The following is a 45,285-nucleotide window of genomic DNA, read 5'->3' as shown; positions in this document are numbered from 1 at the left end:
TTAGTGCTATCATCATTACAATAATTTATGTCATCAGCGGTTCCTTATTTGGAAAGAAAGTTAATTTTTCACTAAGATAACATAGCATTTTAAATGAGCCATATTTCTCAAACGGGCGCATTTCTCGCACATGGATTTGCGCCCATTCATCAAACGGGCCATTATATGTAGTATGATTTTCTACCGTATTCAACGTAAGTAAAGATAACAAAAATGGCGTTTTTCTATCTTTGTTGAAACATTATCTATAGTAAATATTTATAGTTATCAACGTTAACAAACATAGGACTTTACTTGGAGTGGTGGGTACGATAGGCTGGTTTGCCTGATGAAACACCTGCTTCAGCCTTTCATGACAGATTGTACCCATAGAGGCTCCAAGTCAAGTTCTTAACCGTTATCTACGGTTACATATAAACAATGATAAAAGGTGCAACACATCAACGTTTTATTGCTAATACTATATATAAAGGCCAGATTATTGAACGCCTATCAACAAATATTGTTGAGAATTAATGAATATAAAAAACTTTGTTTTGGAAAAGTAAACATCAAAAAGAGCCTTCCCTTTTAGGCAGACTCCTTTTGATGTTTTTTGTTTATAGCCATTGTACATTTTAAACTTCGAAACTATCTACAGAGAAATATCAGGAGAATTTGCATGCTTGATAGGGCTCAGGTTTCCATTAGTAATTCTTCGGGATTACCGGAATCAAAAGAAACGAATCATACTTTCCGCCGGCGTAAACCGAATGAGTTCCTTTGTTCACTGTATCGGTGTGCCCATACCCCCTTGAGCCTGTCGGGTTGTCATCGATAATTATGTCGCTACCTTTTATGACCAGTACCAGACTTTCCCCACTTTTGAGGAGTATGCTTGAAGGCAATATTTCAATTTCTACCGGCACAATTTCGCCCTTATTAAGTTTCAATAATCTCTTGTGCTTAAGTACAGGCTGATAAGGAGTGGATTTCACAGGATCCAGCTCTCTATGGGAAACCCTCAGCCATCCGCTAGCCACCTGACCGTCTTCAAGATGATTAAAGTCGGGCAAGAATACTTCATTCCCATGTCTGTCGAACTTCTTAATGCCGACAAAAAGATCCATATCATCCGTGTCATAGGTGGATACCCAGAGCTTGAGCTTCATATTTCCGGTGAGCTCCATGTCTTCGTCAGCAGTAAATTTAAATCTTAAATCATTGTTTTCCGTCTGACCGGGTTCGGCATTATAGGTAAGTTTGGTTTCGTTCTGAACGGGAACCTGCTGCAGGGACATTTCTTCTCCATTCAAATAGTATTCAGAGTATCTTGTACCTTCAATCGGCCATTCATTCGCGGTGCGAATGTGTCCCTTATAGAATTTCTCTCTGACTTCGTAGCGTACTCGAGGTGTATCCATCCAATCATTCTCAATGCCTTTCAGGAAATAGTCGAAGAACTCTTTCTGCTGTTCCAGCGATTCACGTAAATAGTAGGTTTCCCATTCCTTGCGTCCATGAACCAGTAACCACTTGTCTTTGGACGAAGCCTGTTTAAAGCCTTCAAAGGTACCGCGGTTATGTAACCCTTGGGTAGACCAGCTGGCACAAACAAACATGGGTACCTGGATATCGGACAATATAACCTGTCTTTCCTCCCAGTGCTCATCGAGTAACGGATGTTCTTTCTGTGCCGATACCATTGCTTCTATATTATTATTTGGCCATCGGGTATGTTGCAACTTCTCGAAATCAGCTGAGAAAACCGTTTCCGGTATTCCGCCGTGAAAGTACCATTCCCGGTACAGATCAGAAGTCCCTTCCCATGGGATGATTGCCTTCAGGTGAGGTGGATTCAGAGCGGCCACTCGCCATTGGGTCATGGCCAGATATGACACACCGTTTAGTCCAACATTGCCATCGCTCCACTCCTGAACGCCGGCCCATTCGATAACTTCATAATAATCTTGAGTTTCCGTTTTCGTCCAAGGGTAGAGGTCACCTTCCGAATTTGAACTACCCCGCGTTGCGATTTTAATCAATATATAATCGTTCGGCACCCAAAAACCAGGATCAGGAGACTCAAATGGTGCAAAAAGTGATGTAACGATAGTACCTACAGTTGGCCAAACTTGGCGGAATATATCATAGGGGGGCAAGCCATCTTTATTATATGGATCCATGCTCATTACCACCGGAAACTTCCCAGGCTTATCCGGACGGAAAACATTGACGTATATTGTGACCCCATCCCGCATTTTGATGGGAACATCCTTCTCCATTATCATCTCTTGATTACCATAATGCGCTGTATTTACTACTATTTTATTGAATCCTGGCTGAATGTCTTTTGGATTTGTAGGTTCTAATTTAGGATTACCTAAGAATTTATTCATTTTACATGTGCTCCCTTTCGTATGATGATTAATTGCCAAACTTTCCAACCTTCTCTTATAGTACCCAAAATTCAATGTTTATCCACCACCCCCTAAATATCATTGGCCAATTAATAATTGGTTAAATATCTCGTTTATCTATAGAGCCTTCTCGAGATCGCTTCATTTATACAGCAGTCTCCCGAAAAGATATTGCGCTACACATCACTTGAATGGATATCGGTATTTCACATGAGTTGTGAAATAAACATAGTTGCGATTCCAAAGTAAATAAGTAAGGACAGGATATCATTGATCGTTGTAATCAGCGGTCCAGAGGCTACGGCAGGATCCGCTTTAAGCTTATAAAGAATAAGTGGAATAATGGTTCCTGCAATAGTCCCGATAATCAGAGTTGCCAAGAGCGAAACACCTACAACTATTCCGAGCATCAAACTACCTCTCCATATATAAGCAACAACTGCAATAAGACTTGCACATGTGAGTCCGATAATAATCCCCACTAATAATTCTCTCCATAGAAGCTGGAATGCCTTCTTCATGCTGAGTTTTTCTGATATGAGTCCACGAACCACAACAGCAAGTGACTGGGTTCCTGTATTTCCAGTCATCCCAGCAATCATAGGCATGAAAAATGCAAGAGCTACTACAGCATCTAAAGTATCTTCAAAGCTTTCCATAATTTTTCCGGAGATAAGCCCAACAAATAGTAATATGATAAGCCAAGGAAGCCTTTTCCCAGCTGCTTTGAGTGGTTTAGTATGAAAGTCAATTTCCTTACCAGTCGCCATAAGCTTCTCAATATCTTCATCTGCTTCTTGATGAATGACATCAATAATATCTTCCACGTGAATAATCCCTATTAACTGTTTACTTTTATTAACAACAGGGATCGAAACAAGGTCTTCATCCCGAAAGGTCTTTGCTGCTTCTTCCTGGTCTAAGTCAGATGAAAAATACACAAGACTTCTTTTCATAATATCGGCAAGCACGTCGTTATTGGTCGCTGCAAGTAACTCACGGATTGAAAGTACTCCCTTTAATTCGTTCTCTTGATTAACCATATAGACATAATGGATGTTCTGTTTTCCATGCACCTGCTCTCTTAAATGAGATATCGCATGCTCTACTGTATAGAATTCTCGCAAAGCGATATACCCTTGTTTCATTAATGTTCCTGTTGTTTCATGTTTATAAATAACCTGAGTCATGTTAGGTACCTCCTTCAAAAGATGAGTTCCCCAAGACGTGGGGATATTTGTTTATTTTCTCTGTTTAAATTTCCTACAGGGGGTACGTCCATCCCCATCACCTCCCATTTAATTCTCTTCGATTGGATTTTAACATGTATTCACAAGTAAATGTACACGGTGTTGATTAAAGGTCTATCTGTATATTACAATGATATATTAGATGATTACAATAACCATTAATTTACGAAGTGTGCATTACTCAACATAATGAAAACAAGTGTTCATTATTTTATAAAAAAAATCAATGTTAGGCGTGATTAACGTGGCAGATCAAAAAGTAGATAGAAGGATTACACGTACAAAACGAATGATTAGGGATGCTTTTACACAGTTATTAGAGGAAAAAGGATTTGAGGGGATTACTGTAAGAGATATAACAGGAAAGGCTGATATTAATCGAGGCACTTTTTATTTGCACTATGATAGCAAATACGATTTGCTAGAAAAAAGTGAAACGGAAATTCTTGCAGAAATGAGTGGAATTCTTAAGAAGATCAATCCAAACATAATTATTCATTCACAAGCGCATAACGAGCCCATTCCTTTTTTAGTGACACTTTTTGAAATGATAAAAAAAAACTCTGAATTCATGACCGTGATTTTAGGTTCCAAGGGAAATCCGCTCTTCCAAGTGAAACTAAAAAATTTTATAAAAGACAATTTCCTTAGCAACATTCTTCCACAAGTTATAAAACAATCGAAGAATGATCCGTTTTTAGTTCCGTTAGATTACCTAATGGCCTATATAAGTTCAGCACACCTAGGTGTGATCCAACAATGGTTAGAGTCTAAAATGCAACAGACACCGAGAGAAATGGCTTTAATCTTATCAAATATCACTTTTTATGGACCAGCACATATTGTTGGAATAAGGAAGGATTAAAAAAAGGACCTTAGCTTAAGATGTGGCTTCGTGAGTGGAGAACCACCTGAAGGTTTTGAAATTTACTTAGGGAATTAATTATGTAATGTGTTCAAACATGATTTACAGGAAGACTCGTCAGATGAAGTAAAAATTAATTTTAGTGATGTAATATATCAGATTAAAATCGTAGTGAAGGCAAGTAATTTCCCCCTATCGATGTACTAATCTTGCCCTAAATAGCTTTGGGTTAGTTTGCTATTTGAAAAATCTAACTGATTTAATGGAAGCATTAATAAATACCAAGTTTGAACAAATGAAATTACACAATCGGGCGCAGTTGCGGAATAAGGGCTGCGCTTCAATCAGGCCCAAATTAGCTGAAGGATAGGGTCAGAAAGAAGAGGTTTTTATGAAGAAAAATAATAAAAGAAATTTTATTTTGATTTTAAGCATTGTGTTTGTTTTTCTTTTTACTTTTATCCCGAGTTTTGGGCTTAGAGTTGATGAAGGTTCTCGTTTTTGGGGATTTCCAGCTGAGTGGTTAGGTATATATGAATACGGCGGCTTTAGTTTTAAGTTGTTAGGTTTTTTGTTTAATATTGCATTTTTTTATTTAATCTTTTTATTGTTGACTAAAATATTTGTTGGATTAAATAATTTAAGAAATAGTAAGACCGATAGGGTTTGAAAAATGGTTATCTAGTTATTTTTCAATCGGGCACTTTCGCGGTATTAGCATCGCACCCGTTATTGCCTAGTCAAGACAGATTGTGAAGTTACAGTTGAAAAAAAGTCCGAAAATACATAGACAAGGAGATTTTAGATGAGTGATTGTTTATTTTGCAATCTAAAATTAGAACCAACTCAAAAAGTTATTATGAGTAACGAACTTTGTATGTTTTTACAGTTAGAACAGGCCCAAGTAAAAGGTATTCAACTTGAAGGAGCAGGGATAATTGTCCCTAAGAAACATAGAGAAACTGCATTTGACTTAACACTTGAAGAATGGAATGCAACATACGCACTTCTTCAAGAGGTGAAAAAATACTTAGACGAAAAGCATCGACCTCAAGGATACAACCTTGGTTGGAATTGTGGTGAGGTTGGGGGCCAGCATATATTCCATGCTCATTTTCACGTGTTACCAAGATATGAAGATGAACTACTTGCAGGCAAAGGTATTAGGTCTATGTTTAAAGGTGCTAATAATCAAAGGGGAAGTTTTTGATATTTATTGGCTTCTTGATCTCCCTACCACAATCGGACGCGAGAATTGAACAACGATTGATTTTGGGTTTGTTAGAAAGAAAAGGGTTAAGTTATATGACTGAATTATAAAACGACGATATGATATAATTACGGTATTAAAAGAAAGGGACGGTGAAAGCTATGAAATGGTCCGAGGTTAGAAAAATATACCCCGATCAATTTGTTAAACTAAAAGTATTATCGTCTCATATTGAAAATAGTCAAGAATTCATAGAAGATATAGCTATTATAAAACCCATACCTGATAAACTAGCAACGAAGGAACTTTTAAAATCAAAAGGTGATGAGTTGGTTTTTCATACTGTCAATGAAGATATTGTGCTTGAAGTCCGTCAAGATGTTGGATTAAGGAGATTTGACTATCATGAAAATCAAACATAAATATGGACTGCTTTTAGCGGATATTATTTTAACTTTCAACGGGAAAAGTAAAGTAATTGAAAATATGGTGGTAGATACTGGGGCTGCTAGAACACTTATTTCTCAAGACGTGGTCGAAGATATAGGTCTACAAGTCGATTTACACGATAGAATTGTCACCTACTTTGGAATTGGTGGAAAAGAGCACGCTTTTAGAAAAAGAATCGATCAGATACAAATCAGTGACTTTATAATTGAAAAGGTTGAAGTGGATTTCAATGATTTTGGATATGATGACATTAATGGATTACTTGGGTTAGACTTGTTAATGGAGGCGGGATTTACGATAGATTTATTGCATCTTCAAATGGATAGGGTTATCTAAAGAGAACCAAGAGTTATCGGTTCTTTTTTATGTTATAGAGATAATGATAATAAAAGTAAATTCCGCAATTTGATGCTTTAACGGAATAAAAGTTATGCTTCGATCGGGCCGTTTAATGTGAAAAGTATTTTATGGCAAATTACTAATTATAGGAGATTTAATACTTTGAAAAAATCATTTGTACTAATCGTATTTCTTGTGTCTCTGTTATCTGCGTGCCATACGAATATTAATGATTTAACGTTTGTTGGAGAAGGTGAAAATTGGTCAGCTGAAGTAACCGTTCATCAAACTAATGGAGAAGAAACATATCGATTTCAGCTTAATAACAAAGGAAATAACTTAGAAGAGATTGACACATTTCGTTATTTTGTGGAATCAAAAGATAACAGAGTAATCAATTACAGTGTAAATAATGCTACATTAAATCAGGAAGGCGTACATTACCACAAATCATTAAGTTCTAATAGTCCTTCTACAAGTGTGGAAGATGAGTTAGTGATAAAAGTAGAATGGAACGATGCAAGCGAAAGTTTTGATCTAAGAAGTAAGTGATTATATTGGAATAGTTATAATTAGTGTAACGAGGCTTTATTTGAATAACTATCTAAAACATCCGGACGCTTTAACAACATTAAAAGCGTGCTATTTCCATTATTGGGCCATTTTGTGACATGGCACTCAAGAGAGGGGATGGGTTCTTGGTCAATAAGAATCCTTCGAAATCGTATAAATGGCGAGCAAAGTATGGAACATTTATAACTGCATTAGTTTGCCTATATTGCCTGATTATCAACTGGGGACATAATTGGCTACTTGCAGGATTCTTTGGTTTGGGTGTACTTATTTGTGGAGCAATAGGAGTTTCTGATGTAAAGAAAATTAACAGCAACAAATAATAGACAATAAAGCAATCGGACGCGGCTGTCGTAAAACGAAATTGTGCCTTATCTTAAACAAATGAGCCATTCTGCGGAATAAAGGGGAGCATGAGCTACTTTGAAAGATAGAAGTAAGGCGAGTTGATTTAAAAAAACAGGGAGGAATTTCCATGAAACCACTGACGAAAAAACGTTTAAAAGGATACTTGATTGATCTTGCAATTTCCACTGCCGTAACGGCTGGGGCGGAATACTTTCTTAGGAAAAAAGTAAAAAACGAGGCGGTTCATGTATTAGTCACGCCGACAGTTGTCATGTGGGCACTGGAATATGCACAGTTGCGCCAGTTCGGGCAGACTGCAGGTTATAAGGTAAACGGACTTGTCGTTACAGATGAAAAGGGTGCTTGTCTGACATCCAAACAAATTGCGAAGCGAATGGCATACAGGGATACACTGAGCACCTTCGATTATTTGAAAAATCGCAGTGCATTTGAGGGAGAGAATGGTGGGGAATTCCCGCACGACCGATATGCTGGAACAGTGGTGAGGGAAGGGAAGCGAATTGAAAATCAATGAAACGTTTATAGCTTTGTAGGAACTATAAACGAACTAGGTTTCGTCATGAATTTCAAAAAATTAGACATAAATGTATTCTAAAAATAAGCACGATAATTGAATAAATTCGTGCCTTCCAGAATCGGTCCATTTTGTAGAGGACTTATTCTTAAACTTGAGGTGGATATTGGTGAAAGTCCTTAGAAAAATTTTTCCGATTATCGTAGTGGCATTATCAAGTTATGCCTTAATAACTGATACTACTGAGATGCTAATACCTTACATTTTGTTGTCAATGGGACTAATGCTTTTAGTTACGGGGATTAATGAATTTCAAAAGCGAAAAGTAACTGCTTTTGCATTATTCCTTGCATTTGGATTTAGTCTTTTTGTCGCCATTAAATTTTTTTTATAAAGCAATCAAGCGCCATTCTTGAATAAGGATTTGCGCTCTTTTTCGGGGAAAAGCGCCAGATGGCTGGGTACTCTAATAAGACGATATAAGAAATAGGGGATTCGATCAACCTACTCTAAAGGTGGGTGTTCAGTGGGATTCTTTTGTTGGAGTTGAGCATATTTGAAAAAACATTTGTGTCCGTACCTGCAATAAAAAACAACGAACAATTCAACCAATTGTATAAATACTTGATAAATATTGGACATTATCACTTTTATCTCATAAATATGTAATTGTAGTGTATTGTCTGAATAGTGTCGTGCGCAGGTACCCGACAAAGTCGTTGCAGCGAAACGGCACGCGCGCCGGCTCAATCATTAGATAACCTTTCCTTGAATCATGCATACTTTTACGTTAGAATGGGTATAGATAGTAAAAGAGAGAAGAGCTAGAACTCTCCTCTCCTGCAGCCTCTACCGTCCAGGTGGGTGGTTGTCAAACAAGTTTATTTATGTCGAGAACCACCCTTATGCTTGCGACGGCGTGGGGTGGCTTTCTTTTTGTCTAAAAAAGTTTTCTGAAAGAAATGCGCACTTATCGCACGCGTAATTCCCTTCAAGAGTTCTTTTAAAAACTCAAGAAATAGTTCCATGATTATCACCTCCTTTCCGGTTAAGGAAAGGGCAAGCGACAACCATCCACCCATACAATTTTGGCTACCCTACAATACTATCAGATTCTATCCAAAACAAATAGTCCAATCACATATCCTCTTCTGTTTTCTACAATAATCCAGGAACAAATATCCGAAACTTTACGAAAAAAAACATTCATCTATTCTCTTTTGATTAGCCCTTTTTTATTGAATAACATGCATTCTTTTAACTCTTCGTTCGTGCATTTCTTTCGTTGCGACAAGGAATAGCCCAATAGGTTAGATAAAAATCGGCGCACACCTTGTGTTGTAACTTCTTCCGGAAATTCAAGGGTGAAAATGTTACAGTCGTTATACCCAGTAGTTTGACTTGTCTGTAAAATAGGGTTCAACAAAAGGACTAGATTATTAAAAATCGCCCTAAGTTCATTTTCCATTTTCAGTAATTAAATTACAAGTAGTGATAGGGAGGAAAACCGTGCTCGATATAAAAGGTTACACAACATTCAAAAAAATAAAACCAATAAATAAAGGTTGGTCTAGCGACAAAAAACACTACATTGAAACCGTAGCCAATAAAAAATTGCTGCTTCGTATAGCCGGTATTTTAGAGTATGATAAAAAGAACAGTGAATTTGAAATGATGAAACGAATAGCTGAATCCGGTGTATCTATGTCGAAGCCTATTGATTTCGGTATTTGTGACAATGGCAAAAGTGCATATTCACTTTTTACATGGTGTGATGGAGAAGATGCAGATATTGTGTTACCAAAGATGACTAAAACGAGGCAATATGAACTCGGCGTGAAATCGGGACTATTATTAAGAAAAATCCATACTATTCCTGCACCAGATGAACAAGAACCATGGTAAACACGTTTTAATCGCAATGATTACGGCGACCCATGGGAAGAATTTAACCTCATTGTGTGAAGCGCTTCTGTCAGCCTACACTTTGCTACAGGACAACTTAATGGATATTTCAATGGAAGACCGCCTGAACAGTTTTTTAAACTTTTGGCTTTTTATATAAGCAGCAATACGTTGTCTTCAATATATTGGGCAATCCCTTTTGGTGAAAATCAAATTAGTGTTATGAAAAAACAGGCAGCCGAGGTTCCAACTTGGTTTGATGGTATGAATAATCCTTTGCCTACTTGGTATTTGGCAGATTTTTAGTATTCAACATTCGGGCGCTTTTGCAGTATAAGGTTTGCGCCCTTTTTTGCTTGATCGGGCCATCTTGTAGAAATTTGTACTTAAGTTAACCTGGTAGGATGTTGAAAATATAATAATTTTGTTGGGGGTATGTAGCAATGAAACGATTGTGGTATTGGTTTTTTAGTGCAGTACTTTTCGGATTCATTCTTATAACCCGTGGCTTATTTTCATCTTATAAAATGGGGGGGAGCAACCAGGTTCATTAAATGAATCTTTGCTAAGTATTTGGTGGGGCTTTAATGCAATAATGGTAGTGTTATTGTTCCTTAAACGAATAAGTGAAAAGGAAAATAAAAGGTTGTTAAGGTGTACCATGATGGTAAAAAGTAGTGGATTTTAGATAAAAGGAGCTGTTCGCAATAAAGACTAAAGTTAATTTTCCATTTATTTACTTTTTTACGAAAACTAATGTAGTTTTCGTTTATAAAATAGAAACACAAAACTATGTAACCACTTCAGATTTGAATGAAAATGTGGAATGGCAAACATATGAATTAGAACATGAAGATGAATTTGAGATATTTAATCATGAAGAGAGCAATCCACTTGAAGGTAAAGGATATACAATTAAACAAAGCGATGTGAACACGGTGGTAGTAGTCGTTAATAGATGCATTCAAAAATACCTACATCTTTTTTCGTCCAGCTCGGTTGATGCAGGTGATCAAGTTGCGGCTGTACATATCGTTTCCTCAGAATCTGTCGCAGGTTCTTTAAGAGTAGGACTTGAAGGAACCAAGGTTGTGATTGGTCTTCCAGATTCCTTTTCAATTGGACCATTGTGGAAATTAGTTGGAAAAGCAGGACATCCGTTTCGAAATCAATGGTTATATGAACATATCAATTATGAACAGGATGATTTCGAGTATGAAAATAAATTTGCCAATACATTGCGGGAGATAGAAGATATTCCCCGGCAGCATCCAATTTACATCTGGTATGGAAATAATGCTGATGAACAAACTTGTCTGCGGTTTCTTCTCTTTTTTCTGCGCGACAAAACAAATGATATATTTCTTATGAATTCCACCGAACTCTATAAAAGATACATAATGCCTGAAGTTAGAGGTCAAAAGATTTCACATACAGGCCATATCGAACCAAAAGATTTAAGACTTCTATTTGAAAAGGGCAGAAAGGTCCCACCTATATCTGAACAGGAATGGATGCAGCTTCAAGAAGAGTGGAGTTCCTTGGCACAAACAAAAGAAGTCCTGCGTCTATGGATAGATGGTGAGATAAAGGGTGTTAAAGAAAATCACTTTGATCCACTGATCATAAATACCATTGAAATGCTCCATCGTAAGCAGGAAAAAAGTGGGTTTATCAAGGCTGGAATGGTGATTGGAGAAATCCTATCGGGGACAACCGAATTTATTAATGCTTTCTTCTTAGAGTATAGGATTAGGCATTTAATATATAGTGGATTACTTGAACTAAAAGGAATACCAAAATCAATGAGGCACTATAGTGTGAAATTACGGTGAGGAGTAATGATTAATTCATTATTGGGCGCATTTATTGAGTAAGTCAGTGCGTCTTTTTTTAATCGGCCAGATTATTTAATAAAAAACTAATTATCGAAGAGAGTTGAGGTTGTGAATGTTTCGGCATGGAAACTGAAGGACACATGGACTGGGAAGGAATTTACGCTACTGCTATTACTCGAATTTATATTTGTGATTGTGGTTGTTAAATATGGCGTCCAATCACTTTATCTATCTTTGTTTGCTAATACACTATACTCTGGAACATTGACCGGATTAACAATTGCGATTGTACTCATGACAGGATTATATTTTATCGCACTACGGCCTAAAAGGCTTTCCTGGAAAGAGGTAGGGGTAAAAAGTTTTTCTAAAAAGTACTGGCGGAAAATCCCGATATGGTTATTGATAACCATTATTTTAAGCGTAGCTGTATTATTATTAACAAGTTTATTGGGTAATAGTGCAGATAACAGTAAGACGGAGAGCTTACAGCAAAATATTAATCTGTTTACTATACTTATTGGTATTATTTCCGCCGGCGTAGTATCTCCAGTTTATGAAGAGATATTTTATCGGGGGTTTATCCACCGTTGGTTAAGAGTTAGACTTGGAATGAATTGGGGAATCGTGATTAGCTCGCTACTATTTACAATAGCTCACTTTCCAACTTTAAATGCAATGCCCGTGAATTTCATCAATGGCGTTATGTTCGCTTGGGTGTATGAAAAGACAGGTTCTGTTATTCCGGGAATGATAGTTCATGGAGTATTCAATATAATAGCAGTTTTATTAACGGTAACGGGATGAGACTGTATTTTCGAACATATTCCGTTAACGGGTGCATTTCCCTAACAAGGATTAGCGCCAGTAGTATAGATAAGGGCCACTCTGTTGAATAAAGGTATTAGGGAAAATTGCGATAAAACTAATTGGTTGATGGGGGGATTTCTGTCAAAAAGTTAACTTTAGCGTCTATACTTTTGGTAATCCTATTATTGTTTGCATGCCAGGCAAATGAGAACGACTTAATCTTTGTTGGCGAAGGTAAAAATTGGTCCACAAAGGTAACTGTTAATCTAAGCAACGGAGAGGAAACATATCAAATTCAGATTAACTACAAAGAATACGCCATACAGAGTATTGAAACTTTTAGTTACCATGTTGAAACAAAGAATAGCGGAGCAATAGATTTTGGTGGGAATAATATTTCTTTAAATAAGGAAGGCATATATCAAAGAGATTTAGCGATTTCTAATAGCCCATCTACAAGTTTAAAAGATGAGTTAGTAATAAAAGTAGAATGGAATGGAAATAGCGAAGATTTTACTTTAATAAACAAATGACTTTTAACTATCGTACGCTCTCATTGAATATGAAGGCGCTCATTTTCAATGACTAATAAGAAATGGTTTTTCGAATTAAAGAATTACGATAGAATAAGAAAAAAGGACAATGAGAAAGGGGAGGCATTAATGGTACCTATATCGATAGAAGCCTTCGTGAATAAGCATTGCAAAAATAATCCTGGCGAAAATCCAAACCAGTTAAGAAAAAATCTGAAACAGGTAGTTAAAGATAAGAAAAATGGAGAAACGTGCCACAATTGCGGTCAGGAAATCTGGGCGATTGGCAGTGCGGTTGCCTACCAAGGATGTTTTTCGTGTTTAACTGGGGAAGCAGATTCCTCGGGAGACTATGAAATCAGCGAGGTTTGTTGGTCATAGATAAAATTTACCTATTTTTACGGATCTTCATTAACCGAGCGTGATTCCTTAACAAGTAGTAATACACATATTCTACATAAGGGCCAGATTTTTTTAAGAATAAGAAAAAGTACAAGGGAGGGGTTAGTATGCTTTTACTTTGGTACGCCTCATTTTTGTCATCAATTATCACATTGGCATTCGGGATTTCCAGTCGTTCTTGGACATTTATGTTCCTAAGTACAGTTACTTCTATACCCATCGCATACTATTTTTTTGGAGCAAATAATGCTTTGAAGTATGTAGGATTTACTCCAATCATTCTGCTGGTACTTACAATTTATTTTTGGTTTTCAGGAAGAAAAACTGAAGCTCTGTAATTCTATAAATGGGCGCGATTCCGTAGCATGGAATTGCGCTTGTTCAGTAATAGGGCCATTTCACAGAGAAGACCAGGAGACGGAGGCATGGTGCAATGCGATTTTATGATAAACCACTTAAAGCATTTTTATTTAATGATTTAAGTGCTGTTGAAGAACATGATCATGAACTCATTTATTTTTTTGAAAAGGGATACGTGACAGTTCTTGGCGAGTTTGAACATGAGAAGTATGGTGGAGGTATAGCTTGCCTTATTTTTTATCAGGAAGATGTTATATCTGTATCAAAAGGAATGCTACGATTTGTTGAAGAAGACTAATCGTGAAATTGGTTGGATATCTTCAGCACACGGTCGCGATTGTCGCAAAATGTTGTGCCAGAATCGAGCCAGTTTTTTGTTGAAGATAAGGAATGGCAAAAACAAATAGGTTGTGGTGGAGGTAAATTTTATGAATCATCGCCCAAAGTTAATTGTCCAAAAGTCAAACATTGAGAGAGTACATGATTGGGTTTGTGTCATTGTAATTATTGGCATGTTTGCTTTTACGATTCAGGCAATATTTCAAATGCCCGATTCAATTCCTATCCATGAAAATGGAAAAGGTGAAATAAACGGATGGGGAAGTAGGTGGATAAGCATTATCATGCCTTTTATCCTAGTTGTCATCTATATTCCCCTGCTTTTTTTGCAAAAGTATCCTGAAAAACATAATTATCCAGAGAGATTATCAAAGGGTAATGTTTATGCCTTTTACCGTAACTCAAAAATATTGATAAGTTGGTTAAAGTTTGAGTTCGTTTTAGCTTTTGCTTATTTTAATTGGTATTTCGTTAAAGTTGCACTAGGTCAAACAAGTCCACCTCTTTGGTACATATCTTTCGCTTTAGTTGCTGTTATTTTAACCGTGATAATTATTGGGCTTCAAAGACTCCGTATTGATTGATTCCATTTTGTTCTTCAATCGTGCGTTTTCTGTAATAAGAAGAGCGCTTTACCAACACTGGTTACCTCCCGAAAAATATAACAAACTACGGGAAGGATAGCACGTTTCTAAAACAGGATTGACAACCTTGTGTATTACCCATATAATACACTTAATGTGTATGAACCACTTAATACATACACGAAAAAATCATGTGTGTACATCCAAGAACGTATAGGAGTTGTTTCGATGAATGTAAATTTTAATAATCGCGACCCGGTCTATTTGCAGGTTGTTCGGTATTTTAAAGAAAAAATTGCAATTGGCGATTTAGTACCTGGAGAAGAAATACCATCGAGACGGGAGTTGGCAAACAGGATTAAGATAAACCCTAATACCGCGCAACGAGCATATAAGGAAATGGAGGAACAGGGTTTGATCCATACCGAACGGAATCATCCAAGCAAAATAACAACCGATGAAAAGATACTAAGTAAGGTAAGGGAAGCTTTGCTACTTGAGGCAGTTGAAACGTTTGTAACATCCGTTCGGTCTATTAATGTTCCAGTCGATGAATTATTGAACTTGGTAAGAACAAAGTACACAGATGACAAGGAGGCATAAAAATGATTGAAGTAAAAGAGATTACAAAGAACTATGGTCGAAAAAAGATATTGAAAGGTGTGTCTTTTACAGCCAACAAAGGTGAAATAACTTGTTTAATTGGAATCAACGGAGTTGGCAAGACAACCATTTTAAATGCCATTATGGCACTCACCCCGATTAACAAAGGGCAAATTTTAATAAACGGAGAAACCATTAATAAAAACATGTTTGAAAAAATCACCTTTATTCCTGATGCAATAACGATGCTACCACAGATGAAAATCTCTGATGCAATGGAGTTTATGAATGATTTTTATACATGTTGGAACCAGAAACGTGCAACAGAACTGCTTGGTTTTTTTAAATTAAATGAACAGGATAGAATATCTTCCTTATCAAAAGGAAATACGGCAAAGGTCAATTTGTTACTGGGTTTAGCAATGGATGTTGATTTTGTATTAATGGATGAACCATTTTCTGGAATTGATATGTTTAGTCGCGAGGAAATTGCTAAAGTGTTCACGAGTCATTTAATTGAAAATAGGGGCGTTATCATAACGACACATGAAATAGGTGATATCGAACATTTAATCGATAAGGTTGTGCTATTAGATGAAGGGATTGTTATCAAGGAGTTCAGCGCGGAAGAAGCTCGTGAAAACGAAGGGAAATCTGTGGTGGATGTTATGAGAGAGGTGTATCAGAAATGAAAAGCTACTTGAAGCTGGTCAATTTTGAATTCAATCGTTTTGCAAAAATATTTGCAGTCCTACTTAGCATTACACTAGTTGTACAAATTGCTGGAGTCATTGTGTTGTCGAAAATGTACCTAAACACGGCCAATGAAAAAATTTATGAAGAGTTAATGCCAAAAGCAGAATTCCTATCAAGTTTTGGACAAATGAGTTTTCTGTCGGTAACTAGAAGCGTATGGTTCCTGGGTCCAATCGCCTTATGTGTAGCAGGTGTTGGGTTCTATATTTTCCTGATCTGGTATCGCGATTGGTTTGGGAAAAATACATTTATTTACCGATTGCTAATGCTGCCAACAACTAGATTGAATGTTTTTTACGCAAAAATAACAAATATTCTGCTAGCGACGTTTGGCTTTGTGGCATTTCAACTTATTTTGATTCCAATAGAGACAACGATTTTTAGGTGGATTCTGCCAAAGGAATTCCGAGTGGATATGAATGTCAAAGAGATTGTTAGCAGCATGCCTGAAATAAACATACTTTTTCCAACTAGTTTTCTTGGATTTATATTGTATTATGGAGCAGGGCTTATGGTTGTGTCCATTCTATTTACTGCAATTTTATTTGAAAGAAGTTTTAGGTGGAAAGGTATTTTTGTTGGAGTTTTATACAGCATAGTTGCTGTTGCCGTATTTATTTCACCTCTACTTTTGCAAGAATTTGTACTAGATGGCTTTTTCTATCCACTAGAACTATTTGCACTTGAGATAGTAATGGGTTTAATCGTACTCGCAGGATCCATTTGGATGAGTGGATTCTTATTGAAGAACAAGATAACTGTATAAGGAGTGTGTGGAAATGAAAAAGTATTGGAAGTTTACTTCAATTATTGCAGTCATTGTGCTTAGCATTGGAACGTTTTATGTTAGTTCCGCTAATTCGGCAACACAATATCCTGAGTTTGTGATAAATAAGAAGAGCGGTGACGCTGAAGAAATAAAATCTTTGGCGTTGGAAGGATCCTATCTTGAAGGGGGATCTATGATTTATGTAAACACTAACTTGCAAATTACCTCTGATGGCTCGGATTATGGAGATGGTAGTTCGATTATTGACTCGATTAAAGGACACCCTGCACCAATGATTCAGGAGTTACAGAAAGAGTACCGTAATTTCATGAGAGGGAAAGGCCAAGACCTTGATTCGTTTTTTGAGAACAATAAGTTGCTAGCTTATGCAGACGTGAAATATAATCCATTTACAAATAGTGATTTCAAATTCGCTATATCTATAGTAGATAAAGACGATGGCAATACATCTTCCTACTCTATTAAAGTTCCAGACAGCTCAGTAATTGACCATATATATGTTGAAGATGTCCAGGTGGTTGATAACGAACTGAAAGTGATTACCCAAAATAATACTAGCAAGAATGAGAAATACTCTATTGAAAGACATATCTACTCATTCGACATATCTACTGGAAAACTAAACAGTAATGAAACGATTTTATCCATCCCTGAACAACAAGGCAATGATTCTATCTATGCATACCTCATTCAAACAAGTCATAAACAAGCGAATGAAAATCTTATATACGTAAAAACCCACGATAAAATGATACAAGAAGAAGAATCGGATAGGCTAGAAGAAAGAAATCGGGAACTAATTTCTTACAATTTAAAAACGAAAGAAAAAGAGACGATTGATCTACCAGACAGTTTGAAAGATAATCAAATTAATTATTTTGATGGTTCAACAATATATTTCTCGAAACTAAGTGGGGAAAACTTGGTTGTAACTCCTTATAGTTTGGAGAACAATCAGGCTGATAATGAATTAACTATACAGCTATCAAACGAAACAAATGATACAGAACCACCAATTATACTCATGAAAGACGGTAAGCTATATGTGGCAACCCATGTAACAAATTTAAAAACGAAGGCAAGTATCACTGTTATTGATTTGAAAACATTGGATACAATTTACCAGGGTGAAGTAATCAGAAAAGATCTCCCTAAAAGTACAGAACAATTTGAGTTGTATTTATATGATATGATGTTCAAATAAGTTGTGAATTGGGCTTGCTTTCGTTTCTAAAGCAAGCCCTTTTGTCTGGTTAGTCTATGGTGACAGTCACTCAAACTTTCACTTTTTTTCAACGGTCTTGATCGTTTGAACTTTTATGTTTGTTTGAGTGACAGGTACCGTATATTAACTATTAGGCCGAATCAGAAATCGGAATCCTTTCCTTAACGCGGTATAATTAAATAGAAGGACGGCGAGTAAAATGATGGATCGCAATGATTTACATCGATTAGTGGATGAATTACCCGAAGGGAAACTTCCCCGCCTCAGTGAACTCTTCCGTCATATGTTTGACGAAGAGGAATTGGAATTGAACGAGGAGGCGAAAGGGGAGTTGGCAGAAGCCCGTGAACGCGTTAAAAGCGGAGAGTATATCACGCTGAATGAACTTTTGAAGGACTCTCAAGATGTATGACCTGAAAATTGACAAGCAAGCAGCCATGTACCTCAAAAAGGCGGATGAGCTAACTCGGAAAAAGTTAATAAATGCTTTGACAGAATTAGCAGAAGCCCCCTTTTCTGACCCAAATGTGAAACGATTAAAAGGTTACACAGATTTATTTCGAAAACGTGTTGGCGACTTCAGGATAATTTTTGAGATCAATCAAGGCAATCTTATCGTTCTTATTCTGAAAATCGGAAGCCCCAGTGATATTTATAAAAAATAAACGAACGTCTTCTTTATAGAGAGGGCGTTCGTTTTGTATAAGGAGCTAGGTTATTGCGGGCTCTCAATAAAACAGATGAAGTAATTTACGGGAAACAATCGGGCCCGGTTATTGAAACGTTTTGAAAGTTGATTCGTAAATGTATGAATAGCTTAGGGGAGATGAAAAAGATGAAAATAGAAATTGAGGTAAGAGCATTTGGTGAAGTAAAGGTTCCGGCCAGTGTATTCGTAATGTTGCCGTATCATTGATGCAGTAGTTGCAAAATGAAGAAAGAGTTACGTATGTATGGGGATAAAGAAGCTGCACTATACAGAATCACGGGGGGAAGTATGAAACATACAAAAGAAAAAACAAAGAACATAAAAAAAGATTTCAATCCGAAAGATGCTATTTTTGTATTCTCATCATTTGTATTCATTTGCGTGGCTATTATATTTAGTCTAATCGTTTATGACGTGCTGACAATTCAAAGTTTACTATCTTTCAATCAGCCTATCAAAATGTCAATCAGCATAGTGGGTGCTTCCATAGGTTTGATTATATTCGGCATACTATTAGCATTAAGTATACCTTCGAAATATATTGATGATGCCAACAAAGGATTTCAAAACTATTCGGTTTCTGTGATTTTTTCCTTTATGTTTATAAGCGCGTTATTCGAAGAGTTGCTGTTTAGAGGTATCATTCAGAATTTGATTTTTGTATTTACGGAAAGCCAACGGATTGCAATTATTACTACTACTTTCTTATTTTTGAGCTTCCATATTCAATATTTCAAAAAGCCTATAATGTTAATGAATATAGCAGTTCCAAGTTTAGTATTTGGTTGGATTTATGTTAAAACAAACAATATTTTAGCCCCATTTGTTGTCCATTTTCTAATGAATTTTGGAATAACATTGTTATTCAAATACAATTTAATTAGGGTTAAATAAAAAATTACATAGAAAAATGAATGTATTCGTGGAAATGAAATATTTCGAAACTTGTGTTAAAGTTAAGGCTATATCAATGGAAGGTGTGAGTTAAATGAAAAATACGTTTACTTTTGATCGGGAAAATCATTTTAATGGGGTTTATCACGAGTAATTCATAAAGGAAGTTTTTCATTGAATGCTCGTAGATTGTAAAAGATATTGGAGGGGCATTCATGTTAACTAATCAAGGGTTTAATTTGTGGGCTGATAACTATGACAAAACGGTTCAGCTAAGTGAAGAAAATAATCTTTATCCTTTTGCTGGGTATAAGGAAATACTAAATGTGATTTTTAACGAAGCAATGCAAAAGGCGGATTCCGAAGTCTTGGACATCGGCTTTGGAACAGGTGTATTAACAGGCAAATTGTATGCAAATGGACACCAAATTGATGGTGTAGATTTTTCTTCAAAAATGATTGCTATTGCACAATCTATAATGCCGAATGCCAATTTGATTGAATGGGATATTTCAACGGGCCTCCCCCCGGAGATACTTGGTAAAAAGTATGATTCCATCATAAGCACATATGCCTTACATCACTTAACAGATGAAGAGAAAATAGAGTTTATAGCCAATTTAATACCTTTGCTCAACAAGGATGGAAAAATATTCATTGGTGACATTTCTTTTGAAACGCGAGAAAAACTAAATAAATGTCATCAGGATAGTATTGAATATTGGGATGATGATGAGTTTTATTTTGTTTATGATGAAATTAATACTTCACTAAGGAGTAAATGTGAATTTTATCCAATTTCTCATTGCGGCGGCGTATTCATTATTTCTGAGTAAAACATGATTTATGGGAGTAGCAAGCTAACCTTTGCTGCTCCCACATTTTCTACTGTAATCCACCTCACCTGCCCTTACGAACAAAGCACCACAATTTGAGAAGGTGTCGTTTGTGCCGGAAGACTCCTTGTCGACTCGCCATATACGACGATTAACTCACGATTAGTTAAACTTCCAGTGAAAGGCTGCCCATTTTGCAGGATGATTTTTGTATTAGGACCAATATTGATTTTCAGCAAACCGTCACTACTAACCAACTGGTTATCAAAATAATCGACCTTCACAATTCGATCGGATCTATATTTACTAACAACCCTCGCATTGTGGCTAGGTGGATAAATATGAGGAGAAGCCTCATTTGTAGTGTAAAATCCAGACACCCGATCGTCAACCCCTACCACCACATTGTCTACAAAGTAAGTGTTTGGTGCCACTACGAAATTTACGATTGTTCCGTAACCCATATCCAAAGACACTAGTTTATAACAACCTGTTTCTTGATATGGTCCGACTGAAAGGTTGTTAATGCCAATGACCATACCAGTAAGTTCTTGATAAGTCGCCATTTCGATTCCTCCTGTAAGTCATCTGTTCCATCTCCATAAAGTATTTAATCGAACCTGTATGGTGACCGCCGTCTATAGCAGCATAAAATCCCCATCTTTCTTTATTGATGGCGAATTAGTTAATGATAATCCGGAGTAAGAATTAGCACTACTGCTGAACAAACGGAGCACTTAATTGTACAAAGACAGATCATATTAGAAATTATTCGATAGGAGATATGTCTAATGATAATAATGATAAATGGAGCGTTCGGTGTAGGAAAAACAACGGTTTCTAATGAACTTTTAAAAAAAGTTGAAAATTTCACGATATATGACCCTGAAGAAATAGGTTTTATGTTAAGAAATATTCTCCCTAAGGATATAAAGCAGGTTGAAGCCGTGACAGGAGATTTTCAAGATTTGGAGCTATGGAAAGAGTTAACCGTTCAAGTTGCAGGTTCTATAATTAATAAATATGAAACGAATTTAATAGTACCAATGACCATACGCAATCCGATTTATCTTGATTACATAAAGAAAGGTTTTGGCCAGATCGATAAACGAACATACCACTTTTGTTTAACTGCAAGTAAGGATACTATTTATGAAAGACTTAGGAAGCGCGGGGAGGAAGAAGGTAATTGGTGTTTTCAGCAAACTGAAAAATGTTTAAATGCCTTTAATGAAAATGACTTCGGAGAATATATAAATACTGATTATGAAAGTATCACTACCGTGGTTGATAGTATAAAGCAGAAAGTTAACTTTTTCTCCCTAAACTAAAATCATCAATGAGCGTAAAGAAACTAGTGATGAAGAATTTGAAATGAATGGTCAGATGTTGAAGTTCGTTAACTTTACATGGGAAAATAAACAATCATTTTAATCACCAACTGGGCGTAGATTGTCTTACAACGTTGTGCCAGAATTGGTCCATTTGATTTAATAAGATTGTTGACCGATTTTGCGTAATATATGCCAGATTACAACAGGAATAGGTGCAATGTATGAAAACATTTAATAATATAATTGGCTTCCTTAACACAATGAAAGATATCGATTTATGGGGAGACAAAATGGAAGGTATATCCGATAAAGAAAAAGAATATATGGACAGGGCTCCGACACAAAACCCTTATGGTTTTATAGGATTAATGCTTGGTGGGATTGCGTTCACTTTCGGACCACAATACGGATTTATTCCCGTTATGACTCTTATCTTTTGCATAGTGACTTTATTTACTTTTGATAAAGAAAAGGAAGATAATCCTTGGCCTTTCTATCTGGGTATAGTATTTTCATTGATTGGATTGTATATGTTTATTGTCGGAGCGACACACAAGTTAGTGCTCTAATTACGGAGTGAAAATTCATTTCGTCACTGTATGAGCAGATTCAGAATAGAGGAATATGGATTCCCTATGGTGAAGTGGAAAAATATACGTTTAGTAAAACGACAAAAATGGTGAAGTCATTTTAGAAGCAATTTTCTAAGTTAAGTGAGGTAATTGAAACTGAACATGCTAAAAATAAAATTCAAGATATTACGCAGTAAAAGGGTTCGATTATCTTATAAGCGATTATGTCTATATAGCAATCTACTCTGGTAAATTCATTTGAAGTATTTGAAATAAATAAAAGGGGGCGTGGTTTCTTGAAAAGCGAACAAATGCATAACTATTTTATAAAACTTAAACAACAAAGGGATGTATTTTATAACGACGACAATTTAAATTTCGAAAACGCTTGGAAGAGGCCAATGCCAGAAAAATGGTCTATCGGTGAAACATTATATCATCTTGTGTTAATGGTTAGGGTATTCAGGGGGTTTTCGAGGATATATGTACCGATTATGCTTCCGTTGGCATACGTACAAAAAAAGAAGCCATACAAAAAAGAAATACATGATATTTATCAAGAATATAGGTACAAGAAAAAAAGATCGATGAATGCACCATTTTTAATAAAACCACCTTCTGGTTTAGAGAGGAAATGGACGTTTAACGATATCCAAGCACTTCTTGAATATGAGACCGACAAACTTGCGACAAATCTCAATGATATTGATCAGGATTTGGCTGGTCAAATTTACTTTCCAGACCCTGTAGCTATGTATCCCAATTTGATACAATGTGTACATTTACTCGCCATCCATGAACAGCATCATTTTAACATCACTAAAAAATACTACTTAACTTAAGCAAATTGTTGTTATTCAAGAGAATAGGGCACGATTCTCTAATAAGGATTAGCGCTAGTAGTATATATAAGGGCCAGGATTGTTAAATAAGAACAGTCGCTACTTGTGCTAATGGGGAGGTGAATAGAATAAATTAGTATCAGATAATGGGGAGGTGAATAGAATGAATTAGTAACAAATAATGGGGGGATGCCTGTGCAACCAAAACAAACTGAAAAAGTAATAAGCTCAATTGAAAAATCATTCATTAAACAAGTGCAAAAAGATAAAAGGTTAAAGAGTGCATTTTTACTTGTTCATTCAGAAATGAAAGGTATCCATTTAAATATTGCAGAAGGATCAATGAATCCGAAACAGCCAGCATATATGGCAAGCGTAGGAAAAATATTCACTTCAGTTATAATTAGTATTTTATATGAGAACGGCCATTTATCAATCGATGACAGTATTACTAGATACTTGGATCACGAATTAGTCAATAATCTTCATGTCTATAAAGGTAAAGATTATACAAAGGAAATAAAAGTTAAACACCTCCTAAATCACACCTCTGGATTGTATGATACATTCTACCCGTTACTTGAAAAACTTCTTGTTGATCAGGATTTCAACATGAGCCCACAGGAGGCAATTACTTGGGCAAAAATACACCAAAAACCATACTTCCCTCCAGGTAAAGGTTTTAAATATACCAATACAAACTATCAGCTATTAGGATTAATCATAGAAAAAGTTACGGGACTACCTTTTTATGTAGCCGTGAAACAATTTATTTATCAACCACTTGGTATGATGAATTCATCTATACTGCACTATTCTGAACCATTGGATAAGGACACCCAGAGTTTTACAGACTTTTATGTCAATAAACATAACATCACTAATCACAAAGGATATGCAGATCTCGCTTATGCAGGCGGTGTGGTAGTATCTACAGGTGAGGATATGTTGAAGTTTATGAAAGCGTTAGTAACCTTTCAATTAGTGAAAAAGGATACGCTTAAGAAAATGAAGAATGACAAAGCAAGGTATGGTGTAGGAATTGATTATGGTTATGGCATTATGCAGTTTAAAACAGTCCCGCTACTCATGCCAAAAATATTTAATGCCTGGGGACATGCAGGTGCCACAGGGGCCTACATGTTTTATCACCCCAAGATGGATACTTATATAATTGGTACTTTTAATGACTTTTCTTATGAAAGAAAAGGTGTCCGATTTATGCTAATAAAAGTAATCAATCAATTGAAAAAGATTAAGTGAAAGAAATGCGATTTCTTATCCAATTGTCGGTTGCTTTAACGGCATTAAGAAATGTCCTTTTTTCATTTACAGGCCATTATATTACCTGTTGCAAATAAATGGGGTGAAGAATTGAAATGGCTAAGACTGTTTGAAATAGCGTTTCGACCCAAGCTGTCTCCATATTCGTTGTCAGAGCAACATATAAACGGTGTGAGGCAGCACTATGGGATATTTTTTTCAAAAAGGGCAGTATACTTTTACATAACGGTGAAGTATACTGCCCTTTTAGTCATTGACCCAGTTATACAGCTTGCTTATTGAAATGAAGCCAAAGCACTGTTTGTTCAAAAAAAGGGTAGTAAAATCAATTTTGTTCTTCTAACCATTGACTCACTTTTGTATCCATCTCTTTTTGTAGATCATTACTATTTCCGGTACCTTCCTGTGCCAGTTTTAAGTGCTTTTTGGGAAACATCTTTTTTAAAGAAGACTGATATCCTATATACCTCTTTTTGTGACCTCATGGAATTATTTTAGAACAAAGCATCCTGATCTATTATATGGAAGTGGAGGAATAAGTAAAAAGTTGAAGAGTGGATATTATTTTAAGAATTGAATTATACTTCAGAGGATAGACATGAAAAGGGGTAGATTTAAAATGGAAAAGGTAATACCATTCCTAATGTTTCAAGATGACAATGCAGAAGAAGCGATGAATTATTACACATCTCTCATTGAGGATTCTCAAATTACAAGCATTGTACGATACGGATCTGATGAATCTGGGAAAGAAGGAACTGTAATGCAGGCTACTTTTACTTTAAAAGGGCAAGAATTCATGTGCATTGACAGTAATGTGAAACATAAGTTTTCCTTTACACCCTCGTTCTCTATCTATATTACTTGTAATACTGAAGAAGAACTTGACAATCTTTATCAGGAACTCAATGAAGGTGGACAAGTACTTATGCCTTTAGGTGATTATGGCTTCAGTAAAAAGTTCGGTTGGTTAAATGACCGCTTCGGAGTTTCGTGGCAACTAAATCTACCCAACTAATAGGAAGAACTTACTATTGACCTGCTGATGGTAGAAATAAAAATGTGATTTCTTCAGCTAAAGTGGTTCTTTACCGGAAAAGCAGTAACACTTTTCATAAAAAGAGGTACTAGGTTCTAAAACGATTGGAAATTGTTTTAGAACCTTACTTTCTACGAATGTCACTTAATACTATCTACTTTCTTGTCTTTAATTCTTCGATACAGAGACAGAAAAAATAAACTGATAACAAAAGATATAAATATTGGCCATATTGTATAGAATAAAGCTTGGCCCCATAACTCTTCCAGTATCGCTTCTATGGGATTTGTATCAAATATCATAAATAGAATAGACAAAACTAATGTTAGTAATACGACAAAGGTCTTTGAGGTATACTCCCTTTTAGTTGAAGACATAAAGTTCCTCCAATTTGAATTTTTTAAATATGAAACTGGAATCGTTCACTTAATACCATGATAACTATCTCATCATCTCATTATAGATATACAGACTATAGAATGCCGGGATCAACAAACCAAGAACAAGGCAAAAAACCGCTGTTAATTTAGTTTGTTTAATAAGGCGTTCATCGCCCGATTTTAAGTGTTGGAAGAAAGTAAGAGTGAAATAAAAACATAGTATAAAAAACAAAGTAGAAAGTATGCCAAGCCAATTTCCCGTTCCCATTAAAGCTACATTATCCATTTAAACACCTCCATAGTGTAAAGTAGGTACCAGGTTATAAATGATTGCGGATTGTTTCATAACCTAATACCTTATTTCGGAATCCCCAAATTTTCCAAGTAACATTATTAATATACCAGAAACCATTGAGTAGAGGTGTTGAAGCGTATGAATGAAGAGTTACTAAAAAATGCTGATGCACGCTATCGGTTGGCTGAGCAGGAGGCTGCTCATTATTTTAAATCACTTTCTGTGCAACTTATGCAAAAGAGCTATGTCGCTCCTTTGATAAAAGATATACAGTCATGGAAAAAGAACCACATTCATCAGTATTCAGTACTATCCTTTTTTTCTCGTGGAAAAGTGAAATCTGATTCCAGAGGGTATCACGCGTATATTCAATGGCTGGATTACACAGGTAAACTAGATAATTACCTGGATCGGAGTATTTCCTATATTTACTTGCGAGATTTGGGCAAAGCATTAGACTCACCTGATACACAGTCCAGTATTCAACGTACAGTTGATAGTTTAAAAAATCACCTCACTCATTCCAATCCGACAGATCGCGGAAGCAAACCGGATGCGTTTAGCATGGCCGGGTTGTACCGGCTGGCCCAGAAGGAAGGCATTGAATCCACCATGATCTGGGTGATGGAAAAAATAAAGACTGTATCCGCCCATATTCCAAAAGGGATGGATGCTGAGGAGGCCAAGCGAAAACTTATTAAAATCATAGCCGGAGTTATCCTGCATGTGGTTGAAGAGATGGACGCTAGGATTTCTACTGAAGAACGTACCCGGAAACTTGATGAAGCGATTAGGCTTGGGTATTCCTATGGTCTGACGTATCCATTCATTGACGACCTTATGGATGCCAACGTTTTATCCGATCAAGAGAAAAAACAATATTCCGATTTAATACGGTTCACACTTATCACAGAATCTGTTCCCGAATGGGAAGAGTGGACTGGAAAAAACGCGGAACTCATCCGATTTATCCATTCGGAACTCCGAGATGCCTTCGAGTATATTAAGGTCCTTCAGCAACCAGAGACAAGTAAACGTTTTTTTGAGCAATCCTATGTGTTTTTTAATTCCCAGGAAGTGGATCGTGTAAAGGATCTATGCAATGCAAATTACACGAATGAAGAGCTTTATATACCCATCATTTTAAAATCCTCTTCTTCACGTTTGATTACCCGTTCAGTAATAAGTGCCCCCGAGGATGAGGGCTTCCATACCCGAACATTCTCATACGGCATTTACAACCAGCTAGCGGATGATTTTGCGGATATGTTTGACGACATGAAGGAAGGAAGAGTAACACCTTACACCTACTATATGAACTATCATGATAAGCGCTCGGATCTCATAAATCCCTTTGAATTGTACTGGACGGTCATCTTCAATTTGATCCATAACGTGTATCACTCAGATAGCAAGACTCGTGAGGTGATACTTGACCGTGCAATAAACGGGCTGAAACGATTTAAGAAGCGAATGGGAACTAAAAAATACAACAAGGTTATGAGTATATTTGCTTCCGGAAATCCCGGATTCAACAAAGTCATCCAACGTATGGTTCGAAAAGCGAATGATGTGGATTTCTTTGATAAACTGCTACGGGATCATATGATTACTAATTTGAAAAGTGAACGAAAAGAGCAGGAAGACTTTATAGATACAATCGAAACCGTACGTACTCAGATCAACGACTTTTTACCTGTTTCCGAGATAGGGAATGGTTCGGTGATGAGAGAGCCAGTAATCGATGCTGCAAATTACAGTTTGGAAGGTGATGGAAAGCGGTTGAGGCCAATCATGACATGGGTCATGGGTGTTAACGGTTATGGGCTAAGTGAGACGTCAATCGTGCCACTTCTGAGATCATTGGAATATATGCATACTGCATCTTTAATCTTCGATGATCTACCGTCCCAAGATAATGCACCCACTCGTAGGGGACGTCCAACCCTACATCAGGTATATGACATTGCCACAGCAGAATTAACCGGTCTTTTTCTGACCCAAAAAGCGATTGAGGAACAAACATTTCTTGACCAGTTCGATTCGAAAACGGTAATAAACTTGATGCGATATTCGTCCCAAATAGCTGCGGATATGTGCAGGGGACAGGAGATGGACCTGGATTCAAGAGGGAAACAATTGACGCTGGAACAATTGAATAGGATGTGTTTTTATAAGACTGGAATCGCATTCGAAGCTTCTCTCATAATGCCTGCGATTCTCGCCCATGCAGAGGAGTTGGAAATGGAAGCTTTGAAAATATTCGCCTATCATGCCGGCATCGCATTTCAGATTAAGGATGACCTGCTTGACGTTGAAGGAGATCAGAACGTACTCGGAAAACCCATTGGAAAAGACGCTGAAAACAACAATACGACATTCGTGTCAATCCTAGGCATTGTAGGTGCCAAGAAAGCGATGTGGGAACATTATTGTATTGCAATGGAAACATTGCAAGAAGTACCACGTAATACTGCTTTTTTGAAGCAGTTAGCAAATTATATTGTGAACCGGGATCACTAGGTTTGTTAACTCTAAAACTCGGATAGTTTTTTGTCTCAATTTAAAGATTTCCGCTTCGTTTCGATGTGTCTTGAAAGACGTACCCACAGTCATTAGTTTAAATGTGTCGTTATATTTAGCTATAATAAAACACCTCAAAAGTTAGATTTTGACTCTAACTTTTGAGATGCGCTTCAAGATTATATAAAAGTGTGGCTAGATAATTATAAATTCAATCGATAAATAGTCAACCAAGACACGAAATTTCATGCAACAAAAGAGTTTAAAATCCGCGTAAATTATTGTTGCATTTTACCTGCAGTATAACCGCCGTCAACCGCAAGTGTTACTCCGCTAATTTGTTTTGCAAGATCTGAGCACAAGAATACAACAGCATTTCCTTGGTCTTCCGGTGTAGACATTTCTCCAGCCGGAAGCGTTTCAAGTACTGCTTCGTATTGTTTTGGTGATGATTTTGCCCATCCTTCGATTGCAGGTGTAATGGTTGCACCTGGTGCAATAGAATTAATTGTGATGCCTTTTTTGCCGTATTCCAATGCGACGGATTTGGTTAAACCAACAATTGCATGTTTAGAGGCTGTATATGGTGCCATGTTTGGTGAACCTTCAATACCAGCACCAGATGCTGTATTGACAATTGCACCGCCTCCACTTTTCAGCATAGCATTGACTTCATGCTTGATGCAGTAAAAAGCACCATACAGATTTACTTTTAGTGTAATATCCCAATCTTTGGAATCAAGTTCGCCAATTGGCTTTAGCCCCTTGTTAATGCCTGCATTGTTATGTGCAAAGTCAAGCTTGCCAAATGTTTCAACTGTTTTATTCACAAGTGCTTTTACCTGTTCTTCGTCACTTACATCACATTTGAAAAAGGCTGCTTCACCGCCATTATCTTTGATTATTTGTACAGTTTCTTGTCCTCCCTCTTCACTTACGTCGGAAACCATTACCTTAGCTCCTGCTTTTGCTAATGCAACTGCGGCTCCTCTACCGATTCCTGAACCCGCTGCTGTTACTAAACCTGATTTTCCTTCCATCATTCCTGTCATAAAAAACACTCCTTTTTTTAAAATATATCTACCCACTAGTTTACACGGATGCTTGTGTAATACAATTAAAATGAACGTACTAATAAAATGAAATGGCTATCTGGATTATTTTTGTTTTTAGTTCCACAATCCTGCATCTTGTAATTTCTTCTTGCCAGTAAAGCAGGGATTCCTTATTTCAATCTATAATAGATGCCCGAATTTAAAACAACTTTGAATTATTTTGGCACCAGGCACCTCACTTTCTGTATAATAAAACCAAATGCGTTATTTTATACAGAAAGGATTGGTTTACCATATGAAGACCTTAAAGGATACAGCTATTTATACCGTTACAATCTTTACTACAATAGTTTTAATGAAACTTATTCTTGACCCGAGTGATCTTACAAGTATTTTCGAAAGAGGACTGTGGTTAGGAATTGGGGTTTTCCTAACTGCTCTAGCACTATTGTTTTTAATTGTGTTCTTGGTTTTGATTATAAATAGATCTATTCATAGATTGAAAAGGCCAGAAAACTGAGTAGGATTTTGAATCTGGCACCAGCTTCACTTGTATATATAAGTATATCATTATATGATAATACCCGAGTAGAGGAGGGACGACATATGATTGAAACAGAACTGATTGACATGCAACGAGCATCACAGTTATTAAAATTGCTTGGTGATAAAACGCGTTTAACAATGATGAAACTGCTCCAATCACATGAATGCTGTGTTTGTGAATTTGTCGAGATATTTAACATGAGTCAACCAGCAATCAGCCAACATCTGCGGAAACTGAAGGATATTGAATTAGTAAAAGAACAACGCAAAGGACAATGGATCTTCTATTCCATCAACAAAGGACATGAAGATTATCCATTGATCCAAAGCATCCTTGGACATCTACCAGAACAGAAGGATTCAATAGCTGAATTGGAAGCGCAAGGTTTGCGTATTTGTTGTAAATAGGGAGGGGAAAGTATAGTGAGTTCAGTTATTATCGCATCTTTAATTTTCATCATCACACTCATTTTCGTTATTTGGCAGCCACGAAACTTATCGATTGGTTGGTCTGCTTGTGGCGGCGCAATTTTAGCATTAGTATTCGGCGTAGTCGATTTCGGCGATGTCGTCGACGTAACGGGAATTGTCTGGAATGCAACGCTCGCTTTTATCGCCATCATTATAATCTCATTAATCTTGGACGAAATCGGATTCTTTGAGTGGTCGGCTCTACATATGGCGCGTTTTGCCAAGGGGAGCGGTGTCCGTATGTTCATTTACGTCAGTGTTTTAGGTGCAATCGTTGCAGCCCTATTCGCAAATGACGGGGCGGCATTGATCCTGACACCGATTGTACTGGCAATGGTACGTAATCTGAACTTCAGTGAAAAAATGATTTTTCCGTTTATCATTGCGAGTGGATTCATCGCAGATACGACTTCTTTACCGTTAGTTGTCAGTAACCTGGTCAATATCGTTTCTGCGGACTTTTTCGATATCGGTTTTGTCGAATATGCGTCACGGATGATTGTTCCTAACTTGTTTGCCTTAGTTGCAAGTATTCTTGTGTTGTATTTATTCTTCCGTAAAAGCATTCCAGGAAGCTATAAAGTATCGGATTTAAAACAACCGAGGGAAGCGATAAAGGATCTCAAGATGTTTCGATTATCTTGGATTGTCTTAGGAGTTTTACTCATTGGTTATTTCGCTAGTGAATTCATCAAGGTTCCTGTGTCGTTTGTGGCGGGTATTGTAGCTATATTTTTCTTAGTCATGGCACAAAGAAGTCCAGCGGTTCAAACGAAGCAAGTGCTAAAAGGGGCACCTTGGGCAATTGTCTTCTTCTCAATCGGCATGTACGTTGTCGTCTATGGCCTGAAAAATGCCGGCCTTACAAGTGTGTTGGCGGATGTCATTCAACTGGCAGCGGACCAAGGGCTATTTGTCGCAACGATTTCCATGGGCTTTATCGCCGCGTTTTTATCATCAATCATGAATAATATGCCAACTGTTATGATTGACGCGTTGGCCATTGCAGAAACGAATACGACAGGGACGATTCGCGAAGCACTGATTTACGCAAACGTAATCGGGTCGGATTTAGGTCCGAAAATTACGCCGATCGGATCGCTTGCTACGTTGTTGTGGTTGCATGTCCTTTCACAAAAAGGTGTTAAAATCAGTTGGGGAACCTACTTTAAAGTTGGTATTATTTTAACGATTCCTACACTCTTCATAACACTGATTGGTTTGTATGTATGGTTATTGATCATCTAAATCACACAGGAAAAGGAGTGTTTACTAATGACTAAAAAGGTATTGTATTTCCTATGTACGGGCAACTCTTGCCGTAGCCAAATGGCTGAAGGATGGGGTGAAAAGGTGCTTGGGAAAGACTGGGAAGTTTGTAGCGCAGGAATTGAGGCCCACGGAGTAAACCCGAATGCCGTTAAAGCGATGAACGAAGTGGGAATTACTATTTCACATCAAACCTCGGATATCATTGATATGCAAATTCTTAACAATGCAGATCTTATAGTTACCCTTTGTGGGGATGCAGCCGACAAGTGTCCAATGACACCACCCCATATAAAGCGTGAACATTGGGGATTCGATGACCCTGCGAAAGCAGAAGGGACAGATGCAGAGAAATGGGCGTTTTTCCAACGTGTCCGTGATGGGATAGGTTCTAGGATAGAACACTTTGCGAAATATGGTGAGTAATTGAAACAAGTTGGGGATATATATCCCGGTTTTCATCATTAAAAATAATAGTATTCAAGACAGAAAAGGCACAAAATAAGCCGGGAATGAGCGTGATAGCTCATTCCTGGCTTTTAAAATTACTTTTTCTTCTTCGAATAAGGTCTTATCATCAAGCCCATTTCTTTTCTTTCCTTATCAAGTGCTTTGTAAAAAGAAAACATCATCAAAATAATAATGATTGAAAACGGCAATGCAGCGATAATGAGCGCGTTTTGAAGCGCATTCAATCCTCCCGAAGATAGCAAGATCATCGCGATGGCTGCAAGTGAAACTCCCCATATTAACTTCACTGCATTTGACGGATGTAGTGAACCGTAAGTCGATTGCATTCCAAGTACGAATGTAGCAGAGTCTGCAGAAGTGATGAAGAAAACTGCAATAAGTAAGACGGCTACAATCGACAGCAACATGGATAATGGCATTGCATCAAAAACAGCGAAAAGTGTCTCTTCCGTCAATAGATTGGTCAAATCTGTCCCTTTTAGTTGGACGTCCATTGCTGTAGCTCCAAATACAGAGAACCAAAAGAAACTGATCAAAGTCGGTAACAACAGAACACCAACGAGGAATTCCCGAATCGTCCGTCCACGTGACACACGAGCGATGAATATTCCGACGAATGGCGCCCAAGAAATCCACCAAGCCCAGTAAAAGATTGTCCAATCATTAATCCATTCCCGATGACCGGCATCGACTGGAGCAGCCCGGAAACTCATGCGGGGCAAGTTTTGCAAATAAGAACCAATCGTATCCGTGAATGTATCGAAAATCAACATCGTTGGACCGAGCACTATGACAAGAATCATGAGTATTAATGCAAGAACCATGTTGGCATTCGACAAATATTTGATACCCTTACCGATGCCTGTCCAAGCAGAGGCGATAAATAAAATAGTGACGACAATGATAATGACAATTTGAACTGGAAAACTAATCGGTAAGTCGGTAAGATACGCTAGACCGCCGTTGATTTGAATAGCACCGAAACCTAGTGTTGTTGCAACTCCCACCACTGTAGCGAACACTGCGAACACATTGATCATTGTTCCGGTATGCCCATCCATCGTTTTACCGAAAAGAGGTTTTAACGTAGAGGATACCAACCCGGGTTCGCCTTTTCTAAATTGGAAGTAGGCAAGCGACATGGCAACGACAGCGTAAATTCCCCATGCATGAATCCCCCAATGGAAGAACGTAAAGCGCATTGATTCACGGAAGGCTTCCTTACTTCCAGGCTCCGCTGTTGCCGTATCTATGGCAAAATGAGACAGCGGTTCCGCGGCACCCCAGAAGACAAGACCAATACCCATACCTGCCGAGAATAGCATCGCAAACCAGCTTATACGAGAATATTCGGGCTCTTCGTCCGGCTTTCCAAGCGTGATTTGCCCCATTGGACTAACGATGAAGAACAAACAAAAGAGTACGATGCCCGTAACGACAAGCAAGTAATACCATCCAAAAGATGAAGTGATAAAATTCTTCATGTTATTTGTGACAGATTCAAAATTTTCGGGTGCGAGTGCCCCGTATAATACAGCTACAAATACAAGTGCGAGTGTAATCCAAAATACACTCGAAATCTTTTTCATATAATCACCTATGCTTCCTTTGAAATGATAAGTGTACATTGTTCAGCTTAATTTTGCCACAATCCGGTCTAGATATGCAATGCGTGTTCAGAGCGAATACTATATTTATTCCCTTCTCCTGAAATATGTAAACCGGAAAAAGCTTACATTCAAAAAAAGGATATTTCCACCTCATAGTGGAAATATCCTTTCAATATAAAAGCTTTTTTAGAGTAAATAAATTTAATTCATCAAAAACATGTAAACGAATCAATTCGATCTAGATCAACGCCTAGGTACTCCCATCTTCTACGTCTGTTGTTCCATCTGAATCCGGCAACTGAAGTCCTTCCAACAAATGTTGGGTAAAACCAGAAACCTTCTCGTCTTGACAACCAGACATACGTATTCCTATACATACACCCACCAATTGCACCAGGATCCACTGCGCGCAACTGTGGACCTGTAGATTTATTGTCAGGATACGGTGGAGTCATATTAGGTGGCGGTGATGTTGGACCTTGGTGTTGTCCAGAAGAGCCTCCACCAGGCGGGAATCCAGGCGACCCGTGTCCAGGAAAACCTCCACCAGGCGGGAACCCAGGCGACCCGTGTCCAGGGAAACCTCCGCCGGGCGGGAATCCAGGTGACCCATGTCCGGGAAAGCCTCCACCAGGCGGGAATCCATGCGACCCATGTCCAGGAAAGCCTCCGCCGGGCGGGAATCCAGGTGACCCATGTCCGGGAAAGCCTCCACCAGGCGGGAATCCATGCGACCCATGTCCAGGAAAGCCTCCGCCGAATGAAAACCCTGACATTCCCATTCCGGGATGCCATCCACCCATTTCCTGTCCGTGCATCCTTGGAGCTGATTGCTCTTGATAACCTTCAGGTAGTTTGGGATACCACTGTTGTTCTCCGTATTCTCCCGATTGATTGTTTACCATTCGTTCACTCCTTCCAAGCGATTCTTCCTAGCGTATGCAACGCTAGATGAAAAGGAGTGGACTCTTTGTATTTTGTTTGGAATGAGCGCAAAAAAGTCGAAGTAGCTGATGCAACTTCGAATTTCTTGCATTTACACGTGTGCTAAACTTGTGAAGTGATCATAAACCATGGAGAAGCGATCAATCTGCGGGGAGAAGCGCTCAAAAAACAGAAGAAGCGATCAATCCCCATGGGGAAGCGCTCAAAAAACAAGTCAAGCGATCAATCCCCATGGAGAAGCGCTCAAAAAACAAGTCAAGCGATCAATCCCCATGGAGAAGCGCTCAAAAAACAAGTCAAGCGATCAATCCCCATGGAGAAGCGCCCAAAAAACAAAAAAAGCGATCAATCCCCACACCAAAAATAAATCAACCTACATAGGAGGAACTACTTATCATGCAATCTGAAACAAAACCACATATTCTACTAATCGACGGGATGGCTCTCCTGTTTCGATCGTTTTTTGCGACATCTGCAATGGGACACTATTTTCCAAATGCTGCAGGTACGCCGACAAATGGAGTCCAGGGATTTGCCCGTCACACGATGACCGCGATGAGTATTTTCAAGCCTACGCATATGGCAGTTTGCTGGGATATGGGCGCACATACATTCCGCAACGAGCTCTTTGATGGCTATAAAGCACATCGTCCGGCACCTGCCCCGGAACTTGTTCCACAGTTCGATATGGCACGTACTGTGTCGGAAACAATCGGATGGAAAAATTACGGGATTCCGGGAATGGAAGCGGACGACCTGATTGGCTCCATTATCGAAACGTGGACGGATAAAGCGGAAATCACAGTTGTCACGGGAGACAAAGACCTTCTTCAATTACTAAGGCCTGGTGTGCACATTGCACTCGTGAAGAAAGGGTATGCCATTTACGACTTGTATACAGACGAACGATTCGTAGATGAATACGGTATTTCACCTATTCAATTCATCGAAACGAAAGCTTTCACTGGCGATGCAAGCGACGGCTATCCAGGCGTTAAAGGAATTGGTCCTAAGACTGCCCTGAAATTAATTAAAGAATACGGTTCAGTTGAAGGCGTAGTCGAATCGCTTCATGAGTTGACGCCTGCAATCCGGAAGAAGATCACAGAGAATATGGATATGCTACTTTTATCAAGAAAACTTGCGGAAATCCATTGTAGTCTTGAGATGGACGAACCGCTGGAAGAATTAGAGATTCCAGTTTACGATTCTAGAATTAGGGAATTGATTGAAAAAGAGGGGTATACTATGATTACTAAACAAGCTGACTCTCTTTATTTAAACTAGTTAAGTTGAACAAATGATTCTATATATTTCCCAAGCGCCTCGCGGTGTTAGAAGGATTCTTTACGTCAATATATAAAGTAAAGAAAGGAAAGATAGATGGATGAATGAATTTCTGACGAAAATCAGCCAAAAAACTATTGCACAAACGCTTGTCAATTTAGGCCTATCATTCGGACGTATAAACAGCTTTGCCACACTGAAACAGGCATTGGATTTTGTAGATTGAAGAAACCCTGTTCAAATCTATTGATTTGAACAGGGTTTTCACGATTCAGCGGGCCTAATCTTTACAAAAGAAAGTACTTTTTGGTTTCGATTAAAAGAGATATGACGGATACGGCTTTCTCTATCGCGACCACCATTATCGTGGATTGCGAGAATAACATCATTCCCGCGCTGTTCAAAACCGATGATGGGTACCCAGTGATAATCAAAGTCATAGTCACCCCGCCAACGGAAGGCAAACCACTTATCAAACTTTGCTGCAACAAGGCGACCATCATTGATTTCTCGTTTTACATCTTCAATCGTACACGCTGCAACATGCCATTTTGGACCCAGTGTTTTTTGCATATTATGGATGAACCGTCTTTTGAATAAACCAATTTTTGTTCCGCCAAGTATGCGGTACAAATCATTCACGCTGTGTGAAAATGAGTTGGGCAGGAGATGTTGCATCATAACAAATGCCGTAACAGGCCCACAAGCAGAAGATTGCAATGATTTTTTAATTGAATCGTCAAATTGGGATGTCCCGTTCACATTTAGGATGGTTTTCATTCATCCCCCTCCTTTACTAGTGAAGTAGTTTTCCCTTCAGTAAATCGTTCATTCCCGAACATCGTTACAATTGTATTCATAGTATATGAATACAAAAAAGCGCCAAAGGATAGAAGGGAATCTATCGATTGACGCCACTTTCAGTTATTCGTTAACATTATCAAGAAAAGCAGTCACCTGTGATGGTGATTTTGCGTTTGCACTATGGAGATGGTCTTTCTTTTCGCCGTTTTGGAAAATAAGTAAACTTGGAATGCCCATAACGTCGTACTTATCCGCGATTTCGGGTAGAACATCACGGTCCACATCGTACCAAGTATACATACTATACTCTTCAACGATCGGATCAATGAACATATCCATCCGTTTGCAGTCAGGGCACCAGTCGGCTTCAAATTTAATAAGTGTTTTAGAATCACCGGAAATAATTTCGTTGAATTGCTCAGTAGTTGTAATTGATTTCATTTTAAGTCACTCCTTCTATAAGAGTAGTGTACAACGATTTCAAAACGGGGGATAGTGAAACGAACTGCTATGGAAAATTACCTTCATTTACAAGTTTTTTAGATTTAAATATTGCGAAAATGCAAAGAATGTTCTACACTAGAGTTATAGAAATGGTTTCTATTTTTTTTGCCCATAAAATGAATGAGCACTCATTCAAAACGAAAAGGGAGGCTTCGCACGTGACTTATCAAATTAAAAAAGCGGCAGTTTTAGGTTCAGGCGTTATGGGATCAGGCATCGCTGCTCATCTTGCAAATATTGGAATCCCGGTGCTTCTTTTAGATATCGTTCCAAACAAATTGACAACGGACGAAGAAGCGAAAGGTCTTACTTTAGAAGACAGTCAAGTACGAAACAAAATCGCGGCAGGAGCAAAACAAAAACTATTGAAACAAAAACCTTCACCACTAACGACGAAAAGCTCTCTTTCACTTATTGAAACAGGGAACTTTGAAGACGACCTAGCAATGTTAAAAGACGTTGACTGGATTATTGAAGTCATTGTTGAAAACTTAGATGTTAAAAAAGGGTTATATGAAAAAATCGATGCTGTACGTAAACCAGGCACGATTATAAGTTCAAATACTTCAGGAATCAGTATTGAAGCGATGGCAGAGGGACGTACAGAAGATTTCCAAAAGCATTTCCTTGGAACTCACTTTTTCAACCCGCCACGCTATTTGAAACTACTTGAAATAATTCCGGCAAGCACAACGGATGCAGGAGTAGTAGACTTCATGACTGCATTCGGTGAAGACCGTCTTGGTAAAGGTGTTGTTATTGCAAAAGATACACCGAACTTCATCGCAAACCGAATCGGTACATACGGCCTTCTCGTAACGCTGCGTGAAATGGAAAAGCGTGGATACTCTATCGGAGAAGTCGATTCAGTAACAGGGACATTGATTGGTCGTCCAAAATCAGCTACATTTCGTACACTGGATGTTGTAGGTCTCGATACGTTCATGCATGTAGCGAAAAACGCTTACGATAAAACGGAAGGCGAAGAACAAAAAGTGTTCGAATTACCAGCCTTCATGAAAACGATGATTGACAATGGCTGGATTGGTGCAAAGGCGAAACAAGGATTCTTCTTGAAAAAAGATAAAGAAATTCTTGAACTCGATCCTGAAACACTTGAATACGGACCGATGAAGAAATTGAAAACGCCTTCAATTGAAATGGCGAAGCAACAAAAAGGACTTGCGAACAAAGTGAAAGCACTCGTCTATGCGGATGACCGCACAGGAGAATTGCTTTGGAATATTATCGCTCCAACACTTCGTTACTCTGCGGAACTGCATGGTGAAATTGCTGACGATATCGTCGCAATCGACAATGCCATGAAATGGGGCTTCGGTTGGCAGCAAGGACCATTTGAAATTTGGGACGCAGTCGGCGTAGAAAAATCAATTGCCAAGATGAAAGAAGAAGGAGAAACAGTTCCTGCTTTCGCTCAACAACTGCTAGACAAAGGCTATGAAACTTTCTATAAAGAAGAAGACAACGAACTTTATTTCTTCGATGGAGAAGGATATAAGAAGGTAGTCGTAAATGAAAAAGTAATTAATCTAAAACGTTATAAGAAAAAACACGGCGTCATCAAGAAGAATACAGGCGCAAGCTTAATCGACCTTGGAGATGGAGTTGCACTACTTGAATTCCATTCACAGGCGAATGCAATCGGACCTGACATCGTACAAATGATCAATTTCGCAGTGGATGAAGTTGAAAAGAACTTCAAAGGCCTTGTCATCGGTAACCAAGGTAAAAACTTCTGTGTAGGTGCAAACCTTGGCATGATTTTGATGGAAGCTCAGGATGATAATATTTTCGAACTTGATTTCACTGTTCGTTCTTTCCAAAACGCAATGCTGAAGATTAAATACTCTACAAAACCTGTTGTTGCAGCACCTTTCCAGATGACACTTGGCGGTGGAGCGGAAGTATGTTTACCGGCTGCTCATATTCAAGCATCTATGGAAACATATATGGGACTTGTCGAAGCGGGTGTCGGTTTAATACCTGGCGGTGGCGGTAACGTTGGTCTTTATGCAAAACACTTAAAGGGATTGCCGAATGGCGTTCATGTTGACTACCAATATGTAGCGAACAAAGTGTTCGAATCGATTGCAATGGCAAAAGTATCGACATCTGGAGAAGAAGCGAGAGAAAATAATTTCTTGGACTTTGCGGATGGCATCAGTGTGAACCCAGATCATTTGATTTACGATGCGAAACAAACTGCAATCGCATTGCATGACAATGGCTACGTAGCACCTAAACGACAAAAACTTCCAGTCACTGGAGATTCAGGATATGCAACGATGCTACTTGGCGCGGAAGGCATGTTCGCTTCAGGATTCATCAGCGAGCATGACTTGAAAATTGCAAAAAAATTAGCTTTCGTATTATCAGGCGGAACAGTGCCATACGGAACGTTGGTTGATGAACAATATATGTTGGATCTCGAACGCGAGGCCTTCTTGAGCCTAGTAGCGGAACCGAAATCACAACAACGTATGCAACACATGCTTCTAAAAGGGAAGCCACTACGTAACTAAATATGCTTAATAGATAGAACGTACGGACGTACAGCAAAGAGGAGGAAAATCAATGCGTGAAGCAGTACTAGTGGCCGGTGCACGTACACCGGTCGGAAAAGCAGGCAGGGGCTCTCTTGTTACGGTTCGCCCTGACGATTTAGGAGCATTGGCAATTAGAGAAACATTGAAACGTGCTGGAGACTATGACGGAGCAATCGATGATTTAATCATCGGTTGCGCAATGCCGGAAGCGGAACAAGGCATGAACGTTGCACGTAATATCGGAGCGCTTGCGGGATTACCGGATACGACTCCTGCAATTACAGTGAACCGTTTCTGTTCTTCAGGGCTACAATCGATTGCCTATGGCGCAGAACGCATTATGCTGGGTCACTCACAGGCGATTATCGCGGGTGGCGTTGAGTCGATGAGTATGGTCCCGATGATGGGGAATACGATTCGACCAAACTTCCATTTAGCAGAAACGATGCCCGAATATTATATGGGAATGGGACATACGGCAGAACAAGTTGCTGTTAAATATGGCGTTAGTCGTGAGGACCAGGATGCATTTGCAGTCCGCTCACATGAATTGGCCGGTGCAGCGATTGCAGCAGGGAAATTCAACGATGACATCGTACCTGTTGAAGTCGTTAAGCGCTCTGTTGATGATAACGGTAAATACAGCGAGAAGAAATTCACGTTCGAAATGGATGAAGGCGTTCGTAAAGGAACAAGCATGGAAGGTCTAGCAAGACTACGCCCGGCATTCAATGTTAGAGGTAGTGTTACAGCAGGTAACTCTTCACAAACATCCGATGGCGCAGGCGCTGTTCTGCTAATGGATCGTGAAGTGGCAGAAGCACAAGGACTTAAGCCAATCGCGAAGTTCCGTTCATTCGCTGTAGGCGGCGTGCCCCCAGAAGTAATGGGCATCGGACCGACCGTAGCAGTTCCAAAAGCACTTAAACTAGCAGGCTTATCAATAGAGGATATCGACCTTTGGGAATTAAACGAAGCATTCGCTTCACAATCCCTTCAAGTTATCCGTCACTTAGGACTCGACATGGACAAAGTGAATGTAAACGGCGGAGCAATCGCACTCGGGCATCCACTTGGTGCAACAGGATCTATATTGACAATCCGCATGATGAGCGAATTAAAACGTCAAGGTAAACAATTCGGCGTCGTCACAATGTGCATCGGCGGCGGAATGGGCGCAGCAGCCGTCTTTGAATTACTGTAAATCATAAAAATAAAAATGCATATAACCCAAGGAGGAAATCATAATGACTGAATTGAAAACAAACGAGTTAATTAAAGGCGGAGCATTTTTAGTCGAAGACATCGAATTGGATCGCGTATTTACACCAGAAGACTTTTCCGACGAGCAAAAAATGATCGCAAAAACAACAGAAGACTACGTGAAAAACGAAGTGCTTCCAGTTGTAGAAAACCTAGAAAATCATGAATTCGACCACTCAGTTAGACTACTTAAAACTGCAGGGGACCTCGGTCTTCTAGGAGCGGATGTTCCTGAAGAATACGGTGGCCTTGGTCTTGACAAAATCTCATCTGCATTAATCTCTGAAAAAATGTCGGTTGCAGGTGGTTTCTCAATCACCCACGGCGCACATGTAGGTATCGGTACATTACCAATCGTTCTTTTCGGAAATGAAGACCAAAAGAATAAATACTTACCTAACTCGGTAGCTGGAGACAAAATCTCAGCATACGCATTAACTGAGCCAGGATCAGGATCTGACGCACTAGGTGCGAAAACAACTGCTAAATTGAACGATGCAGGCACGCATTACATCCTAAATGGTGAAAAACAGTGGATTACAAACGCTGGATTTGCAGATGTATTTGTTGTCTATGCAAAAATTGATGGCGACAAGTTCTCCGCTTTCATCGTTGAAAAAGTGTTCCCGGGCGTTTCAGTAGGTGCTGAAGAGAAGAAAATGGGTATCAAATCATCTTCAACGCGTACACTCATCCTTCAAGACGCGGAAGTTCCAGTTGAAAATCTACTTGGCGAAGTTGGCCGTGGTCATGTGATTGCCTTCAATATCCTAAATATTGGCCGCTACAAACTAGGGGTAGGCACAATCGGCGGATCGAAACGTGCTCTTGAACTAGCAATCTCGTATACGAACCAGCGTCAACAGTTCAAAACACCAATTTCTTCATTCAACCTAACAAAACAAAAATTGGCGACAATGGCATCTAAATTGTATGCATCGGAAAGCTTGATTTATCGTACGGTCGGCTACTTCGAAGAGCGTCAAAGTCAAATGAGCATAGAAGAACAAAAAGACGGAAAAGCAATTGCAGCAGCAATCGCTGAATACGCAATCGAATGTTCTATCAACAAAGTAGTCGGATCAGAAGTATTGGATTACATCGTTGACGAAGCCGTTCAACTTCACGGTGGATATGGCTTCATGCAAGAATATGAAGTGGAACGCATTTACCGCGATTCACGCATCAACCGTATTTTTGAAGGTACAAATGAAATTAACCGCTTAATCGTTCCAGGAACATTCTTGAAAAAAGCGATGAAAGGCGAATTGCCACTTCTACAACAAGCACAAGCGTTACAAGGTGAGCTTCTTTCAATGATGCCTGAAGAAATCGGTGAAGAAGCACTTGCACAGGAAAAAGCACTTGTGAAAAACGCGAAGAAAATCGGTCTTCTTGCAGCAGGTATGGCCGCACAACGGTACGGCACGAAACTAGAGGCAGAACAAGAAGTTCTAATAAACATCGCAGATATCGCAAATAATCTTTTTGCAATGGAATCTGCCGTTCTTCGTACGGAAAAAGCAATTGCACGTGATGGAGAAGAAAAAGCACAACAAAAAATCCTTTACACGCAAATCTTCTGTCAAGAAGCATTCGAAGAAATCGAAAGAGATGCGAAAGAAACACTTCTTGCAGCTGTCGAAGGCGACAACCAACGCATGATGATGTCTGCATTACGCAAATTAACACGTTCTAACCCGTACAACATCATTGCAAAAAAACGCGAAGCTTCCGTAAAACTTATCGAAGCTGAGAAATTCATCGTCTAATTCTTTTTGTAAGGTGTAAGTTGCGGATACCTTTTGGTGTCCGCAACTTTTTTTGCTATACTGATGAAAATGGAGGTGCTAAAGAATGGGGCTTACCTATTACAGTTATCCTAAATGCGGTACATGCAGGAAAGCGAAGAAGTGGCTTGAGACGAACGGTCTACAATTTGAAGAAGTAAATATCGCCGAAAATCCTCCAACGGAAGACCAGCTTAGTGAGATGATTGCTATTTCGGGTTTGGATATTAAAAAGTTCTTTAACGTTAGTGGCATGAAATATAGAGAACTGAATGTCAAAGATAAATTACCGGCAATGACGGATGAAGAAAAGATTCGCTTACTGGCAACTGATGGTATGTTGATGAAAAGACCGCTTGTATATGGCAATGGAAAAGTAACAGTCGGGTTTAAAGAAGATGATTTCGACAATGTATGGAAAGGATGACTCCTACCTTGTCTTTGTTCATGAAATATGTCAAAATTGAATAGAATGAATATAACTTTTTGGAGGGGTACGGAATGAGCACACCAAAAGATCTGCGTTATTCTGAAGAGCACGAATGGGTTAAAGAAGAAGGCGGTAACTACCGCATTGGAATTACACACTTTGCACAATCTGAACTTGGCGATATCGTTTTCGTTGAGCTACCACAAGTAGGCGACGATGTGAAAGCGGACGAGCCATTCGGAAGTGTTGAATCTGTTAAAACAGTTTCTGAGCTTTATGCGCCTATCAGCGGTAAAGTACTAGAAGTCAACGCAGGACTAGAAGACAGCCCTGAATTCGTTAACGAATCTCCATACGGAAATGCATGGATGATTGTTGTCGAGCCTTCTGACAAAGCTGAAATAGACGCACTTATGTCTGCAGAAGACTACGAGAAAATGACTGTTGGAGAATAATTGAATTGTAAAGCGCCGGTCTAGTTCCGGCGTTTTTTGTATATATAGACTATAGATAATGCGAGGTGAAGTCCTTGTGAATGAAGAAAAAGTACTAATCGTAGAAGGTGGCTCGGACCGGAAACGACTGCAAAGAATTGTAGCTGAACCTGTTGAAATAATTTGTACGAATGGAACGGTAAGTCCATATCGGCTTGAGGAATTACTAGAAGCATATGAAGAACGGGAGTTATACGTTTTCCTGGATGCTGATGAATCGGGAGAGAAAATCCGTCATTTATTTAAGAGGGAATTCCATTCCGCCATTCATCTATATACGGAAAAAGTATACAAGGAAGTTGAAACTACACCTTTCAAGGTACTGGCTACTATTCTTACCGAAGCGGGATTTAAGGTCCACCCACAATTTTTACTATGAAGGATGAGTTGAATGGAAAATTGGACACGCAAAGAGTGGGAAAGTACAATCTTGGATAACAAAACATCAGTATTTTATTTATATACCCCGATGTGTGGTACATGCGCAGTGGCTTCAAAAATGATGGAGGTCGTATCCGTTATGAAACCGGACACACCAATGGGTAAGGCGGATTTAAATTACGTGCAAAGCATCGCAGTGGACTATGAAATTGAAAGCGTGCCTTGTCTGCTTATCCAAAAAGACGGCGTCATTAAACATAAAATTTATGCATTTCAATCTGTTCCTTACCTACTTGAAAAAATCGGTTGACACACTGGTTGAAAACATGATAGATTAGTTCATATCAAACAATTGAATATGTCGCTCTTATTAAGAGAGGTGGAGGGATAGTGCCCTATGAAGCCCGGCAACCGTCACGAAAGTGAAATGGTGCCAAGTCACACAAAGCTAATGCTTTGAAAGATGAGAGATCGGATAACCGTTATTAACTATAACCGTTTAGCCTTTCTGCTTGTCTGCAGGAGGGCTTTTTATATTAAAGAAAAGCGAAAGGCGCCTGCTAAGACGCGACAGGC

General features: G+C 38.5%; 52 protein-coding genes and 1 riboswitch. Of the genes, 42 read left to right on the top strand and 10 right to left on the bottom strand.

Features of this window, described 5'->3' with window-relative positions:
* Positions 1 to 686: 686 nt before the first annotated feature.
* Both FILTAD_RS13030 and mgtE read right to left on the bottom strand, forming a co-directional pair.
* Positions 687 to 2,378, bottom strand: a complete 1,692-nt coding sequence (locus FILTAD_RS13030) for a CocE/NonD family hydrolase (RefSeq protein ID WP_124071402.1) — start codon at positions 2,376 to 2,378, stop codon at positions 687 to 689.
* A gap of 227 nt (positions 2,379 to 2,605) precedes the next feature.
* Complete coding sequence (gene mgtE, locus FILTAD_RS13025; protein WP_124071401.1) at positions 2,606 to 3,589, bottom strand: magnesium transporter; 984 nt, start codon at positions 3,587 to 3,589, stop codon at positions 2,606 to 2,608.
* 304 nt (positions 3,590 to 3,893) lie between these two features.
* On the opposite strand from mgtE, the gene FILTAD_RS13020 reads away from it, so the two are divergent.
* The 8 genes from FILTAD_RS13020 (at position 3,894) to FILTAD_RS16120 (ending at position 8,363) form a co-directional block, all read left to right on the top strand.
* Complete coding sequence (locus FILTAD_RS13020; RefSeq protein ID WP_124071400.1) at positions 3,894 to 4,514, top strand: TetR/AcrR family transcriptional regulator; 621 nt, start codon at positions 3,894 to 3,896, stop codon at positions 4,512 to 4,514.
* Positions 4,515 to 4,905: 391 nt separating this feature from the next.
* A complete protein-coding gene (locus FILTAD_RS13015) occupies positions 4,906 to 5,184 on the top strand; it encodes a hypothetical protein (protein ID WP_124071399.1) in 279 nt (92 codons plus the stop codon).
* A 135-nt stretch (positions 5,185 to 5,319) separates the two neighbouring features.
* Positions 5,320 to 5,724, top strand: coding sequence for an HIT family protein (locus tag FILTAD_RS13010; protein ID WP_124071398.1), 405 nt, complete (start codon positions 5,320 to 5,322; stop codon positions 5,722 to 5,724).
* A gap of 161 nt (positions 5,725 to 5,885) precedes the next feature.
* Positions 5,886 to 6,146: a hypothetical protein gene (locus FILTAD_RS13005; RefSeq protein WP_124071409.1), complete on the top strand. Its 261-nt coding sequence runs from the start codon at positions 5,886 to 5,888 to the stop codon at positions 6,144 to 6,146.
* Positions 6,130 to 6,510: a retropepsin-like aspartic protease gene (locus tag FILTAD_RS13000; protein WP_124071397.1), complete on the top strand. Its 381-nt coding sequence runs from the start codon at positions 6,130 to 6,132 to the stop codon at positions 6,508 to 6,510. Before FILTAD_RS13005 ends, FILTAD_RS13000 begins: the two co-directional genes overlap by 17 nt.
* Positions 6,511 to 6,675: 165 nt before the next feature.
* Positions 6,676 to 7,065, top strand: a complete 390-nt coding sequence (locus FILTAD_RS12995) for a hypothetical protein (RefSeq protein ID WP_124071396.1) — start codon at positions 6,676 to 6,678, stop codon at positions 7,063 to 7,065.
* Between the two features lie 496 nt (positions 7,066 to 7,561).
* The gene (locus FILTAD_RS12985; RefSeq protein ID WP_124071394.1) at positions 7,562 to 7,969 is read left to right on the top strand and encodes an RDD family protein; all 408 of its coding nucleotides are present in this window, start codon (positions 7,562 to 7,564) and stop codon (positions 7,967 to 7,969) included.
* A 169-nt stretch (positions 7,970 to 8,138) separates the two neighbouring features.
* A complete protein-coding gene (locus FILTAD_RS16120; RefSeq protein WP_238988253.1) occupies positions 8,139 to 8,363 on the top strand; it encodes a DUF3953 domain-containing protein in 225 nt (74 codons plus the stop codon).
* A 487-nt stretch (positions 8,364 to 8,850) separates the two neighbouring features.
* Here the strand turns inward: FILTAD_RS16120 and FILTAD_RS15990 are convergent, their stop codons facing one another.
* Complete coding sequence (locus tag FILTAD_RS15990; protein WP_203229715.1) at positions 8,851 to 8,997, bottom strand: hypothetical protein; 147 nt, start codon at positions 8,995 to 8,997, stop codon at positions 8,851 to 8,853.
* Between the two features lie 481 nt (positions 8,998 to 9,478).
* Here FILTAD_RS15990 and FILTAD_RS16115 point away from each other — a divergent pair, with 481 nt between their 5' ends.
* From FILTAD_RS16115 to FILTAD_RS12900, 16 genes are all read left to right on the top strand, one after another.
* Positions 9,479 to 9,874 (top strand): aminoglycoside phosphotransferase family protein, encoded by a 396-nt coding sequence (locus FILTAD_RS16115; RefSeq protein ID WP_238988252.1) that lies wholly within the window; start codon positions 9,479 to 9,481, stop codon positions 9,872 to 9,874.
* Positions 9,875 to 10,695: 821 nt separating this feature from the next.
* Positions 10,696 to 11,709 (top strand): DUF1835 domain-containing protein, encoded by a 1,014-nt coding sequence (locus FILTAD_RS12970; protein ID WP_148085402.1) that lies wholly within the window; start codon positions 10,696 to 10,698, stop codon positions 11,707 to 11,709.
* 111 nt (positions 11,710 to 11,820) lie between these two features.
* Entirely contained in the window at positions 11,821 to 12,519 is a 699-nt protein-coding gene (locus tag FILTAD_RS12965; RefSeq protein WP_124071392.1) for a CPBP family intramembrane glutamic endopeptidase, read from the top strand.
* 122 nt (positions 12,520 to 12,641) lie between these two features.
* Positions 12,642 to 13,055, top strand: a complete 414-nt coding sequence (locus tag FILTAD_RS12960; RefSeq protein ID WP_124071391.1) for a hypothetical protein — start codon at positions 12,642 to 12,644, stop codon at positions 13,053 to 13,055.
* Positions 13,056 to 13,103: 48 nt separating this feature from the next.
* Positions 13,104 to 13,436, top strand: coding sequence for a hypothetical protein (locus FILTAD_RS12955; protein ID WP_238988251.1), 333 nt, complete (start codon positions 13,104 to 13,106; stop codon positions 13,434 to 13,436).
* A 128-nt stretch (positions 13,437 to 13,564) separates the two neighbouring features.
* Positions 13,565 to 13,795 (top strand): hypothetical protein, encoded by a 231-nt coding sequence (locus tag FILTAD_RS12950; RefSeq protein ID WP_124071390.1) that lies wholly within the window; start codon positions 13,565 to 13,567, stop codon positions 13,793 to 13,795.
* Positions 13,796 to 13,890: 95 nt separating this feature from the next.
* Positions 13,891 to 14,115: a hypothetical protein gene (locus tag FILTAD_RS12945; protein ID WP_124071389.1), complete on the top strand. Its 225-nt coding sequence runs from the start codon at positions 13,891 to 13,893 to the stop codon at positions 14,113 to 14,115.
* Between the two features lie 130 nt (positions 14,116 to 14,245).
* On the top strand, positions 14,246 to 14,740 hold the full coding sequence (locus tag FILTAD_RS12940; RefSeq protein WP_124071388.1) for a DUF1648 domain-containing protein: 495 nt from the start codon (positions 14,246 to 14,248) through the stop codon (positions 14,738 to 14,740).
* 228 nt (positions 14,741 to 14,968) lie between these two features.
* Positions 14,969 to 15,343, top strand: coding sequence for a GntR family transcriptional regulator (locus FILTAD_RS12935; protein WP_124071387.1), 375 nt, complete (start codon positions 14,969 to 14,971; stop codon positions 15,341 to 15,343).
* Between the two features lie 2 nt (positions 15,344 to 15,345).
* Entirely contained in the window at positions 15,346 to 16,035 is a 690-nt protein-coding gene (locus tag FILTAD_RS12930; protein ID WP_124071386.1) for an ATP-binding cassette domain-containing protein, read from the top strand.
* Complete coding sequence (locus tag FILTAD_RS12925) at positions 16,032 to 16,865, top strand: hypothetical protein (protein ID WP_124071385.1); 834 nt, start codon at positions 16,032 to 16,034, stop codon at positions 16,863 to 16,865. Before FILTAD_RS12930 ends, FILTAD_RS12925 begins: the two co-directional genes overlap by 4 nt.
* A 13-nt stretch (positions 16,866 to 16,878) precedes the next feature.
* A complete protein-coding gene (locus FILTAD_RS12920) occupies positions 16,879 to 18,093 on the top strand; it encodes a hypothetical protein (protein WP_124071384.1) in 1,215 nt (404 codons plus the stop codon).
* Positions 18,094 to 18,313: 220 nt separating this feature from the next.
* Positions 18,314 to 18,526 carry a hypothetical protein gene (locus FILTAD_RS12915; RefSeq protein WP_124071383.1) on the top strand — a complete coding sequence of 71 codons (213 nt, stop codon included), beginning with the start codon at positions 18,314 to 18,316 and terminating at the stop codon, positions 18,524 to 18,526.
* Complete coding sequence (locus FILTAD_RS12910) at positions 18,519 to 18,779, top strand: type II toxin-antitoxin system RelE family toxin (RefSeq protein WP_124071382.1); 261 nt, start codon at positions 18,519 to 18,521, stop codon at positions 18,777 to 18,779. Before FILTAD_RS12915 ends, FILTAD_RS12910 begins: the two co-directional genes overlap by 8 nt.
* Before the next feature lie 332 nt (positions 18,780 to 19,111).
* A complete protein-coding gene (locus tag FILTAD_RS12905) occupies positions 19,112 to 19,717 on the top strand; it encodes a CPBP family glutamic-type intramembrane protease (RefSeq protein ID WP_124071406.1) in 606 nt (201 codons plus the stop codon).
* Between the two features lie 215 nt (positions 19,718 to 19,932).
* The gene (locus FILTAD_RS12900; protein WP_124071381.1) at positions 19,933 to 20,553 is read left to right on the top strand and encodes a class I SAM-dependent methyltransferase; all 621 of its coding nucleotides are present in this window, start codon (positions 19,933 to 19,935) and stop codon (positions 20,551 to 20,553) included.
* 74 nt (positions 20,554 to 20,627) lie between these two features.
* On the opposite strand, the gene FILTAD_RS12895 is transcribed toward FILTAD_RS12900, so the two are convergent.
* Positions 20,628 to 21,119 (bottom strand): hypothetical protein, encoded by a 492-nt coding sequence (locus tag FILTAD_RS12895; protein ID WP_124071380.1) that lies wholly within the window; start codon positions 21,117 to 21,119, stop codon positions 20,628 to 20,630.
* Between the two features lie 225 nt (positions 21,120 to 21,344).
* On the opposite strand from FILTAD_RS12895, the gene FILTAD_RS12890 reads away from it, so the two are divergent.
* The 5 genes from FILTAD_RS12890 (at position 21,345) to FILTAD_RS12870 (ending at position 25,603) form a co-directional block, all read left to right on the top strand.
* Positions 21,345 to 21,884, top strand: a complete 540-nt coding sequence (locus FILTAD_RS12890) for an AAA family ATPase (RefSeq protein ID WP_124071379.1) — start codon at positions 21,345 to 21,347, stop codon at positions 21,882 to 21,884.
* 224 nt (positions 21,885 to 22,108) lie between these two features.
* Positions 22,109 to 22,456, top strand: coding sequence for a cell division protein FtsK (locus tag FILTAD_RS12885; protein WP_124071378.1), 348 nt, complete (start codon positions 22,109 to 22,111; stop codon positions 22,454 to 22,456).
* 299 nt (positions 22,457 to 22,755) lie between these two features.
* Complete coding sequence (locus FILTAD_RS12880) at positions 22,756 to 23,301, top strand: DinB family protein (RefSeq protein ID WP_124071377.1); 546 nt, start codon at positions 22,756 to 22,758, stop codon at positions 23,299 to 23,301.
* A gap of 195 nt (positions 23,302 to 23,496) precedes the next feature.
* Positions 23,497 to 24,564 (top strand): serine hydrolase domain-containing protein, encoded by a 1,068-nt coding sequence (locus FILTAD_RS12875; RefSeq protein WP_124071376.1) that lies wholly within the window; start codon positions 23,497 to 23,499, stop codon positions 24,562 to 24,564.
* A 640-nt stretch (positions 24,565 to 25,204) separates the two neighbouring features.
* Entirely contained in the window at positions 25,205 to 25,603 is a 399-nt protein-coding gene (locus FILTAD_RS12870) for a VOC family protein (protein WP_124071375.1), read from the top strand.
* Between the two features lie 462 nt (positions 25,604 to 26,065).
* Here the strand turns inward: FILTAD_RS12870 and FILTAD_RS12865 are convergent, their stop codons facing one another.
* Positions 26,066 to 26,290 (bottom strand): hypothetical protein, encoded by a 225-nt coding sequence (locus tag FILTAD_RS12865; protein ID WP_238988249.1) that lies wholly within the window; start codon positions 26,288 to 26,290, stop codon positions 26,066 to 26,068.
* Positions 26,291 to 26,437: 147 nt separating this feature from the next.
* Here FILTAD_RS12865 and FILTAD_RS12860 point away from each other — a divergent pair, with 147 nt between their 5' ends.
* Positions 26,438 to 28,822 (top strand): polyprenyl synthetase family protein, encoded by a 2,385-nt coding sequence (locus FILTAD_RS12860; RefSeq protein ID WP_124071374.1) that lies wholly within the window; start codon positions 26,438 to 26,440, stop codon positions 28,820 to 28,822.
* Between the two features lie 278 nt (positions 28,823 to 29,100).
* Here FILTAD_RS12860 and FILTAD_RS12855 read toward each other — a convergent pair whose 3' ends face one another.
* Entirely contained in the window at positions 29,101 to 29,874 is a 774-nt protein-coding gene (locus FILTAD_RS12855) for an SDR family NAD(P)-dependent oxidoreductase (protein WP_124071373.1), read from the bottom strand.
* Between the two features lie 609 nt (positions 29,875 to 30,483).
* Between FILTAD_RS12855 and FILTAD_RS12850 the strand changes: the two genes are divergently transcribed.
* The 3 genes from FILTAD_RS12850 to arsC are packed head-to-tail and all read left to right on the top strand — an operon-like array spanning position 30,484 to position 32,589.
* On the top strand, positions 30,484 to 30,831 hold the full coding sequence (locus FILTAD_RS12850; protein WP_124071372.1) for an ArsR/SmtB family transcription factor: 348 nt from the start codon (positions 30,484 to 30,486) through the stop codon (positions 30,829 to 30,831).
* A 15-nt stretch (positions 30,832 to 30,846) separates the two neighbouring features.
* On the top strand, positions 30,847 to 32,142 hold the full coding sequence (locus FILTAD_RS12845; RefSeq protein ID WP_124071371.1) for an arsenic transporter: 1,296 nt from the start codon (positions 30,847 to 30,849) through the stop codon (positions 32,140 to 32,142).
* A gap of 27 nt (positions 32,143 to 32,169) precedes the next feature.
* Positions 32,170 to 32,589, top strand: coding sequence for an arsenate reductase (thioredoxin) (gene arsC, locus FILTAD_RS12840; RefSeq protein ID WP_124071370.1), 420 nt, complete (start codon positions 32,170 to 32,172; stop codon positions 32,587 to 32,589).
* A 119-nt stretch (positions 32,590 to 32,708) separates the two neighbouring features.
* Here the strand turns inward: arsC and FILTAD_RS12835 are convergent, their stop codons facing one another.
* Together FILTAD_RS12835 and FILTAD_RS12830 are read right to left on the bottom strand one after the other, a co-directional pair.
* Positions 32,709 to 34,223, bottom strand: a complete 1,515-nt coding sequence (locus FILTAD_RS12835; protein WP_124071369.1) for a glycine betaine uptake BCCT transporter — start codon at positions 34,221 to 34,223, stop codon at positions 32,709 to 32,711.
* 230 nt (positions 34,224 to 34,453) lie between these two features.
* Positions 34,454 to 35,149 (bottom strand): hypothetical protein, encoded by a 696-nt coding sequence (locus FILTAD_RS12830; protein WP_345788907.1) that lies wholly within the window; start codon positions 35,147 to 35,149, stop codon positions 34,454 to 34,456.
* A gap of 168 nt (positions 35,150 to 35,317) precedes the next feature.
* Between FILTAD_RS12830 and FILTAD_RS12825 the strand changes: the two genes are divergently transcribed.
* Complete coding sequence (locus FILTAD_RS12825) at positions 35,318 to 35,596, top strand: hypothetical protein (protein WP_124071368.1); 279 nt, start codon at positions 35,318 to 35,320, stop codon at positions 35,594 to 35,596.
* Positions 35,586 to 36,476: a 5'-3' exonuclease gene (locus tag FILTAD_RS12820; RefSeq protein ID WP_124071367.1), complete on the top strand. Its 891-nt coding sequence runs from the start codon at positions 35,586 to 35,588 to the stop codon at positions 36,474 to 36,476. The genes FILTAD_RS12825 and FILTAD_RS12820 overlap by 11 nt, the downstream gene beginning before the upstream one ends.
* 264 nt (positions 36,477 to 36,740) lie before the next feature.
* On the opposite strand, the gene FILTAD_RS12815 is transcribed toward FILTAD_RS12820, so the two are convergent.
* Positions 36,741 to 37,256: a cysteine peptidase family C39 domain-containing protein gene (locus FILTAD_RS12815; protein WP_124071366.1), complete on the bottom strand. Its 516-nt coding sequence runs from the start codon at positions 37,254 to 37,256 to the stop codon at positions 36,741 to 36,743.
* A 144-nt stretch (positions 37,257 to 37,400) separates the two neighbouring features.
* Complete coding sequence (locus FILTAD_RS12810) at positions 37,401 to 37,721, bottom strand: thioredoxin family protein (protein WP_124071365.1); 321 nt, start codon at positions 37,719 to 37,721, stop codon at positions 37,401 to 37,403.
* A 221-nt stretch (positions 37,722 to 37,942) separates the two neighbouring features.
* On the opposite strand from FILTAD_RS12810, the gene FILTAD_RS12805 reads away from it, so the two are divergent.
* The 7 genes from FILTAD_RS12805 (at position 37,943) to FILTAD_RS12775 (ending at position 45,019) form a co-directional block, all read left to right on the top strand.
* Complete coding sequence (locus FILTAD_RS12805) at positions 37,943 to 40,327, top strand: 3-hydroxyacyl-CoA dehydrogenase/enoyl-CoA hydratase family protein (protein WP_124071364.1); 2,385 nt, start codon at positions 37,943 to 37,945, stop codon at positions 40,325 to 40,327.
* Between the two features lie 52 nt (positions 40,328 to 40,379).
* Positions 40,380 to 41,555: an acetyl-CoA C-acetyltransferase gene (locus FILTAD_RS12800; protein WP_124071363.1), complete on the top strand. Its 1,176-nt coding sequence runs from the start codon at positions 40,380 to 40,382 to the stop codon at positions 41,553 to 41,555.
* A 43-nt stretch (positions 41,556 to 41,598) separates the two neighbouring features.
* Positions 41,599 to 43,386 carry an acyl-CoA dehydrogenase family protein gene (locus FILTAD_RS12795; protein ID WP_124071362.1) on the top strand — a complete coding sequence of 596 codons (1,788 nt, stop codon included), beginning with the start codon at positions 41,599 to 41,601 and terminating at the stop codon, positions 43,384 to 43,386.
* An 85-nt stretch (positions 43,387 to 43,471) separates the two neighbouring features.
* Entirely contained in the window at positions 43,472 to 43,831 is a 360-nt protein-coding gene (locus FILTAD_RS12790) for an arsenate reductase family protein (protein ID WP_124071361.1), read from the top strand.
* Positions 43,832 to 43,905: 74 nt separating this feature from the next.
* The gene (gene gcvH, locus FILTAD_RS12785) at positions 43,906 to 44,289 is read left to right on the top strand and encodes a glycine cleavage system protein GcvH (protein WP_124071360.1); all 384 of its coding nucleotides are present in this window, start codon (positions 43,906 to 43,908) and stop codon (positions 44,287 to 44,289) included.
* A 76-nt stretch (positions 44,290 to 44,365) separates the two neighbouring features.
* Positions 44,366 to 44,707: a toprim domain-containing protein gene (locus FILTAD_RS12780; protein ID WP_124071359.1), complete on the top strand. Its 342-nt coding sequence runs from the start codon at positions 44,366 to 44,368 to the stop codon at positions 44,705 to 44,707.
* Between the two features lie 12 nt (positions 44,708 to 44,719).
* Positions 44,720 to 45,019, top strand: a complete 300-nt coding sequence (locus FILTAD_RS12775; RefSeq protein ID WP_124071358.1) for a thioredoxin family protein — start codon at positions 44,720 to 44,722, stop codon at positions 45,017 to 45,019.
* A 54-nt stretch (positions 45,020 to 45,073) separates the two neighbouring features.
* Positions 45,074 to 45,179: riboswitch (SAM riboswitch) on the top strand.
* Positions 45,180 to 45,285 lie beyond the last annotated feature (106 nt).

It is taken from the genome of Filibacter tadaridae, from assembly GCF_900609045.1.
Lineage (GTDB): Bacteria > Bacillota > Bacilli > Bacillales_A > Planococcaceae > Sporosarcina > Sporosarcina tadaridae.
This window is presented reverse-complemented; position numbering and strand designations above follow the sequence as displayed.

Coding starts and splice junctions, on each gene's coding strand:
- FILTAD_RS12920 (WP_124071384.1), top strand. CDS start 16,879: ATGAAAAAGTATTGGAAGTTTACTTCAATTATTGCAGTCATTGTGCTT.
- FILTAD_RS12850 (WP_124071372.1), top strand. CDS start 30,484: ATGATTGAAACAGAACTGATTGACATGCAACGAGCATCACAGTTATTA.
- FILTAD_RS13010 (WP_124071398.1), top strand. CDS start 5,320: ATGAGTGATTGTTTATTTTGCAATCTAAAATTAGAACCAACTCAAAAA.
- FILTAD_RS12955 (WP_238988251.1), top strand. CDS start 13,104: ATGACTAATAAGAAATGGTTTTTCGAATTAAAGAATTACGATAGAATA.
- FILTAD_RS12865 (WP_238988249.1), bottom strand. CDS start 26,290: ATGGATAATGTAGCTTTAATGGGAACGGGAAATTGGCTTGGCATACTT.
- FILTAD_RS12830 (WP_345788907.1), bottom strand. CDS start 35,149: ATGGTAAACAATCAATCGGGAGAATACGGAGAACAACAGTGGTATCCC.
- FILTAD_RS12915 (WP_124071383.1), top strand. CDS start 18,314: ATGATGGATCGCAATGATTTACATCGATTAGTGGATGAATTACCCGAA.
- FILTAD_RS12795 (WP_124071362.1), top strand. CDS start 41,599: ATGACTGAATTGAAAACAAACGAGTTAATTAAAGGCGGAGCATTTTTA.
- FILTAD_RS12925 (WP_124071385.1), top strand. CDS start 16,032: ATGAAAAGCTACTTGAAGCTGGTCAATTTTGAATTCAATCGTTTTGCA.
- FILTAD_RS12855 (WP_124071373.1), bottom strand. CDS start 29,874: ATGACAGGAATGATGGAAGGAAAATCAGGTTTAGTAACAGCAGCGGGT.
- FILTAD_RS12905 (WP_124071406.1), top strand. CDS start 19,112: ATGAAACATACAAAAGAAAAAACAAAGAACATAAAAAAAGATTTCAAT.
- gcvH (WP_124071360.1), top strand. CDS start 43,906: ATGAGCACACCAAAAGATCTGCGTTATTCTGAAGAGCACGAATGGGTT.
- FILTAD_RS12810 (WP_124071365.1), bottom strand. CDS start 37,721: ATGAAATCAATTACAACTACTGAGCAATTCAACGAAATTATTTCCGGT.
- arsC (WP_124071370.1), top strand. CDS start 32,170: ATGACTAAAAAGGTATTGTATTTCCTATGTACGGGCAACTCTTGCCGT.
- FILTAD_RS15990 (WP_203229715.1), bottom strand. CDS start 8,997: ATGGAACTATTTCTTGAGTTTTTAAAAGAACTCTTGAAGGGAATTACG.
- FILTAD_RS12775 (WP_124071358.1), top strand. CDS start 44,720: ATGGAAAATTGGACACGCAAAGAGTGGGAAAGTACAATCTTGGATAAC.
- FILTAD_RS12985 (WP_124071394.1), top strand. CDS start 7,562: ATGAAACCACTGACGAAAAAACGTTTAAAAGGATACTTGATTGATCTT.
- FILTAD_RS12900 (WP_124071381.1), top strand. CDS start 19,933: ATGTTAACTAATCAAGGGTTTAATTTGTGGGCTGATAACTATGACAAA.
- FILTAD_RS13030 (WP_124071402.1), bottom strand. CDS start 2,378: ATGAATAAATTCTTAGGTAATCCTAAATTAGAACCTACAAATCCAAAA.
- FILTAD_RS13015 (WP_124071399.1), top strand. CDS start 4,906: ATGAAGAAAAATAATAAAAGAAATTTTATTTTGATTTTAAGCATTGTG.
- FILTAD_RS12790 (WP_124071361.1), top strand. CDS start 43,472: ATGGGGCTTACCTATTACAGTTATCCTAAATGCGGTACATGCAGGAAA.
- FILTAD_RS12940 (WP_124071388.1), top strand. CDS start 14,246: ATGAATCATCGCCCAAAGTTAATTGTCCAAAAGTCAAACATTGAGAGA.
- FILTAD_RS12950 (WP_124071390.1), top strand. CDS start 13,565: ATGCTTTTACTTTGGTACGCCTCATTTTTGTCATCAATTATCACATTG.
- FILTAD_RS12890 (WP_124071379.1), top strand. CDS start 21,345: ATGATAATAATGATAAATGGAGCGTTCGGTGTAGGAAAAACAACGGTT.
- FILTAD_RS12870 (WP_124071375.1), top strand. CDS start 25,205: ATGGAAAAGGTAATACCATTCCTAATGTTTCAAGATGACAATGCAGAA.
- FILTAD_RS12895 (WP_124071380.1), bottom strand. CDS start 21,119: ATGGCGACTTATCAAGAACTTACTGGTATGGTCATTGGCATTAACAAC.
- FILTAD_RS12815 (WP_124071366.1), bottom strand. CDS start 37,256: ATGAAAACCATCCTAAATGTGAACGGGACATCCCAATTTGACGATTCA.
- mgtE (WP_124071401.1), bottom strand. CDS start 3,589: ATGACTCAGGTTATTTATAAACATGAAACAACAGGAACATTAATGAAA.
- FILTAD_RS12825 (WP_124071368.1), top strand. CDS start 35,318: ATGGAGAAGCGATCAATCTGCGGGGAGAAGCGCTCAAAAAACAGAAGA.
- FILTAD_RS12860 (WP_124071374.1), top strand. CDS start 26,438: ATGAATGAAGAGTTACTAAAAAATGCTGATGCACGCTATCGGTTGGCT.
- FILTAD_RS12945 (WP_124071389.1), top strand. CDS start 13,891: ATGCGATTTTATGATAAACCACTTAAAGCATTTTTATTTAATGATTTA.
- FILTAD_RS13000 (WP_124071397.1), top strand. CDS start 6,130: ATGAAAATCAAACATAAATATGGACTGCTTTTAGCGGATATTATTTTA.
- FILTAD_RS12910 (WP_124071382.1), top strand. CDS start 18,519: ATGTATGACCTGAAAATTGACAAGCAAGCAGCCATGTACCTCAAAAAG.
- FILTAD_RS12820 (WP_124071367.1), top strand. CDS start 35,586: ATGCAATCTGAAACAAAACCACATATTCTACTAATCGACGGGATGGCT.
- FILTAD_RS12800 (WP_124071363.1), top strand. CDS start 40,380: ATGCGTGAAGCAGTACTAGTGGCCGGTGCACGTACACCGGTCGGAAAA.
- FILTAD_RS12935 (WP_124071387.1), top strand. CDS start 14,969: ATGAATGTAAATTTTAATAATCGCGACCCGGTCTATTTGCAGGTTGTT.
- FILTAD_RS13005 (WP_124071409.1), top strand. CDS start 5,886: ATGAAATGGTCCGAGGTTAGAAAAATATACCCCGATCAATTTGTTAAA.
- FILTAD_RS12930 (WP_124071386.1), top strand. CDS start 15,346: ATGATTGAAGTAAAAGAGATTACAAAGAACTATGGTCGAAAAAAGATA.
- FILTAD_RS12835 (WP_124071369.1), bottom strand. CDS start 34,223: ATGAAAAAGATTTCGAGTGTATTTTGGATTACACTCGCACTTGTATTT.
- FILTAD_RS12885 (WP_124071378.1), top strand. CDS start 22,109: ATGAAAACATTTAATAATATAATTGGCTTCCTTAACACAATGAAAGAT.